Source organism: Flavobacterium plantiphilum, assembly GCF_046000495.1.
GTDB classification, from domain to species: domain Bacteria; phylum Bacteroidota; class Bacteroidia; order Flavobacteriales; family Flavobacteriaceae; genus Flavobacterium; species Flavobacterium plantiphilum.
In genome coordinates, this window is sequence record NZ_JBELQA010000001.1 from 461,374 (window position 1) to 519,044 (window position 57,671).

The 57,671-nt window shown below is 33.3% G+C and carries 49 protein-coding genes, 1 tRNA gene and 2 pseudogenes (2 of these 52 only partly in view); 22 read left to right on the top strand and 30 right to left on the bottom strand.

Annotated features, from left to right (window positions below; genetic code table 11):
* The 3 genes in view from ABS764_RS01945 to ABS764_RS01955 are tightly spaced (at most 52 nt apart) and all read left to right on the top strand, a layout consistent with a single transcriptional unit that may run on beyond the window.
* Positions 1-205 carry the final stretch of an ATP-grasp domain-containing protein gene (locus ABS764_RS01945; protein WP_408079413.1) on the top strand. The gene continues 1,010 nt to the left of window position 1, outside the view, so the window shows 205 of its 1,215 coding nt (coding positions 1,011-1,215); its start codon lies beyond the left edge, outside the window; the stop codon is at positions 203-205.
* Positions 206-208: 3 nt separating this feature from the next.
* Positions 209-1,864, top strand: a complete 1,656-nt coding sequence (locus ABS764_RS01950; RefSeq protein ID WP_408079415.1) for a M1 family metallopeptidase — start codon at positions 209-211, stop codon at positions 1,862-1,864.
* A 52-nt stretch (positions 1,865-1,916) separates the two neighbouring features.
* Positions 1,917-2,612, top strand: a complete 696-nt coding sequence (locus ABS764_RS01955; protein ID WP_408079417.1) for a DUF4240 domain-containing protein — start codon at positions 1,917-1,919, stop codon at positions 2,610-2,612.
* Between the two features lie 40 nt (positions 2,613-2,652).
* Here ABS764_RS01955 and ABS764_RS01960 read toward each other — a convergent pair whose 3' ends face one another.
* From ABS764_RS01960 to ABS764_RS01990, 7 genes are all read right to left on the bottom strand, one after another.
* A complete protein-coding gene (locus tag ABS764_RS01960; RefSeq protein WP_408079419.1) occupies positions 2,653-3,525 on the bottom strand; it encodes a sugar phosphate isomerase/epimerase family protein in 873 nt (290 codons plus the stop codon).
* A gap of 96 nt (positions 3,526-3,621) precedes the next feature.
* A complete protein-coding gene (locus ABS764_RS01965) occupies positions 3,622-4,812 on the bottom strand; it encodes a hypothetical protein (protein ID WP_408079421.1) in 1,191 nt (396 codons plus the stop codon).
* Positions 4,813-4,826: 14 nt separating this feature from the next.
* On the bottom strand, positions 4,827-5,657 hold the full coding sequence (locus tag ABS764_RS01970) for a type 1 glutamine amidotransferase (RefSeq protein WP_408079423.1): 831 nt from the start codon (positions 5,655-5,657) through the stop codon (positions 4,827-4,829).
* A 42-nt stretch (positions 5,658-5,699) separates the two neighbouring features.
* Positions 5,700-6,806, bottom strand: coding sequence for a carboxylate-amine ligase (locus ABS764_RS01975; RefSeq protein ID WP_408079425.1), 1,107 nt, complete (start codon positions 6,804-6,806; stop codon positions 5,700-5,702).
* Positions 6,807-6,820: 14 nt separating this feature from the next.
* The gene (locus ABS764_RS01980; protein ID WP_408079427.1) at positions 6,821-7,771 is read right to left on the bottom strand and encodes an ATP-grasp domain-containing protein; all 951 of its coding nucleotides are present in this window, start codon (positions 7,769-7,771) and stop codon (positions 6,821-6,823) included.
* A 36-nt stretch (positions 7,772-7,807) separates the two neighbouring features.
* Positions 7,808-8,521: an alpha/beta fold hydrolase gene (locus tag ABS764_RS01985; RefSeq protein ID WP_408079429.1), complete on the bottom strand. Its 714-nt coding sequence runs from the start codon at positions 8,519-8,521 to the stop codon at positions 7,808-7,810.
* A 305-nt stretch (positions 8,522-8,826) separates the two neighbouring features.
* A complete protein-coding gene (locus ABS764_RS01990; protein ID WP_408079431.1) occupies positions 8,827-9,231 on the bottom strand; it encodes a glyoxalase in 405 nt (134 codons plus the stop codon).
* A 67-nt stretch (positions 9,232-9,298) separates the two neighbouring features.
* Between ABS764_RS01990 and ABS764_RS01995 the strand changes: the two genes are divergently transcribed.
* On the top strand, positions 9,299-9,682 hold the full coding sequence (locus ABS764_RS01995) for an acyl-CoA thioesterase (protein ID WP_408079433.1): 384 nt from the start codon (positions 9,299-9,301) through the stop codon (positions 9,680-9,682).
* 64 nt (positions 9,683-9,746) lie between these two features.
* Here the strand turns inward: ABS764_RS01995 and ABS764_RS02000 are convergent.
* A pseudogene (locus tag ABS764_RS02000) lies at positions 9,747-11,005 on the bottom strand (mechanosensitive ion channel family protein).
* A gap of 1 nt (position 11,006) precedes the next feature.
* Positions 11,007-11,282, bottom strand: a complete 276-nt coding sequence (locus ABS764_RS02005) for a DUF3817 domain-containing protein (RefSeq protein WP_408079435.1) — start codon at positions 11,280-11,282, stop codon at positions 11,007-11,009.
* Between the two features lie 105 nt (positions 11,283-11,387).
* Here ABS764_RS02005 and ABS764_RS02010 point away from each other — a divergent pair, with 105 nt between their 5' ends.
* The 7 genes from ABS764_RS02010 (at position 11,388) to ABS764_RS02040 (ending at position 19,820) form a co-directional block, all read left to right on the top strand.
* Entirely contained in the window at positions 11,388-11,915 is a 528-nt protein-coding gene (locus ABS764_RS02010) for a DUF6155 family protein (RefSeq protein ID WP_408079437.1), read from the top strand.
* A gap of 105 nt (positions 11,916-12,020) precedes the next feature.
* The gene (locus ABS764_RS02015) at positions 12,021-13,571 is read left to right on the top strand and encodes a DEAD/DEAH box helicase (protein ID WP_408079439.1); all 1,551 of its coding nucleotides are present in this window, start codon (positions 12,021-12,023) and stop codon (positions 13,569-13,571) included.
* A gap of 120 nt (positions 13,572-13,691) precedes the next feature.
* The gene (locus ABS764_RS02020) at positions 13,692-15,032 is read left to right on the top strand and encodes a DEAD/DEAH box helicase (protein WP_408079441.1); all 1,341 of its coding nucleotides are present in this window, start codon (positions 13,692-13,694) and stop codon (positions 15,030-15,032) included.
* Positions 15,033-15,092: 60 nt separating this feature from the next.
* The gene (locus tag ABS764_RS02025) at positions 15,093-16,373 is read left to right on the top strand and encodes an NAD(P)/FAD-dependent oxidoreductase (protein ID WP_408079443.1); all 1,281 of its coding nucleotides are present in this window, start codon (positions 15,093-15,095) and stop codon (positions 16,371-16,373) included.
* A gap of 173 nt (positions 16,374-16,546) precedes the next feature.
* Positions 16,547-17,035, top strand: coding sequence for a hypothetical protein (locus ABS764_RS02030; RefSeq protein WP_408079445.1), 489 nt, complete (start codon positions 16,547-16,549; stop codon positions 17,033-17,035).
* Positions 17,036-17,311: 276 nt separating this feature from the next.
* The gene (locus ABS764_RS02035) at positions 17,312-19,216 is read left to right on the top strand and encodes a DUF294 nucleotidyltransferase-like domain-containing protein (protein ID WP_408079447.1); all 1,905 of its coding nucleotides are present in this window, start codon (positions 17,312-17,314) and stop codon (positions 19,214-19,216) included.
* Positions 19,217-19,220: 4 nt separating this feature from the next.
* Positions 19,221-19,820 carry a 3'-5' exonuclease gene (locus ABS764_RS02040; protein WP_408079449.1) on the top strand — a complete coding sequence of 200 codons (600 nt, stop codon included), beginning with the start codon at positions 19,221-19,223 and terminating at the stop codon, positions 19,818-19,820.
* A gap of 40 nt (positions 19,821-19,860) precedes the next feature.
* Here the strand turns inward: ABS764_RS02040 and acs are convergent, their stop codons facing one another.
* The 12 genes from acs to ABS764_RS02100 form a co-directional block, all read right to left on the bottom strand.
* Positions 19,861-21,768, bottom strand: coding sequence for an acetate--CoA ligase (gene acs / locus ABS764_RS02045; RefSeq protein WP_408079451.1), 1,908 nt, complete (start codon positions 21,766-21,768; stop codon positions 19,861-19,863).
* Positions 21,769-22,145: 377 nt separating this feature from the next.
* Positions 22,146-22,592, bottom strand: coding sequence for a VOC family protein (locus ABS764_RS02050; RefSeq protein ID WP_408079452.1), 447 nt, complete (start codon positions 22,590-22,592; stop codon positions 22,146-22,148).
* A gap of 87 nt (positions 22,593-22,679) precedes the next feature.
* Entirely contained in the window at positions 22,680-23,054 is a 375-nt protein-coding gene (locus ABS764_RS02055) for a VOC family protein (RefSeq protein ID WP_408079454.1), read from the bottom strand.
* A 109-nt stretch (positions 23,055-23,163) separates the two neighbouring features.
* Positions 23,164-23,700: a hypothetical protein gene (locus ABS764_RS02060; protein WP_408079456.1), complete on the bottom strand. Its 537-nt coding sequence runs from the start codon at positions 23,698-23,700 to the stop codon at positions 23,164-23,166.
* A 156-nt stretch (positions 23,701-23,856) separates the two neighbouring features.
* Positions 23,857-24,036: a hypothetical protein gene (locus tag ABS764_RS02065; protein ID WP_408079458.1), complete on the bottom strand. Its 180-nt coding sequence runs from the start codon at positions 24,034-24,036 to the stop codon at positions 23,857-23,859.
* A 181-nt stretch (positions 24,037-24,217) separates the two neighbouring features.
* Positions 24,218-24,835 (bottom strand): hypothetical protein, encoded by a 618-nt coding sequence (locus tag ABS764_RS02070; protein ID WP_408079460.1) that lies wholly within the window; start codon positions 24,833-24,835, stop codon positions 24,218-24,220.
* A 468-nt stretch (positions 24,836-25,303) separates the two neighbouring features.
* Positions 25,304-26,776: a ketol-acid reductoisomerase gene (gene ilvC / locus ABS764_RS02075; RefSeq protein ID WP_408079462.1), complete on the bottom strand. Its 1,473-nt coding sequence runs from the start codon at positions 26,774-26,776 to the stop codon at positions 25,304-25,306.
* 15 nt (positions 26,777-26,791) lie between these two features.
* Positions 26,792-27,322: an acetolactate synthase small subunit gene (gene ilvN / locus ABS764_RS02080; protein ID WP_408079464.1), complete on the bottom strand. Its 531-nt coding sequence runs from the start codon at positions 27,320-27,322 to the stop codon at positions 26,792-26,794.
* 4 nt (positions 27,323-27,326) lie between these two features.
* Complete coding sequence (gene ilvB, locus ABS764_RS02085; RefSeq protein WP_408079466.1) at positions 27,327-29,015, bottom strand: biosynthetic-type acetolactate synthase large subunit; 1,689 nt, start codon at positions 29,013-29,015, stop codon at positions 27,327-27,329.
* A gap of 89 nt (positions 29,016-29,104) precedes the next feature.
* Complete coding sequence (gene ilvD / locus ABS764_RS02090) at positions 29,105-30,781, bottom strand: dihydroxy-acid dehydratase (protein ID WP_408079468.1); 1,677 nt, start codon at positions 30,779-30,781, stop codon at positions 29,105-29,107.
* Positions 30,782-31,056: 275 nt separating this feature from the next.
* Entirely contained in the window at positions 31,057-32,175 is a 1,119-nt protein-coding gene (leuB, locus tag ABS764_RS02095) for a 3-isopropylmalate dehydrogenase (protein WP_408079470.1), read from the bottom strand.
* A gap of 62 nt (positions 32,176-32,237) precedes the next feature.
* Positions 32,238-33,413: a 2-isopropylmalate synthase gene (locus tag ABS764_RS02100; RefSeq protein ID WP_073243805.1), complete on the bottom strand. Its 1,176-nt coding sequence runs from the start codon at positions 33,411-33,413 to the stop codon at positions 32,238-32,240.
* Between the two features lie 154 nt (positions 33,414-33,567).
* On the opposite strand from ABS764_RS02100, the gene ABS764_RS02105 reads away from it, so the two are divergent.
* Positions 33,568-35,112: a hypothetical protein gene (locus ABS764_RS02105; protein ID WP_408079472.1), complete on the top strand. Its 1,545-nt coding sequence runs from the start codon at positions 33,568-33,570 to the stop codon at positions 35,110-35,112.
* A gap of 32 nt (positions 35,113-35,144) precedes the next feature.
* Here the strand turns inward: ABS764_RS02105 and ABS764_RS02110 are convergent, their stop codons facing one another.
* On the bottom strand, positions 35,145-35,369 hold the full coding sequence (locus tag ABS764_RS02110; RefSeq protein ID WP_408079474.1) for a hypothetical protein: 225 nt from the start codon (positions 35,367-35,369) through the stop codon (positions 35,145-35,147).
* Between the two features lie 223 nt (positions 35,370-35,592).
* Here ABS764_RS02110 and ABS764_RS02115 point away from each other — a divergent pair, with 223 nt between their 5' ends.
* From ABS764_RS02115 to ABS764_RS02130, 4 genes and pseudogenes are all read left to right on the top strand, one after another.
* Positions 35,593-36,363 (top strand): DUF4369 domain-containing protein, encoded by a 771-nt coding sequence (locus ABS764_RS02115; RefSeq protein ID WP_408079476.1) that lies wholly within the window; start codon positions 35,593-35,595, stop codon positions 36,361-36,363.
* An 18-nt stretch (positions 36,364-36,381) separates the two neighbouring features.
* Positions 36,382-36,768 (top strand): annotated as a pseudogene (locus ABS764_RS02120) (TlpA family protein disulfide reductase); the annotation flags it as partial.
* A 186-nt stretch (positions 36,769-36,954) separates the two neighbouring features.
* Positions 36,955-37,035, top strand: a tRNA-Tyr gene (locus ABS764_RS02125).
* Positions 37,036-37,211: 176 nt separating this feature from the next.
* Positions 37,212-39,014, top strand: coding sequence for a glycoside hydrolase family 15 protein (locus ABS764_RS02130; protein WP_408079478.1), 1,803 nt, complete (start codon positions 37,212-37,214; stop codon positions 39,012-39,014).
* Between the two features lie 55 nt (positions 39,015-39,069).
* On the opposite strand, the gene ABS764_RS02135 is transcribed toward ABS764_RS02130, so the two are convergent.
* Entirely contained in the window at positions 39,070-41,280 is a 2,211-nt protein-coding gene (locus ABS764_RS02135) for a bifunctional alpha,alpha-trehalose-phosphate synthase (UDP-forming)/trehalose-phosphatase (protein WP_408079480.1), read from the bottom strand.
* A gap of 353 nt (positions 41,281-41,633) precedes the next feature.
* Here ABS764_RS02135 and ABS764_RS02140 point away from each other — a divergent pair, with 353 nt between their 5' ends.
* Complete coding sequence (locus tag ABS764_RS02140) at positions 41,634-41,828, top strand: hypothetical protein (protein ID WP_408079482.1); 195 nt, start codon at positions 41,634-41,636, stop codon at positions 41,826-41,828.
* Between the two features lie 55 nt (positions 41,829-41,883).
* Here ABS764_RS02140 and ABS764_RS02145 read toward each other — a convergent pair whose 3' ends face one another.
* Complete coding sequence (locus ABS764_RS02145; RefSeq protein WP_408079484.1) at positions 41,884-42,213, bottom strand: hypothetical protein; 330 nt, start codon at positions 42,211-42,213, stop codon at positions 41,884-41,886.
* Between the two features lie 48 nt (positions 42,214-42,261).
* Positions 42,262-42,627 (bottom strand): SpoIIAA family protein, encoded by a 366-nt coding sequence (locus tag ABS764_RS02150; RefSeq protein WP_408079486.1) that lies wholly within the window; start codon positions 42,625-42,627, stop codon positions 42,262-42,264.
* 531 nt (positions 42,628-43,158) lie between these two features.
* Here ABS764_RS02150 and ABS764_RS02155 point away from each other — a divergent pair.
* The 3 genes from ABS764_RS02155 to ABS764_RS02165 all read left to right on the top strand — a co-directional run bounded on the left by ABS764_RS02155 (position 43,159) and on the right by ABS764_RS02165 (position 46,806).
* Positions 43,159-44,007, top strand: a complete 849-nt coding sequence (locus ABS764_RS02155) for an SDR family oxidoreductase (protein ID WP_408079488.1) — start codon at positions 43,159-43,161, stop codon at positions 44,005-44,007.
* Positions 44,008-44,270: 263 nt separating this feature from the next.
* Positions 44,271-45,365 carry a glycosyltransferase family 4 protein gene (locus ABS764_RS02160; protein WP_408079490.1) on the top strand — a complete coding sequence of 365 codons (1,095 nt, stop codon included), beginning with the start codon at positions 44,271-44,273 and terminating at the stop codon, positions 45,363-45,365.
* A gap of 73 nt (positions 45,366-45,438) precedes the next feature.
* Entirely contained in the window at positions 45,439-46,806 is a 1,368-nt protein-coding gene (locus ABS764_RS02165) for a glycosyltransferase family 4 protein (protein ID WP_408079492.1), read from the top strand.
* An 18-nt stretch (positions 46,807-46,824) separates the two neighbouring features.
* Here the strand turns inward: ABS764_RS02165 and ABS764_RS02170 are convergent, their stop codons facing one another.
* The 5 genes from ABS764_RS02170 to gyrA all read right to left on the bottom strand — a co-directional run bounded on the left by ABS764_RS02170 (position 46,825) and on the right by gyrA (position 54,312).
* Positions 46,825-49,131, bottom strand: coding sequence for a type IA DNA topoisomerase (locus ABS764_RS02170; protein ID WP_408079494.1), 2,307 nt, complete (start codon positions 49,129-49,131; stop codon positions 46,825-46,827).
* A 98-nt stretch (positions 49,132-49,229) separates the two neighbouring features.
* The gene (locus ABS764_RS02175; RefSeq protein ID WP_408079496.1) at positions 49,230-49,586 is read right to left on the bottom strand and encodes a hypothetical protein; all 357 of its coding nucleotides are present in this window, start codon (positions 49,584-49,586) and stop codon (positions 49,230-49,232) included.
* Between the two features lie 15 nt (positions 49,587-49,601).
* Entirely contained in the window at positions 49,602-50,189 is a 588-nt protein-coding gene (locus tag ABS764_RS02180; RefSeq protein WP_408079498.1) for a 5'-methylthioadenosine/S-adenosylhomocysteine nucleosidase family protein, read from the bottom strand.
* Between the two features lie 162 nt (positions 50,190-50,351).
* Positions 50,352-51,626 carry a tetratricopeptide repeat protein gene (locus ABS764_RS02185; RefSeq protein ID WP_408079500.1) on the bottom strand — a complete coding sequence of 425 codons (1,275 nt, stop codon included), beginning with the start codon at positions 51,624-51,626 and terminating at the stop codon, positions 50,352-50,354.
* Positions 51,627-51,669: 43 nt separating this feature from the next.
* A complete protein-coding gene (gene gyrA, locus ABS764_RS02190; RefSeq protein WP_408079502.1) occupies positions 51,670-54,312 on the bottom strand; it encodes a DNA gyrase subunit A in 2,643 nt (880 codons plus the stop codon).
* Positions 54,313-54,568: 256 nt separating this feature from the next.
* Here gyrA and ABS764_RS02195 point away from each other — a divergent pair, with 256 nt between their 5' ends.
* Positions 54,569-57,118: an ATP-dependent Clp protease ATP-binding subunit gene (locus tag ABS764_RS02195; protein ID WP_408079504.1), complete on the top strand. Its 2,550-nt coding sequence runs from the start codon at positions 54,569-54,571 to the stop codon at positions 57,116-57,118.
* Positions 57,119-57,254: 136 nt separating this feature from the next.
* On the top strand, positions 57,255-57,671 hold the 5' end (the start) of the coding sequence (gene rimK, locus ABS764_RS02200; RefSeq protein ID WP_408079755.1) for a 30S ribosomal protein S6--L-glutamate ligase. 966 nt of this gene lie beyond the right edge of the window; only the first 417 of its 1,383 coding nucleotides appear in the window; its start codon is at positions 57,255-57,257; its stop codon lies beyond the right edge, outside the window.

Consider the following 57,671-nt stretch of genomic DNA (forward strand, 5'->3'; position numbering starts at 1 on the left):
TTTATCTAAATTTCAGCATCCAGATTTATCTTCATTTTCAGATGCCGAAGTTTGTTTCAGAGTTCCTTTAGATTATCATGCAGGTCTTGTGGTTAAATCTGTTAAAAACGAAAGAATTCTCGAATTATTAGACAATTATGTTGATCGTTTAATAGCTGATTATACCGTAGTGGTAGCACAAAAAAAGGTGGATAAACTGCATTAGCCCATGAGAGTATTTTGTTTTTTTATTTTTTTCTCGGTGCTTTTTTTAAATGAAATAAAAGCGCAACAACTTTTCGAACATAAAAAAAATCAGTTTAACAGACAGGATAGTTTGCGCGGAAGTATTACTAAAGAAAGAGACTGGTGGGATTTAAAACAATATCGGTTAGCTATAAAAGTAAATCCTTTAGACAGTACAATAACAGGATCTAACACTGTAAAATATAAAGTTTTACAGGAATATAATGTTATGCAAATTGATTTGCAGAATCCCTTAGCAATCAGCAAAGTGATTCAGGATAAAAAAGAATTAAAGTTTTACAGGGAAGGGAATGTTTACTTTATTAATTTAATTGCTCCTCAAAAAAAAGATGCTATAAAAGAGCTGACTGTTTTTTATGGAGGAAAGCCTAAAGTAGCTGTCAATCCGCCCTGGGATGGTGGAATTAGCTGGAAAAAAGACAGCAACGGTAAACCATTTATTGCTTCGTCCTGTCAGGGATTAGGCGCCAGTGTGTGGTGGCCTAACAAAGATCATATGTATGATGAAGTCGAAAATATGTATATCAGTGTGAATGTTCCAGAGGATTTAAAGGATGTTTCTAATGGTCGTTTACTGAGTATAAAAAAACATAAAAATGGCACCAAAACGTATAACTGGTATGTTGCTAATCCTATAAATAATTATGGCGTAAATATTAATATTGGAGATTATGTTTCTTTTTCAGAAAAATACAAAGGCGAAAAAGGAACTCTGGATTGCAGCTATTACGTTTTGAGAGACAATTTGGCGAAAGCCAAAAAACAATTTCAGGAAGTTCCCCGAATGTTAGAAGCTTTTGAATACTGGCTGGGACCTTATCCTTTTTATGAAGACGGCTATAAATTGGTTGAAGTTCCATATTTAGGAATGGAACATCAAAGTTCAGTTACGTATGGGAATGGTTTTGGAAATGGTTATTTAGGCACTGATTTAAGCGGAACGGGTTGGGGACTAAAATTTGATTTTATTATTGTACACGAATCGGCACATGAATGGTTTGCTAACAATATTACTAATAAAGATATAGCTGACATGTGGATTCACGAGAGTTTTACTAATTATTCTGAGAGTCTTTTTCTGGAATATTATTATGGAAAGGAAGCCGCTTATACGTATCTGCGGGGACTCCGAAAAAACATTCTGAATGACAAACCCCTAATAGGAAATTATGATGTTAACCATGAAGGTTCCGGCGATATGTACTATAAAGGTTCAAATATGCTGCATACCTTACGGCAAATTGTTAATAATGATATTAAATGGAGGAGTATATTAAGAGGTTTAAACAGCGCTTTCTACCATCAGACAGTAACTACAAAACAAATTGAAAATTATCTGAGTCGGGAAACAGGAATAGATTTAAATCCTTTTTTTAATCAATATTTACGGGATATCAGAATTCCAAAACTGGAATATTATTTTGAAAACAATAATCTGCTTTTTCGCTGGACAAACTGCGTTTCAGACTTTAATATACCGATAAAAGTGATTATAAACGGAGAAGAAAAGTGGCTAAATCCGCAAACAAACTGGAAAAGAGAGACAAATATTGCAGAAAATTCAAAACTACTTATTGAAGCAAATTTTTATGTGGTTGGAGTTAATATTACCCAATAAAATAGACTAATTTTATCTTTAAAATTCAGAAATAATAAATTGAATATTTAATATGAAAAGTTACTACTTCATAATTATCTTTTTGTTTATAAGCGGGATTAATTACTGTCAGACTAATGAAGTTGAGTCAGAAAATTTAATAAGCAGTACTGATTCTCTTTCTACAATTCCGAGAATCAATTTAGATTCCATTCATTTTGCTCCGTCCAATAAAATGCTCGATGAGGAAATTTACTGGACTATTATTGACCGTTCTTTAAAAGAAACTACTAATAAGGAAGATCAGGAAATTTTTCTGATTACCGCTTTAGAGCAACTTTCTCCGGAAGAAATAGTAGGTTTTCGTTTAAGAACAGATAAACTGATGTTCGACTCTTATACCTCTGATTTGTGGTGCGCTAATTATATTATTAGTAACGGAGCCGCTGATGATGGTTTTGATTATTTTAGATGTTGGCTGATTTCAAGAGGAAAAGAAGCCTATTATCAAGCACAGCAAAATCCGGACTCTTTAGTGAATTTGATCGAAAACGAACCAAAAGTATATGATTTTGAAGGTTTTTGGTATGTAGCGATGAATGCATTTAAAAACGCTACGAATCAGGAAATATATGCTTATCTTGATTATGAAAATTTTAAAACGACAGATGAAAATTATCCGATATTAGAATTCAACTGGAATGTTAATGAACCTAAAACGATGGAAAAAGTGTGTCCTGTTTTATTTAAAAAATTCCGGGAAAAATAAAACTGAAATTCAATTGTATTTTTAAAGATGTTACTGATAATCAGATTAGTTTCTTTTTGATATAGTTAAAACTTTTTACGGTAGACTCTAAAAGATCAGGTTTATAATTGGTTTCTTGTTCCACAAAAAAGTGTTTCATTCCGGATAGCTGAGCTGCTGCAAAAATAGTTTTAAAGTTGATCGTTCCGTCCCCAACTTCGGTATTCCATTCGGTTTTCAATTTATCCATATCTTTTACGTGCCACATTGTAAATCGTCCGGGATGAGCCTCAAACAGTTCCAGAGGATTATTTCCTGAACGCACTGCCCAATACAAATCCAATTCAAAATCAACCAGCTCTTTATCTGTTTCCGCTAATAAAATATCATATCCCGTTTGAGTTCCAAACTTTTTAAATTCAAAATCATGGTTATGATATCCCAATTTTAAACCCGCCTGTTTACATAAAACGGCGGCTTCATTTAATTTTTGAGCAATTCGTTTGTAATCATCCAGATTACTTCTTAATTTTTCATCTAAATGGGGAACAGTAATATATTCACTTTCTAATTGATTAGCACACTCCATACAGGATTTTAAAAAATCAGTATTACCATTTTTTATAAAAGAATTAAATTCATAATGTCCGCTTGGTGCTTTTAGACCATTATCAGCCAGTATTTTTTTGAAATCTTTTACAGAAGTGCCAAAAAAACCTTTTTCGGCTGAGTATCCATAAGTTTCTATTTCATTATATCCTGTTTTTGCAACAAATTCTAAAGTGCCTTTTACATCTTTAGAAAACATATTTCTTAAAGTGTATAATTGTAAACCGATATTTCTTTGTTTCGTTGAAAAGGCGAGGGAAGGAGCAATAGCCAATGCACCTAAAACCAAACTACTGTTAATTATAAAATCTCTTCTTTTTATCATTTTTTGATTTAAATATCTGAATTATATATTTAAAAATATAAAAAAAATGGATTCAAATAGTTATCTACTGCAGATTAGTATAATAAATAAAAAAAATCATCGCTCAAATAAACCAATAGTTCCGCCTACCCAGTCTTTGTCCTGATTGTATTTTACACCTATCATTTCGCCACGGCTCAAGCGTACTAGATTACACAATAGAGCAGGAGCTTTATCTTCTTTTTTCCAGGTACAAAGTATTCTGACCTCGGCTTTAACTTTTCCGTCAGGAGACTGAACAACTGGCAAATAGCTAACTTTCTTCTGAAGAATGTAAAGTTCTTTATCGACAACAGCTTCAATATCTTCCTTTTTTACATGAAAAATAACACCGGAACCCGAAAAAGAAAAAAGAGGTTTTAAGACATAGTTTTCCAAATCTTGCGGAATTTCTTTTAATTCGCTTAACAAAGTGGTTTCTATAAAATACTTTCCTTTTAGCATTGGTAAAATAAACTTACTGATTCTGAAAAACCAATTGGGATGTCCCGACCATTCCACATCCAAATCGTCTGAAAAACTAAAGTTCATTTTTAAATCTGTCCGTAGTTCCAGTTCGTCAAAAATTACGCGATTGTAAATACGCTTAATCTCAATTTCTTTGCCTTCAGAGTTGTGATAAAAAAGTTTTTTCCCTTTTTTTAATATTTCCGTTACACAGACAAAAGGAATTCCAAGATCTCTTTTGCAATAATAAAAATCAATTTTTGTATTTTGTTTTTCAGGTTCTATTTCCAGTAACACCACGTTTTCTTTTGGATGGTTGTTACAAAAAATATCCTCTAAATTTTTGAGATATTCATCCGCAGTTATACCATTAAAAAATGGAGTTAATTCTTCTAAAAAAGGATAATATTTTTTGAATTTTTCAAATAAATTGACCTGATAATTAAAGAGAGAAGGAAATCCTTGTACTTCAATTAGTTTTGGAATTACATTGCCTTCTTCTTCACAAATTCCAAAATCAATAGCTAAAAAAGTGGTGTGCTCATCCTCGTTAGGTACTTTTTTATTTAATACTAATGATTTGTCAGTAAGGTTTTTAAAGTGTTTTTGTTTAATTAAGGCTATAACATCATTACAACCTTCAATCAGTTGCTTTTTTAATTCATTCGAAATAAAAAAAGGAGTTTCTGCCAGTCTAAAAGTAGGAGCATAGTCAAAATCGGCTGCAATATCATCCTTTAAAACCTGATATTTTTCTTCTGTGAATTGCGCGTTAAACAGCTTTCGGTATTTTGGGATCATTTAAATTCCAGATATTAATTAGACATGATTTTTTTAGATTTCATCAGGTCAGTGATAGCTGAGCGAAGAAAATTAGGAATTAAAGTTTCATTGGTACGATAAATTTTATCATCGTCAACTAAATCTTCCAGCATGTTTCTGAACTTTCTTTTGCCTTTCATTTTTCTAATTTTTTCTTTCACTTCGTTATTTCTCAGATGCGATAGAAAACTAATAGGATCAGCTTCCGGATGAAATTGTGTTCCTACTAAATGATCTGTAAATCGGACCGCCATAATAGCTCTTTCATATTGCACATTATCTCTTATTTTTTCCAATGAAAGTATTTTAGCTCCTTTTTTTGCAAAAACACTCAATTTCGGCTGAACTACCTGATAATCTCTGGAATCAATTGCATAAAACGGGTCATCCAGTCCTTCAAATAATAAATCTTTAAGTCCGTCTTTCGTTTTATGGATAGTCATTACACCAAACGAAGTATCGTGTCTTTTTGTGATTTCTGCTAATCCAAAATGTTTACACGCCATTTGATAGGAATGACAAATAAAAAGCACGTGCTTTTTGATTGGGTTTTCATTGTTCCATTTCAATATAGCATCAATAAAATCAAAATATTTTTTGTCCCATTCACCATCGCCATCCAATGGATTTCCGGGGCCTCCGGTTGCAATATAAATATCAAATTTATCTATTTCAGGTAATTCACATTTTCCTCTTACATCAAAGATTTTAAAGCTTACAAAAGGTGTAAATCTGTTTACAATTTCGATAATACACCGCATGCCCTGATTAGGCTCTCCATTGTACATGTCCAATATCGCTATTGTTATGTTTTTCTTTCCCATTAGTTCCCGATTTTATCTTATTTGCAAAGATAAGTTAATAATTTATAGCCCTTTAGTGAATTCTGCTGTAATAAAGTCAACTACCTTAGTCAGATTTTTTGTTTCTTCAAAAACAGCAATCTGCTTGTCAGCACCTGTTCCGTTTTTTAAAATTTCGTGTGTGTAATTGATATGTTCTCTGCTTCCTAATTCATCGACTACATCATCAATAAAGTCCAGTAATTCTAAAATCAGCAATCGGGTTTCTACTTCTTTCTGAAGTCCAAAATCAATCAAATGTCCTTCTATTCCATATCGGGCAGCTCTGAATTTATTCTCTTTGATTAATGCCAGACGATAGGTGTTGAATTTCAGGTTCTGCGTATTAAGACGATACAGTTTAGCTACAACGGCCTGTATTACAGATACCATGCACATGGTTTCTTCAACTGTTAATGCCATATCACAAATTCGGAATTCAATTGTATCATAGAATGGGTGCAACCGTAAATCCCACCAGATTTTCTTTGGATTATCAATACAATTAGTTTTTACTAAAGTTTCCAGAAAATTATCATAGGATGCTACCGAATCAAAATATTCCGGCAGCCCTGTTCGCGGAAACTTATCAAAAACCTTTGTTCTAAAGGATTTATAACCGGTTTGTCTTCCTTCCCAAAAAGGAGAATTAGTTGATAACGCAAATATATGCGGCAGGAAATAACAAGCCTGATTGATTAATTTCAGACCTATTTCACGGTTTTCTATTCCTACATGGCAATGCATCCCGAAAATTAAATTAGAACGTGCAGCATCCTGTAACTCATTGATAATGGTATGATAACGAGGATCATCGGTTATAGGCTGATCCTGCCATTTAGAAAAAGGATGTGTCCCGGCTCCACCAACGATGAGTCCTTGTTTATCGGCCAGTTCTACAATTTTAGTTCGTAAAAACTTAATCTCACACTCGGCTTCTTTTACATTCTTACAAATATTAGTTCCAACTTCCACCACCGATTGGTGCATTTCGGCTTTTACTTGTTCATTTAATACTATTTTTGCCCCATCAACTATTTTAGACAAATGGGAGCGAAGATCTCTTGTTTCGGGATCTATAATCTGGTATTCTTCTTCTATACCAAGCGTAAAAACAGGTAATTTTTTCATTTAAATTATTCTGATTATTTATTTAACCCAACAGCTTCTTTCATAAAGGTTCCCCAAGTCAGGTTTATTTTTCCGGGTTTTTGCTTTTTTGCGGCAGCAATAGCCATTTTAGCCGATTCTTCAACCACCCATTCAAAGTTTTCAATACCTACTGAATTAATATCAGCATCAGGAGCAGGATTTCCAAAATCAATAGCATAAGGAATACCGTCACGCACCGCAAATTCTACCGTATTAAAATCGTAACCTAAACCTTTGCAAAGTCGAATTGTATAATCTTTGATAGTAGCTAATAATTTTTTATCTACTGGAGGACCATCAAGCACATAACGTAAATGAGGCTGATTCCTGGGTTCGTATTGCATGATTTTGACAGCTTTACTTCCTAAGCAATACACTCTGAAATATTCAGTAAAGACAATTTCCTCCTGCAACAGCATTACCAACTGTCCCGTTTCTTTATGCTTCTCCCAAAATTCCTCTTTGTTTTCCAGTCGGTACACATTTTTCCACCCGCCACCGGCATACGGTTTCATGTAGGCAGGAAACTTCACATAGTCAAAAATACCTTCCCAGTCTAATGGATATTTCAGATTTCTGAACGAATTAGAATTTGTATCATTTGGATGTTCTGCTGAAGGAAGAATGACTGTATTAGGCAACGGAACGCCCAGTGTATCGGCTAATGCATTATTAAAAAATTTATCATCAGCACTCCACCAAAAAGGATTGTTAATAACATTAGTACCCGTTAAAGCAGCATTTTTAAGAAAAGCACGATAAAAAGGAACATCCTGTGAAATTCTGTCTATAATTACGGCATATTCACCTCCTTTATTCTGAATAACTTTATCAATAGAAACGGCTTCGGCTATAATATTTTTTTCGTTTTTTGAATTAACTCTGTCAATAAAAGCCTGAGGAAAGGTATCTTCCATACCAAATAAAATTCCAATCTTTTTCATATTCGTTGTTTTCTTTTACTATTTTATAATCAGTGTTTAACTAAAATTTATTCTGGATAAATAATGGGGAAACATTTCTTTCCATAACGGCCAGTCGTGAACTTTATCCTGCCTGATATCAAGCCAGTGGTGCATGTTTTTATCAGACAATAACCGGCTCATTTTTAAATTAGCATCAAAACAAATGTCCCAATTTGAAGTTCCCAGTACAATATCCATATTCCATAATTCATAATCATTCAAGCCTTGCAAATAATCATGAGGACTATGGTAAAAAACAGTATCATTATGAAAACCATCGAGGTAGTTTTTAATTTGATAAACTCCGCTTATACTGAACAAATGGCTCACATAACCCGGATGTCTAAAAGCAAAATTCGCTGCATGATACCCCCCAAAACTACAGCCGGCAACAACAACTTTTCCTGAAGCGGTATTGTTACGCACTTTTTCAACAATTTCATGACAAATCATCTTATCATAGCAATCGTGATTTTCTATGCGGTGTACAGGAGAAATCTGTTTATTGTAAAAACTGTTTTTATCAATACTATCCGGACAATAAATCTGAATCAATCCCTGCTCGAGATACCAGCTTACTGATTCAATTAATCCCATATCTTTATTTTCATGAAAACTTCCCATAGAGGTGGGAAACAAAACTACCGGATATCCCGAATGCCCAAAAACAAGCATTTCAATATGTCTGTTCAGATGGGGTGAATGCCACTTAAAATAGTCTTCTTTCATAATTTTCGTTTCAACAATTATACTGAAATAATCAATATAAAATTTACAAACAGAAGAAGGTTTTTCACTTTTAATGAAATGATAACGCTTTGTTTACTATTGTTGCATATAATTTATTTTAAAGCTTTTAAATGAGATTTTTTAAAGTGATTTGGTAACACACTCCCGACATAAAAGCAGATAAGAAAAAAAAACAACTGTTAAGATTAGTCCACAAACAATCTGAAAATTTTAAACAAAAAGACTGGATTTGAGGAATTAGAATTATTCTTTAAAAATCAATTTGTTTTGTATTTATTTTCTAATTAATCAGCAACACTTTTTTCAAATAACTGAACCTGATTTTTCAATCTTTCAATCAGCATATTCATCATGCGTTTATTTAAACTGGAGGAGTTTTTTATGTAAGAAGTATATTCCTCTACCGTAAAAAGGGCTATAATCATTCCTTTTAATGCATTTCTAAACTTGATGTCTTTTTGAATTGCATTCTCAATAGTTGCAATCTTTTTCTCGACACTTAGCGAATAAAAATCCCTTTTGTATTTACTGATATAATTATGAAAAGAAGCAATAAATAAATCATTTTGAAGTTTCAATATAGGTCTTAAAACTTCATTTTGAAAAATTTCATCTGCTGAAGACTGTGTGCTGACACTTCCGATAGTGTCACCTCTGAATTCCGTTAGAAAACGATCTCTGTGGCTCATCTTTTTTTCTTAAAAATAGCAAAAAAATACTCAGGGAAACCTTATTTTAGCATAAATAATTAAAAATATGCGATTTCATACCAGAAAATGGGTAAAGCCCGAAGACCTTAATCCAAATGGAACTTTATTTGGAGGAAAACTATTATCGTGGATAGACGAAGAACTGGCACTTTATACTATTGTGCAGTTTGAAAACTCCAGAGTAGTAACTAAATATATGTCGGAAATAAACTTTAAAAGTTCGGCAAAAGAAGGAGATATTATCGAAATAGGAATCGATGTGATCCATTTTGGAACGACTTCAATTTCACTTGAATGTCAGGTTCGCAACATGATGACCAGAGAAATTATTATTACTATTGACAAATCAGTAATGGTTAATCTGGGTGAAGACGGAAAACCAAAACCACACGGAAAAACAGAAATAGAGTTTGTGAAAAATCGTTTGTAATCAGATTGTAAAAGACACGAATTCACGAATTCAATTGGATTATTCGTGAATTCGTAACTTTGATTTATTTATTCAGGAAATCACCTCTTGAGGGCAATTCAAAAATTTCAAGATCAAAATAAGGAACAGCTGAGATGACATGATCAAAAATATCAGACATTACATATTCATAATTTTCCCATTTCTTATCTTTTGTAAAGGTATAAATTTCCAGCGGAACTCCTTCAGCAGTAGACTGCAACTGACGACACATTAAAACCATATCCTGATTTATAGCCGGATGATTACGCAGATACTGGATTATATATTTTCGAAATAACCCCATATTAGTCATATTACGGCCGTTTATTGCAATTGATTTGTCTATGCCTCTGTCCGTATTGTATTTATTGATTTCAGTTTTTCTGTTGGTTATATAATCAGTAATCAGACTGATTTTTTTTAGTTCTTCTAATTCTGTTTCCTCCAGAAAACGAATGCTGTTTGTTTTGATAAGAATGTGTCTTTTGATGCGCCGTCCATTCGATTTCAGCATGCCACGCCAGTTCTGGAAGGAATCTGAACTTAAACTGTAAGTAGGAATGGTAGTGGTTGTATTATCAAAATTACGCACTTTGACGGTAGTCAGATTAATTTCGATCACATCTCCGTCAGCACCAAATTTATCAATTGTAATCCAGTCGCCTATACGAATCATATCATTTACAGAAACCTGAACACTGGCAACAAAACCGAGAATAATATCTCTGAAAATCAATATAATCAATGCAGAAACAGCACCTAATGTGGTAAACATATTATTGAAATCAATCTCGAATAATCTCGAAATCAAAATTGTAATGCCTACCAGCCACAGCACAATCATGATTACCTGAATAAAACTGTCAATAGGTTTGTCGCTGTACCGTTTTTTTGTTTTAAATAATCCCTCAAAGCATTAAAAACAGTCCGAATTATCCACAGCACTAAAATAACAATATAAACACCTACTAATTTCCCAAATACACCATCCCAGTATTCATAACGGTCTAAAATAACCGGAACTGATTTATAGATAAACAGCACCGGAATAAGATGAGCAATGTATTTAGCCGTTTTATTAGATACTAATAAATCATCAAATTGTGTTTTTGTTCTTCTGGCAATTACAATTATCAGACCTACTAAGAGCTGTCTGGAGATATAATAAATGAGATAAGCTAAAAAACAAAGTATTGTAATGTTAATTATCAGACTCGAATAAGAGGCCATTGTAACATTGAATCCCCACTTTCTAAAAAGAGGATATAAAAATGTAAACAGCTGCTTTAACAATAAATACATTTTAGCAGTATTTCTTTTCTACATAAAAAGTACCAAAGGGCAGTAATGAAGCAATTAAAATAATTCCAAAATCTCTGACACCCCATTTTTGTGGTGTTTTTAATAAAAATGCCAAAATGATATAACCTATAAACAAAATACCATGAGTCATACCGATAGGGTACAATAAGGTATGATACAATTCAGTATTATTAGGCTTAATAAAAAGCATATTAGCAAATAAAACCAAATACGAAATCCCTTCAAGGATAGCTGTAATTTTAAAAATCTTAAGCATTGCAATTGTTATTTTAATGTTTCCTGTCAAAATTAAGGATTATCATTCATTTTATAGGTATTAAAACCTAAAGTAATTTACTTTTGTAATCACAAAAATTTCATAATGAGTAAAAGAGATTTAAAAAAATATTTAGGCGAACTCGACAAGGAACAATTGCAGGAGCAGCTAGTTGAATTGTATGAAAAATTTAGCGCGGTAAAGGAATATTATGATTTTGTATTTAACCCAAAGGAAGAGAAGCGGTTGCAGGAAGCTAAGCTTAAAATTGCTCATGAATATTTCCCGGTTGCGGCCCGTGGCAAAAGGAAAAAACCAAAAATGCGCCGTTCAGTAGCCCAAAAAAACATCAAACATTTTATAACGCTGGGAGTAGACCCATTTATAATCAGTGATCTGATGTTGTATAATATAGAAATAGCTCAGGCTTTTTCTGCCGAAAATCTCATAAAACAAGATACTTTTTACAAAAGTATGCATACTTCTTTTGAACAGGCCATACAATTTATGATTGCTAATGGCGTTTTAAGCGATTTTAAACCCAGAATAAATTCTCTTTACGAAGAAATTGTCAGACAAAAATGGAAAAACAGAATGGATTTCCTGCAAATTACAGAGCGAATCAATGAATAACAGGCTTGTAAATCAAATTATTTCAAATTAAGTTAATAATTTAAATTAAATATAACAGGATAACTGTTTTTTAACCGTATTTTTGCAAAAATTCAACAAAAAGCAATGTTCGAAAGTACGATAGAAATAGAAAAAGAAGAGAAAAAAGAACTTTATGCCTACCAGCAAGGTGATATTGATGCCATTTTTGAGCGCATCGATAACGGTCCTGCGCAACATCACCTGCTGTATCAGCTGCCTACAGGTGGCGGAAAAACAGTGATATTCTCAGAAATTGTTCGCCGTTACTTATCAAAACATAATAAAAAAGTAGTTGTTTTAACACATAGAATTGAGTTGTGTAAACAAACTTCTAAGATGTTAAAAGGTTTTGGTGTAAAAAATAAAATTATCAATTCTAAGGTAAAGGATTTACCGGATCAAAACGATTATTCCTGTTTTGTAGCTATGGTGGAAACCTTAAAAAACCGTATTAATGATGAGAAATTATCTCTCGAAAATATTGGTTTGGTCATTATTGATGAAGCGCATTATAATTCATTCAGAAAACTTTTAAGTTCCTTTACAAATGCTTTTATATTAGGAGTAACAGCAACACCGCTGAGTTCTAATATAAAATTACCTATGAACCAGAGTTATGATGAATTAATTGTAGGAGATACTATTAGTTCATTAATAGAAAAAGGCTTTTTGGCCAAAGCCACAACATACAGCTACGATGTAGGGTTAACATCATTAAAAGTAGGTATCAACGGAGATTATACTGTAAAATCTTCTGATGATTTGTATACTAATACGCTGATGCAGGAAAAACTGGTACATGCCTACACCGAAAGATCATTAGGTAAAAAGACTTTGATTTTCAACAATGGTATCAACACCTCTTTATATGTTTATGAAACTTTCAGAGAAGCAGGGTACGAAATTCGCCATCTGGATAACACCAGCAGTAACGAAGAAAGAAAAGAAATTCTGCATTGGTTTAAACATACAAAAGACGCCATATTAACTTCGGTTGGGATTTTAACAACCGGATTTGATGAACCAACAGTAGAAACCATAATTTTAAATCGTGCCACAAAATCATTAACTTTATATTATCAAATGATAGGGCGCGGTTCCAGAAAACTGCCTAATAAAGATGAATTTACCGTTATTGATTTAGGAAATAATGCAGCCCGTTTTGGTCTTTGGAGTGAGCCCGTAAACTGGCAGCACATCTTTAAATCACCCGAATTTTATTTAGAAAATTTACGTGATGATGCTGAAATTGAAATGTATTTTAAATACACAATGCCGCCGGAACTGAGAGCTAAATTCAGTAATACTGAAGATGTCACTTTTGATGTTGATGAAGAACACAAACTGGCCATAAAACAAAATTTACGTTCTAAAGTGGTTTTGGATAAATCATTGGATCAACACGCAACCATGTGTGTTTACAATACCGAAACTTTACAGGAAGCTAAATTGTTAGCCAAAGAATTAGACGATGATATTGAATGCCGTATTAAACGTTATGCCAAATGTTTGAGTCAGTGCAGTAAAAATTACCGCGAATGGCTGGTAGATGATTATAAACAAAAATTAACCTTGCTGTTAGGTAAAAAGTATCGTGAGAAAATCATGAACGAACCTGATGAAGACGAGGAATAAAATAAGGAGCTGATTCCCGCTATCCGCTTTATCTTACTGTTCTTAAAGAAAGAACAGCAAGGATATCGCTGCTATCGGGGCTAAAAAACTGTTTTTCATACAAATAATAAAAACTAAACAATGTCAACACAATTCTCAGATTTAGGAATTTCGACAGCTTTATTACAATCCTTAACCGAATTGAATCTTGTTCTGCCTACAGCCATTCAGGAACAAGTTATTCCGTTGCTTTTAGCAAACAAAACAGATTTGGTTGGTTTAGCAAAAACAGGTACAGGTAAAACAGCCGCTTTTGGCTTGCCTATTTTACAATTAATTGATACTTCACAGCCAACGGTACAAGCCGTAATTTTAGTTCCAACAAGAGAATTAGGACAACAGGTTTTTAAAAATTTAGAAAGTTTTGCTCAAAATTTACCTGATGTTTCCATAACAGCAACCTGTGGAGGAATCCCAATAAAACCTCAAATAGAACAATTAAGGAATCCTACGCACATCGTTGTAGCAACTCCGGGACGTTTAATTGATTTATTACAACGAAAAGCCATCAGTCTTAAAGAAACCCAATTTTTAGTTCTGGACGAAGCAGATGAAATGGTAAGCATTCTAAAAGAGAGTCTGGATGAAATCGTTGCTGAACTTCCTAAAACACATCGCACTTTTTTATTCTCTGCTACCATGCCGGGAACTATAAAACAACTGATTCAGAACTATTTGCATAAAAATGTAGTACATGTTAGTGCAAACATGGAAACATCAGGAAATCAAAGTATTGATCATCAGTATATTATTGTTGATCCTATAGAAAAGTTAGATGTTTTAATGCATTTTTTAAATTCCCGAGAAGGACAGCGCGGTATTATTTTCTGCAAAACAAAAGCAGCAGTAAATAAACTGGCTAAAAATCTGGCCATCAATCGCTTTTCTTCAGGAGCATTACACGGCAGTTTGTCGCAGGGAATTCGGGATCGTATAATGGAGCAATTTCGCGAAGGACACATCAATATATTAGTAGCAACTGATTTAGCCGCCAGAGGAATTGATGTAAAAGAAATTGCTTATGTAGTCAATTATCATTTACCGGATACTTATGAAAACTATGTTCACCGTAGCGGAAGAACGGCAAGGGCAGGGGCAAACGGACTGGCTTTAACAGTATTACAAGCCGAAGAAGAAATAGAAATTGCTGATTTTGAAAAGGAATTAGGGATTAAATTCACACCGTTTTCTAAACCGTCTGTTGCCAGCATCGAAGAAAACAACACTTTGCTGTGGGCTAAACAAATTTTCAAGACAAAACCCAATCACGAGGTGGAAGCCGATTTAAAAACAAAAATAAAAACGATATTTCATCACCTGACCAAGGATGAATTAATTGAAAAAATATTAGCTAACCATTTATTACAAAATAAAAACCAAACCAACGAAAAACCAGTTAAAAGACAAAAACAAAAAAAATAAAAACTGTTTGACATTCCTCTTACCAAAAAAAGAGAATGTTATTTTTAAAATTGTAAAAATATGGAAATCGTAATAATCGGAGGCGGTTTTGCCGGACTGAATCTTGCAAAAGAATTACTGAATCAGGATGGAGTGCGAGTAACTCTTGTGGATAAAAACAACTATAACTTTTTTCCTCCACTTATTTACCAGGTAGCAACAGCGTATTTAGAACCATCAAGTATTAGCTATCCTTTCAGAAAATTTTTCGCAGGAAAAAAGAATCTTCAATTTCGTTTGGGCGAGCTTATCGAAGTAATTCCTTCAGAGAATAAAATAATTCTGAGCAACGGGGAATTGTCTTATGACAAACTGGTTTTTGCAACAGGAGCAGAGACCAGCTATTTTGGAATGGAAAATGTAAAAAAGAATGCCATTCCAATGAAAACGCTCAATGATGCAATAGTTATGCGTAATACGCTGCTAAAAAACTTAGAAAAAGCGGCTATTACCAAAGATATTCGAAAACGAAGAAAATTACTTACAATTGTTGTTGCCGGAGGAGGACCTACAGGAGTAGAAATCTCAGGAATGTTTGCTGAAATGCGCAGAAATATTTTTTTAAAAGAATATCCTGAATTAGCCACCACTGCGAGTAACATATATTTAGTTGATGGTGCGCCGGCATTATTAACTCCAATGAGTAAACAATCCCAGGACGATACTTATAAGGCTTTAACCGATTTAGGTGTTGTGGTAAAATTAAACAACAATGTAGTTGATTATGTCGATGATACGGTTCATTTTGCTAATGGAGAAACCATTCAGACCAAAAATTTAATTTGGGCAGCAGGAGTTACCGCACGTGAGTTTACAGGACTTCCAGCTGAAAGCTATGGACGTGGAAAACGCTTAAAAACGGACGCTTATAATAAAATTGAAGGAACCGCTAACATTTATGCCATTGGTGATACTTGTATTCAGTTTAATGATGAAGCTTTTCCGCACGGACATCCGCAAGTTGCCCAAGTGGCAATCCAACAGGGAATTAATCTGGCTAAAAACTTTAAAAATGCTATCAAAGAAAAGCCTCTGACTCCTTTTAAATATTTAGATAAAGGATCTATGGCAATTATTGGAAAGGCAAAAGCCGTAGTGGATTTACCAAAACCCAAATTGCATTTTAAAGGATTTTTTGCCTGGATTATCTGGTTATTCATTCACCTGATTTCGTTAATTACATACCGAAACAGAATAAAAACATTCTACAACTGGATGATTGCTTATTTTTCAAAAGACAATTCATTACGAATGATTATCAGACCTGATAAAAAAGTAAAAGTTGAAGACCTTGCAAAATAAATATTATAACAGAAAACCGATACCGAGATGTATCGGTTTTTTTATAGGATTTTTTTGAATAAGAAATGGATTACTTTGGATGAAATCATTATATTTGGCAAAAAGTAGAAATGGTAAAATTTAAAATTAAAGAATTCTTTTTGTGTGTACTTATCATCGCAACCTGCTTATTTATGATTAATTGTTCCTCAAAAAGAATAAAAGTAAATGAGACAGTTGTTCAAAAAAAACGAGTTGAATTCGAATTTATTCCTAATGGTTTTCAATTGGAAACCACTGGCAATGGATTTGTAGATGTTTATCCGGACAAATTAGATATCGTAATTATAAAAGGCGAAATGCGAATAAATCCAATTTACAGCAGATTCAAAACTTCTTCAGCATACGCAATTCAAATTGGTATTTCCAGATATTTTCCTGGTGAAAAATCATTTAAAATTTTAGCCACTGGAGAAAAAATAATAATCAACAAAATATTTCAGTCCAGAGATGATTTTTATACGTTATCAAATTTAAAATTTTCCATACCAAATATTAAAAAAGAAGATTTAAAAAATTCAAGAGTAACACTTACAATTTTTAGAGATGAAACATCTCATTCCAGTACAAATTATGCACATTCTAATGATGAGAATACCATTTCTAATTTATTTGATTTCTAATTCTTTTACGACAATTCAATACAGTTAAATAAAATTTACTCAGAAAGACTAATCACAGTTTATATAAGCCAAAATCATTAAATGAGGTAAAAAATTATATTGATAATATTTGAACTATAATTTATATTATGTAAAATAGAAAATTTGATTTATCAGTGATTAGAATACAAAACCCTTCTGTATTGTTTGCATTAAAAAAACATTTTTTTTAGCTAAAAATGAAATTCATTATACTCTTTTATTTAGTAGTTTTGCAGTATATATTAGAAGCAACCTATGAATATAATTGCAGAACAAATAGCTGAATTTTTAAAAAAATATGCACCTTTTAATCAGCTTACATTTGATGAGTTAGCTGAAATAGCCAGCAATATTCGTGTTGTAAGTTTAGAAAAAAAGCAAACTTTATTTAAAATTAACGATCCGCTACATGATAGTTTTTATGTGGTAGCTTCAGGTGTTGTAAATATTTCAGTTATTGCAGATGCTGAAGAAAGCATTACCAATAAATGTCATGAAGGAACTATCTTTGGTTTACGACCATTTTTTGCTAAAAATAATTATAAAGTAACTGCAAAAGCCCGAGAAGAAAGTTTAGTGTATGCTATACCTATTGCTGTTTTTAAACCGCTATTAGCTAATAATTCGGAGGTTTTAAATTTCTTATTAGAAAATTTTGCCAGCAATCTACCCGAAGACCGGTCTACACAGGGAAATATAGTTGCTGATGGATTTTATTCTGAAAAACAATCTGAAGCACAGTTCTTTCAAACTTTAGCTTACAATACAACTCCTCTTCTAGCCACTTCTGATAATACTGCTCAGGAAGTAGCTCAGCTAATGGCGGAATCATTAAAGAATAATGTCATTATTTTTGAACGTAACGGTCCCATCGGAATTGTAACACATGCCGATTTAGCTTCTAAAATTGCAACCGGACGTTATCCGGTCAATACACCGGTAAGCAACATTATGTCTTCACCTGTAGTAACGGTTTTAGAAAATGTATCTTTAGCCGAAGCCCAATTACTGATGTTAAAAAACAATGTAACTCATTTGTGTGTCACCGTAGACGGCACGGATAAATCGCCTATAAAAGGAGTTATTTCTGAACACGATTTAATTGCAGCACAAGCCAGTAACCCGGGTGTTTTAATCAAAGAGATTAAACGCTCATTATCTGCGAATGAACTCAAAGAAATCCGATCCAGGTTAACTAATTTAATCCAGTCATCTATTCAGAAAAACATTCCGCTAACTCATATTACAAATATTGCCAGCGAAATTAATTTTGCAATATTAAAACGTGCAGTAGAGTTATCAATTTTAGATTTAGGCTCACCTCCTGCCCGTTTTGCATGGCTGAGTATTGGAAGTCAGGGACGAAAAGAACAGCTTTTACTTACCGATCAGGATAGTATTCTGGTTTTTGAGGATGTAGCCCAGGATAAATATATTGAAGTGAAAGACTATTTTTTGAATCTTGGCAAAAAGACTACGACTACCTTAGAAAAAATCGGGTACAAACTATGTCCTCACGGACATATGGGAAGTAACATGATGTGGTGTAAATCATTGAGTGACTGGATAAAACAATACAACAACTGGATGAATACTACAAGAGAAAACACTGAAAACCTGAGTAGTATTTTCTTTGATTATGAATTAGTTATTGGGGAACAGAAAATAGAAACAGCGATTAACAATATTGTATTTGAGAATGCCTATAACAATACACTGTTTTTTGATTTTCTGGGGAATGATGCTTTACGAAAAAATTCTCCGTTAAGTTTTTTCAAGAAATTCATAGTGGAAGAAGAAGGTATTCATAAAGATAAATTTGATATTAAAACCAGGGCAATCATGCCATTAGTTGACAGCGCAAGACTTTTTACCTTAAGTTATGAAATCAAAGGAATCAATAATACTTATACCAGGTTTAAACAATTAGCAATAGCTGATCCTAAACATGCTGAAATTTACCTGAATTGTGCTGAAGCGTATTTATTTTTAACAAAAATAAGAACTTTAGAAGGTTTAAAAAATGAAGATTCCGGACAATATATTAACTTAGATGAACTATCAAAAATTGATAGAGAAAAACTTAAAAATGCCCTGATTCCGATGAAGGAATTGGAAGAATTAATTAAAGACAAGTTTCAACTTACTCAATTCTCATAAGTTTATGCTAGACTGGTTAAAAAATATAAATAAAGAACATCCGGAATTTTGGAAAGAATATTTGGCTAAATTTTCTAAAAAATCAAATCGGTATGTTATTATATCCACGGAATCCACAGGAGATTCTTTAGAAAAAGATGTTATCACCTTTATCAGTGCTTTTGCTGTAGTAGATAATTCTATTTTGATAAAGGACAGTTTTGAAACTATTTTATTGCAGTATCGCTTTTTGCACGACAATCATCTTTCTAATGAATACATCATTGAAAGTAAGCTATTAAAATTATCCGAACCGGAAGCTTTAAAAACATTTGTTGAATATCTTGGGAATGGTATTCTTGTAGGTCATCAGGTAGAAAGAGATGTAGAAATGCTTAATGCAACTTTAGAACGACTCGATTGTGGAAAATTACGCAATGAGGCACTGGATATTGATATTATGCATCGAAAACTAAATGACCTTCCGGAAGAAAAAGAGTTTTCACTGGAGGAATTAACAGAAAACTACAACATCCACCAAACTAAAAATGATACTGTAACTGAAAAAGCATACAACATTGCTTTACTCTTTTTGAAACTAAAATTTAAATTGGGATTAAAATAAAAAAATAGCTGCTTCAAAAATGAAGCAGCTATTTTTTTTATTATTTCTTTTCGTTTTGAATCTCTTCAATAATTTCAGGATTCAGTAACGTACTGGTATCTCCGTAATCAGTGAAGTTACCTTCTGCAATTTTTCTGAGGATTCTTCGCATAATCTTACCGGAACGGGTTTTAGGCAATCCGGAAACGAACTGAATCTTATCTAATTTTGCAATCGGGCCTACGTGATCAGTAATATGCTGATTGATTTCGATAAATAAATTTTCTTTATTTCTGACTTCGCCAGTTTCTTTTAATATCACATAACCATATAAAGCATTTCCTTTTACATCATGAGGAAAACCTACAACAGCACTTTCGGCAACTGCCGGATGCTCATTAATCGCATCTTCAATAGGTGCTGTTCCTAAATTATGTCCGGAAACAATAATCACATCATCTACACGACCTGTAATTCTGTAATACCCTACTTCATCACGTAAAGCACCGTCTCCTGTAAAATATTTTCCGGGATATTGAGAAAAATAAGTGTCTTTATAACGCTGGTGGTCATTCCAGATTGTTCTTGCCATTCCCGGCCATGGGAATTTGATGCACAAACTACCAACAACCTGATTCCCTTCAATTTCATTGCGTTTGTCATCCATCAATACTGCCTGAATTCCAGGTAAAGGGAAAGTCGCATATGTTGGTTTTGTTGGGGTAATAAAAGCCAATGGCGAAATCATAATTCCTCCTGTTTCCGTTTGCCACCAGGTATCCACAACAGGGCATTTTTTATCTCCTACGTGATCGTTAAACCAGTGCCAGGCTTCCTCATTGATAGGTTCACCTACTGAACCAATAACTTTTAAGCTCTTTAAAGGATATTTTTGAACGTATTCTAATTTTTCTTTTGCTAAAGCTCTGATAGCTGTTGGTGCTGTATAAAACTGGCTCACTTTATGTTTTTCAATCACCTGCCAGAAACGACTATGATCAGGATAAGATGGAACTCCCTCAAAAATTACTGTGGTAGCTCCATTTAATAAAGGTCCGTATAATATATAAGAATGTCCTGTTATCCAGCCAATATCGGCGGTACACCAGTGCACATCATTTTCTTCATAGCTAAATACATTTTTAAAAGTATAAGCGGTAAAAACCATATAACCTGCAGTAGTGTGCACCATTCCTTTCGGATTTCCTGTAGATCCGGAAGTGTAAAGGATAAACAAAGGATCTTCTGCATCCATGATTTCGGCAACACTATTATCTGAAGCTTCATCTAATAAAGGCTGTAACCAAATGTCTCTGCCTTCTGTCATGTTTACTGCTGTGTTGGTTCTTTTTACTACCAAAACGGTGCTAACTGACTGACAATTTTGTAATGCTTCATCAACAATCTCCTTCAGTTCGATAGATTTAGCCCCACGGAAACCACCATCTGAAGTAATTACCATTTTACTTTGACTGTCATTAATTCTGGTTGTTAAAGCTTTAGAAGAAAAACCGGCAAAAACTACTGAGTGGATCGCTCCAATTCTTGCACAGGCTAAAATAGCTACTGCTAATTCGGGAATCATAGGCAAATAAATACACACCCGATCTCCTTTTTTAATGCCCTGCTCACGTAAAACATTTGCCATTTTACACACTCTCTGGTGCAATTCATTATAGGTAATATGTAACGCTTCTTCGTCAGGATTGTTGGGTTCAAAAATTATAGCAGTTTTCTCCCCTCTTTTGTTTAGATGTCTGTCAATACAGTTTTTGGTAACATTTAATTTAGCCCCTGCAAACCATTGAACATCAGCTTCAGTCATATCAAATTCTACCACTTTATCCCATGGCTGGTACCAGGTAAAATTTTCTTCTGCTATTTTTCCCCAAAACTTTCTTGGTTCGCGAATTGATTTATTGTAATGCTTAAAATATTGCTCTAAATTATCAACTTTATAGTAACTCATCCTTTGTTTATATTTTTTATAAATATATTAAATCTCTATCTATTCTTTTAAAAAAATAAATCATTAATCAGTGCAATTTAATTAAAATAACGAAAAAGAATCTTAATAAAAATGCAAAATCATGAAAAAACGCTTTAATACTGATTATTTTTAAAATATCAAAAAGCGAACTTTCCGGCTACTTTGCTTATTTTTAATTAACAAGAAGTCTAATTTGTGTGATTTCTCACTGGAGTCATTTTTTAGGGGTCGTAAGATTTTTTTGAGTGAATTATTACCCAAATCCAATTAAATTATTTTTTATTTCTAATGAAACCCCGTTAATTCAACTAATTAATACAAAACAAAGTTGTAATTTCAATAAGTTAATTCGGTTTTTATTTAAGTGCCTGAGCAATTCCAATTAAAATTCCTTCCGGACCACGAATATAACACAGTCTGTAAGCGTCCTGATAATGCACTACTTCGTCTACAAGTTTTGCACCATGTTGATAAAGTCTTTCTAAAGTATCATCAATATCAGCCACGGCAAACATGACACGTAAATATCCCAGGGAATTTACCGGAGCGGTACGATGATCTTCTATTACTTCTGGATTTATGAATCTTGATAGTTCGAGTCGGCTGTGGCCATCGGGTGTTACCATCATGGCAATTTCTACAGATTGATTGCCAAGACCAGTTACACGACCCGCCCAATCGCCTTCAATCATGGCTCTTCCTTCTAATTCTAAACCGAGTTCTTGGAAAAAAGCAATAGCATTGTCTAACGATTCAACTACAATTCCAACATTGTCCATTCGGAGTAAATTGCTTTTTGACATTGTCTTAGATTTAAGTTTATACAAATATATTGAAATCATCACAGCTGTATTCCGCAAACTTGTCGATTAGGGTGCCACAACTTACACTTACTTCTTTTCTGTTGTTTGTAAATTAAATACTGTTCCTGCCGGGTCTTGTATCCAATGCATGTTTTCTGGAATTTCCTCAATTTCATCACAGGTTTCTACCCCATTCGATAGCAAATATTCTTGTGCCTCACCAACATTTGGAACCGTTAGCTGCAACCAGGTTTCTGAATGGGTGTAGTTGTCCACACAGTCTAACCAAATTACATTATTGCCAAATTTTACTTCGTGAGTTCTGGAAACAGTGGGATTCGTAATTGGTTTTTCTTCTACCTCTAATTTTAAAATGTCTCTGTAAAAAGCCACTGTTTTATCATACTTGCTCTTTGGAATTTTTATCGCAATATTAATTCCAGCTTCAAATTTTATATCCATGGTCTTAATGATTTTTTAGGTTGATTTAAAGTTTTGAGTTCAAATTTTGAATTACAAATATTTACCGCAAATTCGCAAATTATTTTCAAACTAGTAGATTTTAACGCATTTAGTCTTCAAGTTTTACAAATTTGCTTTTGATAGTATCTAACAAATATAGTTCGGGTTTACAATAAGCACAATCTTTAGAATAATAACCTACGCTATCTGGAGGATTTACAATCAATAATCTACTGTTTATTTTAAATTCGTAACCTACACTTGAAGCAGGAATTTCTATTAATTTTCCATTTTGTGCATTTATTGCTATTCCAACAGCACAAGGTGAGCCACATCCCCAATAATTGATAATATATTTTCCTGCAAAATTTATCTCTTCCTTTTCAAATGATTGTTTAATTCTGGTTTTGTAATATCTTGAAAATGTACTGATATTTGTATTCAGTTCTAAATTGGATTTTGTTGACAGTATTTTTTTTACGGGGAAGGAATCAAATTTATATTTTGTTTCAAATTTTATTTTTCCACATTCTAATTTGTTTATATTTTTTTTTATCGGCACATTTTGTTGCAAATAATTATCTTTTTTGCATCCATAAATTAGGATGAAAAATATAAGAATTTTAAATAAAATTATTTGTTTCATTTTGAATAGTGATAAACAGGATTGAAATGGTGGCTGAACAAAAATATTAAGTAATAAGTTATTAGCGGCTAGCTCTATATCGCAACACCGCTTCCGGCAATGACTTTTAATTGGTCGTCAAACATTTTCCAAACTCGCAAATAACGAAAATTACCTTCAAAGTATTGTTCGAGCATTTTCCCCCGCAATAGAACCAGTTCCGCAACCAACATCTAAAACTGACATTCCTTCCTTCAAAATCGATTTAAGAGTTCTGTTATCAACATTTAAACTTCTATTGTCAAATATTTTTGTTGCTGCCTGTCCGTCCCTTTCTATATGTTTATTGTTTTTCATTTACGTTTGTTTTTATTTATTTACAACTTGAAGACAGGTTTTTAATTTCTTTGGATGTACAAGCGGGGGCTTTGGGACTAAATTAACTTCTGTTTTTCGATTTGTCGAGTCATATCAACTACAAAATCAATTTTTCTATTAAGAAATGTCCAAATGGCTTGTAGCTTTTACCACCTGTATTTTATGCAATTTTTAATTTTGTAATTATATTTTCCAAAGCCGTTTTCTGGTTTTCAGATAGCTTTCCATGCTTTTCGCAATTCTTCTTCAAAGACAAAATGAAACTTTTGTCAAACCAAGAATTATTTTCTGCCCATTTCAAAACAAGATTTATTCGGTTGAAATGTGAGTTAGTTTCATAACTTGTAAATGCTAAAAATTTATCATTTATACGCACTTTTATTTCAAGTTGCTTGGGAGATAAATTTCTTTTCCGATGTATGTCTACATAAAATTTATATTCAAAATCCGAAATGCCATTTTTATTATAAATGTAATCAATTACTTCAGCACTCATACTTTTAGAATTATCATCTTTAAGTTTCTTAATCGAAGTAAATATTTTATTTCCATCTTCAATTCCTAAAAACTTATTTATGCAACAATTTCCAACTTCGGTTTGGTTTGAATTCTTCTTATTTTGTATTACACAAATATTTTTAATTGGGTAATGACCACATAAGCACGTTTGGAAGTCTTCTGAATAATATGCAAAATTAAAATCCCATTCCAGTTTGGCAAAATTCCACGTTTGAGAATCGCTAAGGGCAATAATTTCTTCGGTTAATTTGTAATGCATATTTTTGGTTTTGAAAATATGGATGGTGACTTGTTTTATACTTGTTATAAATAGCGATTCCGTACCAGAATCAGATAGATTGTCACTATTAAGTAGCTTTATTTATTCTCAAATATATAAAATTTATCATACAAATAATTACTTTTACGATATTTATGAAAAACCTTTTATCTATTCTTTGTGGAGTTAGTTGGTGAGATTGCTTTGCTTCGTGCCTCGCAACTCCTCGCAATGAACTATTGGGTGGTGAATTATGGAAACAACTCCTTCTTCCCTAGCCCTGATGGTAGCGGCATCCTTTTTATTTTGTCCTTCGACAGGCTCAGGATGACAAAATAAAAAGATACACAGCGGACAGCAGGAACAATAGCGTTTAAATAAAGAAAAAGTGCTGCTCCTGAAAATTAGGCACAAAAAAAGGCGAAGTAAACAAATACTCCGCCTTTTTGGAATTAACAATAATTGTAATTATACAATTTTTTTCATTGCAGTCATTGATTCTCTCAACCATGCTCCCACTTCTTCAACTGGGTGGTTACGGATGATATCATTTACTTCAATTAATTCTTTATTATCTACACCGTTGTTTCCGTTGTTAAATGGACGACCAATTAAGTTAGATGGTGCATTTTTAACGTACTCAGCGATTAATGGCTTACAAGCGTGATCAAATAAGTAACATCCGTACTCCGCTGTATCAGAGATTACACGGTTCATTTCGAACAATTTCTTTCTTGCAATAGTGTTTGCAATAAGTGGTGTTTCGTGTAATGACTCATAGTAAGCAGATTCTTCAATGATTCCTGAATCAGTCATTGCTTCGAAAGCTAATTCTACTCCGGCTTTAACCATAGCTACCATTAATACTCCATTATCGTAGTATTCCTGCTCAGAGATTTCAACGTCTCCAGCTGGAGTTTTTTCAAAATTAGTTGCTTCAGTAGCAGCTCTCCAGGTTAATAAGTTTTTATCGTCATTAGCCCAGTCTTCCATCATTGTTTTAGAGAAATGACCTGAGATAATATCATCCATATGTTTCTGGAACAACGGACGCATGATGTCTTTTAATTCTTCTGCTACATTAAAAGCAGCGATTTTAGCAGGATTAGACAAACGGTCCATCATGTTAGTGATACCACCATGTTTTAATCCTTCAGTGATAGTTTCCCATCCGTATTGAATTAATTTAGATGCATATCCTGGCTCAATTCCTTCAGCTACCATTTTGTCAAAACACAAGATAGACCCTGTTTGTAACAAACCACAAAGGATAGTTTGCTCTCCCATTAAATCTGATTTTACTTCCGCTACGAAAGAAGAACGTAAAACCCCTGCTCTGTTTCCTCCTGTTGCAACAGCATAAGCTTTTGCCTGATCTAAACCTACTCCGTTTGGATCATTTTCAGGGTGAACAGCGATTAGTGTAGGTACACCAAATCCTCTTTTGTATTCTTCACGTACTTCAGAACCCGGACATTTAGGAGCACACATAATAACTGTTAAGTCTTTACGAATTTGCATTCCTTCCTCTACGATATTAAAACCATGAGAATATGATAAAGTAGCTCCTTGCTTCATTAATGGCATAATTGCAGTAACTACAGCAGTATGTTGTTTATCTGGTGTAAGGTTACATACTAAATCAGCAGTTGGAATTAATTCTTCATAAGTTCCCACATTGAAACCATTCTCAGTAGCATTTCTGTAAGAAGCTCTTTTTTCAGCAATAGCTTCAGCACGCAAAGCGTAAGAAATATCTAAACCTGAATCTCTCATGTTCAACCCCTGGTTTAAACCCTGAGCACCACAACCAACAATAACTACTTTTTTACCTTTTAAAGCTTCGATTCCATTAGCAAATTCTGATTGATCCATGAATTCGCATACGCCTAATTGTTCTAATTGTAATCTAAGTGGTAATGAATTGAAATAATTTGCCATTTTTTAATATTTAATTTATGATTTTAATTCCTCTAATAATAAACTTGTAACTTCCATTTTTTCTTTAGAAACAGAAATTCTTCCTGAACGTACAAATTGCATAATTCCAAAAGGCTTTAATTTTGAATGCAATTCTTCAATTTCAGAACGTCTTCCTGATTTTGATATTACAAAAAAGTCTCTGGATACGGTAACAATTTCAGAATGACTTTCTTTGATGATGTTTTGAATTTGTCTCTCGTCAAATAACAAATTAGAAGCGATTTTAAATAAAGCACTTTCCAGGAAGATAGTCTCTTCATCTACGTGATAAAAAGCTTTGATAACTTCAATTTGTTTTTCAATCTGACCTACAATGTTCTGTACCCATTTTTCAGTAGTATCTACTACGATTACAAATCTGGAAACGTTTTCAATTTCAGATTCGGATACATTTAAACTCAATATATTAATGTGGCGTTTCAGGAATATCCCGGATATTCTGTTTAGTAAGCCTACATTGTTTTCTGAATAAACAGAAATAGTGAATGTTTTATTTTCTTCCATAATATTAACTTAATCGGATGTCAGAAACCGAAGCTCCTGTTGGAATCATTGGAAATACGTTGTTCTCTTTCTCCACCATAACTTCAAGGAAATAAGAGTCTTTAGAAGCTAACATTTCAGCTATTGCTTCATCTAATTCTTCTCTTTTAGTTACTTTTCTGGCTTTGATATAATAACCTTCTGCAATAGCACAGAAATTTGGATTAGTCATCACCGTTGAAGCGTATCTGTAGTCAAAAAACAATTCCTGCCATTGACGTACCATTCCTAAAAATTCGTTGTTTAAGACTACAATTTTAACCGGAACCTGTGTCTGATGAATCGTTCCTAATTCCTGGATGTTCATCTGAAAACCACCATCACCAATAATAGCTACTACTTCACGATCGGGTCTTCCCATTTTAGCACCTATGGCTGCCGGCAAAGCGAACCCCATAGTTCCTAATCCTCCGGAAGTAACATTACTCTTAGTTTGATTGAATTTAGCATAACGGCAGGTAAACATTTGGTGTTGTCCTACGTCAGATACCATAATTGCATCACCATTAGAATGTTTATTGATCATTTCAATAGTTTCTCCCATCGAAATTCCTTTACCGTTTGTTGGCGCTAACTCTTCGTTGATAACTGCATCCAATTCAATTTCGTATTTCTTCTTGAATTCATTATGCCATTCTTCGTGAGAGTTCTTTTCAATAAGTGGTAACAAAGCCGTTAATGCCTCTTTTAAATCAGCTAATACAGCAACTTCTGTTTTAACGTTTTTATCAATTTCAGCAGGATCAATTTCAAAATGAACAACCTTGGCCTGTTTGGCATAAGTAGCTAAATTTCCAGTTACACGATCATCAAAACGCATTCCTAATGCAATTAAAACATCACATTCGTTTGTTAAGATGTTAGGACCGTAATTTCCATGCATTCCTACCATTCCTACGTTTAACTCATGTTCAGTAGGCAAGGCAGAAAGTCCTAAAATAGTCCAGGCTGCAGGAATACCTGATTTTTCAATTAAAGCTTTCAGTTCTTCTTCGGCCTTACTTAAAATAATACCCTGACCAAAAATGATCATTGGCTTTTTAGCCGAATTGATTAATTGAGCCGCTTCCTGAACCTTATTCATTTTTAAAACAGGTTTAGGATGGTAGCTTCTGATATCTGAACATTTTTTATAACTGAAATCTAAAGTGTCAAATTGAGCATTTTTAGTAATATCAACTAATACTGGTCCGGGACGGCCGGAACGCGCAATATAAAACGCTTTTGCCATAATTTCCGGAATCTCATCTGCTTCTGTAATTTGGTAATTCCACTTGGTTACCGGAGTCGAAATTCCGATAATATCTGTTTCCTGGAATGCATCTGAACCCAGTAAATGTTTCCCTACTTGTCCGGTAATACATACCATTGGTGTAGAATCGATTTGCGCATCGGCAATTCCCGTAACTAAGTTAGTAGCTCCCGGTCCGGAAGTTGCAATCGCTACTCCTACTTTTCCGGTTGCTCTGGCAAACCCCTGAGCAGCATGCGCAGCTCCTTGTTCGTGACGCACCAAAACATGGTGCAATTGATCCTGAAATTTATATAATTCGTCATAAACCGGCATAATAGCACCACCCGGGTAACCATAAACCAAATCTACTCCTTCGGCTAATAAGCATCTGATAACTGCTTCTGCTCCTGATATTTTCATAATTTATCTTTTCAAAAAACTCAATCGTAACAACAGTATTTAAATCAATTAGATTCTTAGTGTTCTGCTGTTACAACTGATATTATTATTTAATATTTGTCAGTAACACATCCTTCAGATGCACTGGATACTGAACGCATATATTTAAGTAAAACTCCTTGTTTAATTGGTGATTCCGGTTGTTTCCAATTGGCTTTACGTTTCGCTAATTCTTCATCGGAGATTTGCATATTGATGGTATTTTTTACCGCATCAATTGTAATAACATCTCCATTTTCGATTAAAGCAATTCCGCCACCTTCGTAAGCTTCCGGAGTTACATGTCCTACTACGAAACCGTGAGAACCTCCAGAGAAACGTCCGTCAGTGATTAAAGCTACTGTACTTCCTAAACCAGCTCCCATAATGGCAGAAGTTGGTTTTAGCATTTCAGACATTCCGGGACCACCTTTTGGGCCGCAATAGCGGATGATGACGACATTCCCCGGTTTCACTTCCCCGGCTTGAATTCCTCTTATAACTTCTTTTTCTCCTTCAAAAACGACAGCTGTACCTTCAAAAAATTCTCCTTCTTTACCGCTGATTTTTGCTACACAACCTTCTGAAGCAATATTTCCATATAAAATTTGAATATTTCCAGTTGGTTTTAATGCTTTATGAATTTCAAAAATCACTTCCTGTCCATCATTTAAATCCGGAACTGAAGCCAAATTTTCTGCAATAGTTTTACCTGTTACTGTTAAACAATCACCATGTAAAAAGCCTTCTTTTAATAAATATTTCATTACTGCCGGTACTCCACCAACATTGTGTAAATCTTCCATTAAATATTTACCACTTGGTTTCAAGTCAGCTAATAATGGCGTTTTATCACTGATATCCTGAAAATCTTTTAAAGTTAATTCGATACCCACTGAATGAGCCATGGCAATTAAGTGCATTACCGCATTGGTAGAACCTCCTAAAACAGCAACCATTGTAATTGCATTTTCAAAAGCTTTACGCGTCATAATGTCACGTGGCTTGATATCTTTTTCCAGTAATATTCTGATAGCTTTTCCTGCATCAATACATTCTTGTTTTTTTTCAGGACTTAAAGCTGGATTGGAAGAACTGTATGGCAAACTCATTCCCAAAGCTTCAATTGCTGATGACATTGTATTAGCGGTGTACATTCCGCCACAAGCACCTGCACCGGGACAGGCATTTTGAATTACTCCTTTGAAATCTTCCGGCGTAATTGTATTTTTAATTTTTTTACCTAAAGCTTCAAAAGCAGAAACAATATTTAAATCTTCTCCTTTCCATTTTCCCGGATGAATAGATCCTCCGTAAACCATTATAGAAGGACGATTTACTCTTCCCATAGCCATTAAAGCTCCCGGCATGTTTTTATCACAACCCGGAACAGCAATCATACCGTCATACCATTGTGCTCCCATTACAGTTTCGATAGAGTCAGCAATCACATCACGCGAAACTAAAGAAAAACGCATTCCGTCATTCCCATTAGAAATACCATCACTTACTCCAATAGTATTGAAAATCAGCCCTACTAAATCTTCTTTCCATACTCCGGTTTTGATATCCTGAGCCAGATCATTCAGGTGCATGTTACATGGGTTTCCATCATATCCCATACTTACAATACCTACCTGAGCTTTTTTAAGATCTTCTTCAGTTAATCCCAGTGCATACAACATTGCCTGAGAGGCCGGTTGTGTTTCATCCTGAGTGATTGTCCTGCTATATTTATTTAATTCCATTGTATTTTTATTTTATTTTTTGTCTAATATAATTCCAAAAAAAAACTCCCAATTGATGGGAGTTATATAATATTATTTTTCAATTATATTAATAGCTTCCCTTATGCACTTGTTGATACAACAATGACATTAACGACAGAAACTATTACAATTGAATTTTTCATTTTCTTTTTTTGATGCAACAAAAGTATAAAAACCTTTATATTTAAAAAAATAAAAAATAAAATTTTACGAATTTCTTATCATTAAATGCAATTATCTGTCAAAACATTCTATTATACTATTGTCGATTGCCCTAAATGTACATTATCATTATTAAAATACATCAGATCATCTTTGTTTAAAATAAAGTTCGAAACAAATTCTCCTACTTCATTGGTTCCAAATTTAGTATCTGAATTTAAATCTATAGTAACCACATTGTATTCTATTGCTTTCTCCACCCCTTCATAGATTTTTTTAGCCTCTTCAGTTAAACCAAAATGTTCTAACAACATTGCTGCCGATAGTATTGCCGCAAACGGATTAGCAATATTTCTTCCTTTAGCATGCGGATAAGAACCATGTACGGGTTCAAACAACGCATTTTTTCCTCCTAAAGATGCTGACGGCAAAACTCCGATAGAACCTGTAATCACACTGGCTTCATCAGACAACATATCTCCAAATAAATTTCCTGTCAAAATAACATCAAATTGTTTTGGATTCGATATAATCTGTTTTGCTGCATTATCTGCAAATAAAAAATCCAGTACCACATCAGGATAATCTGTACTAATCTTTTTAACTACTTTTCTCCACAAACGGGAAGATTCTAAAACATTAGCCATATCTACTAATGTGAGCTTTTTTCTTCTCTTTTGTGCAGACTGAAAAGCCAGATGGGCAATTCTTGTAATCTCATCTTCTGAATACTCACATAAATCAGAAGCGACTGTTCCGGATGCATTCAGTTTTTTTTCGCCAAAATAAATTCCGGCTGTCAGTTCTCTGTAAATAACAAAATCTACACCTTCTACAATTTCTCTTTTTAAAGGAGAAACATCAAGCAAACCTTTAAAAGGCTTAAGCGGTCTGATATTTGCAAAAAGCCCCAACTCTTTTCTCAACTTTAACAATCCATTTTCCGGTCCGGAATCTGAAGCAGTATCAACACCATATTTAGGGTCTCCAATTGCTCCAAGTAAAACAGCATCAGTATTAAGACATAAATTCAAGGTTTGCTCAGGAAGTGAAGAACCTGTTTTATCCAGCGCAACAGCACCTATAAGTGCGTCTTCAAAAATAAAATCATGCTCATAAACCACCCCTACAGCATACAAGGCTTTTTTGGCCTGCAAAATTACCTCCGGTCCTATCCCGTCTCCCGATAATACAGCTACTTTTAAGTTCATGTGGATTGTTTTTTTAATTAAAAAGCTGCAAATTTAATCATTTAAAAACTCCTAATCCCTAACTATCGCTTAATTAAATCACCTTCTATTTTTGAAGCTGCTATAATCAAATGAATATCGTCATCTAAAACTTCTTTTTTAACATCAGCAAATTTCAAAAACTCAACATAAACCACATCCAATTGTGTTTTTGTCAATTCGTAACCCACTTTTTTAGCACGGTAAGCTAATGCTGCTCTACCACTTCTGGCAGTAAGCACAATTGATGATTCATTGACTCCTACATCTACAGGATCAATAATTTCATAAGTAGCTCTGTTTTTAATCACACCGTCCTGATGAATTCCTGAGCTGTGTGCGAAAGCATTTGCTCCAACAATTGCCTTATTTGGCTGAACCATCATACCCATACTTTCAGAAACCAAACGACTCATTTCATTTAATTGTCTGGTATTGATATCTGTATATAAATTCAAATCCGGATGTTGCTTAAATATCATTACCACTTCTTCAAGTGCTGTATTTCCGGCTCTTTCACCAATACCATTAATAGTACATTCTATCTGACGTGCGCCATTAATAGCTCCTGAAATAGAATTGGCAGTTGCCATACCTAAATCATTATGACAGTGGCATGATATAGTTACATTATCAATCCCTTTTACATTTTCTTTAAGGTATTTTATTTTGGCACCATATTCATCAGGCAGACAGTATCCGGTTGTATCAGGAATATTCAACACTGTAGCTCCTGATTTAATAACTTCTTCACACACTTGTGCCAAGAATGCATTATCAGTTCTTCCGGCGTCTTCTGCATAAAACTCTACGTCTTCCACATAAGATTTTGCATGAGCTACAGCTGCTTTTGCTCTGGCTATAATATCTTCTCTGGTAGTATTTAACTTGTGTAAAATATGAGAATCAGATGTTCCAATACCCGTATGAATACGTGGTCTTTTTGCGTGTTTTAAAGCTGCAGCAGCCACATCGATATCATTTTTAACCGCTCTGGTAAGACCACAAACTGTAGCATTTTGTACAATTTTACTAATCTCCGTAACAGATAAAAAATCTCCGGGACTGGAAACAGGAAATCCGGCTTCGATGATATCAACTCCCATTCCGTCTAATCGTTCAGCTATAATGAGTTTCTGATTGGTATCTAATTTACATCCCGGGACTTGTTCGCCATCACGCAAAGTGGTATCAAAAATTTGGACTTTCTCTCTATTCATTTTCATTTATTTAATGTAATTTCACATCTTGATAACAAAAATATATTCTTTACTTTGTATATAAAATTCATTTTATTTGAATATACTGTTCATAAGCCTATCAAAGAAGGTTTAAATAATTAAAAATCAACTAGTTAAATCTATTTATTTTACAATGGCTAACCATCAAAAAGATTTTTTATTCGTTCTGATAAAGTCCTTATCCAAATCTGAAAAACGACAATTTAAGATTTTCGCGAGTCGATTGGAGACCAGTTCGAATACAAAATTCATTGAACTATTTAATATTTTAGACAAATCAGAAAGTTATGATGAGAAACTTATTTTAAAAAGTGGCATCATTAAAAAAGTACAATTATCAAATTTAAAATCTTATTTGTACAAGCAAATATTAGTAAGCATAAGACTGAATATTCCCAGTCAGAATATCCGTTATCAGCTAAGAGAGCAAATCGACTTTGCAACTATATTGTACAATAAAGGTTTGTATAAGCAAAGTTTGAAGATTTTGGATAAAACCAAAACCCAGGCCATAGAAAATGACGAAAAGTTAATGGCTTATGAAATTGTAGAATTTGAAAAACTAATCGAATCGCAATACATCACCCGAAGTATTCAGGGACGTGCCGACGAATTAGTTATTCAGGCCAAAGAATTGAATTACCAAAATACCATTTCCAGCAAACTGTCTAATTTATCTTTACAGCTGTACGGAATCATGCTTAAAACGGGCTATGTAAAAAGTGATGAAGAATATAATTATATTGACGATTATTTCAACAAACATATATCTAAATTAGATGAAAACAAATTTGGCTTCCGGGAAAAGTACTGGTTTTACAACGCTAACCTATGGCGTAGTTTTTTAGTTCAGGACTTTTTGGGCAGTTATAAATTTGCCTCTAAATGGGTAACTCTTTTTTACGACAATTCAAATATGATTTTCTTAAATCCGGTTTTTTTCCTAAAAGGAAATAACTATTTACTGGAATCCTTATACATGTTAAAGTATCAAACCAAATTCAAAAAATACTTAACATTACTCGAAGAAACCATTAAAGATCCGCGTTTTCCTATTAATGATAACATCGCCTCATTAGCATTTTTATACGTTTACAACAACAAATTAAATTATCATATCATGGAAGGAACTTTTGCGGAAAGCGAATATTTAATTCCTGAGGTTTTAAACAAATTAAAAATTCACAACGAACACTTAGACGAACATCACGAAATGTTGTTTTTCTATAAAATTGCCAGTATTTATTTTGGTATTGAAAAATACAATGAATCTATTTTCTATTTAGAAAAAATCATTAATAATAAGAATTTGAGTATGCGTGAAGATTTAATGTGTTTTGCACGCATCTTATGCCTGATTGCTCATTATGAACTTGGAAAAGATTATTATTTAGAAAGCCAGTTGAAAAACACTTATAAATTTCTAATCAAAATGAATGATTTGCATGAAGTTCAGAAAGAAATTATCCGATTCCTTAAAAACCTGAATTCTATATACCCAAGCGATATCAAAAAAGAGTTTGTAAAAATGAAAGAACGTTTTATAGAATTGGAACAAAATACTTATGAAAAAAGAGCTTTTCTGTATCTCGACATTATTTCCTGGCTGGAAAGTAAAATAGAAAACCGAAAAATAAGCGATATTATCAAAGAAAAAGCAAAATTGAGTAACCGATAATAACAAAGAGAGAAATAAAACTTCTCTCTTTGTTATTTCAACTCTTTTCTGCCCCGGAGTATATCTTTAAATGAGCAACATTTTACCACTTCTTCTTCCCCATCAATCATAATAGGTAAATAAATAAATTCTACTTCTGAAAGATCCTCTTTCAAATAAAAAGCTACGTCATCAAACTTAAAAAACCATTCTTTATCATACTGTCGTTTATGGATTGTTGCATCTTTTATCAGCAATATCTCTTTTAATCGTCTCATAAATGGTTTAATTTTTTACAAAAATAATCCAGTCCTATAATTAAAACAAATTCTCCAACTTGCTTTTCAAATTATTATTATAGCATTGTTTTAACTATTGTACAGAATCATTCCTATATATGCACTAATATTGATAATTATAACAAAAATTTAGCGATTAAAATTATTGCTGTTTTATAAATTTAAATACTTTTGCACACTTAACTAATTTAACTAATTAATAATGAAAAAATTATTTTTATTACTTTCTGCCTCTGCCGTACTATTTTCTTGTAGTAAAGTTGGTAAAGACGAATACATTATCACAGGTACTGCAAAAGGAATTGAAAACGGAAAAACTGTAATTCTTCAAACACAGGATCCAAGCGGAATGGGTGGATTAATAAACATTGATACTGTAAAAGTTGAGAATGGTAAATTTGAAATTAAAGGAAAAGTTACAGAACCTTCTTTCCATGTACTTCAATTAGAATCGGTTAATGATAAAATTCCATTTATCCTTGAAGAAGGAGAAATTAACATTGAAGTTAACAAAGACAGTATTCAAAAATCTAAAATTTCCGGTACATACAACAATGACGAATATGTGAAATTCAATGAGGAAATGAAAGTGGTTCAAAAGAAATTAATTGATTTTCAATCAGCTAATATGCTTAAAATGAATCAGGCTCAACAAACTAAAGATACGGCAACTATTACTAGTCTGATGAATGAATATCAAAAGATTCAGGAAGAAGTAGGTACTAAATCTAAAGAAAAATACATTACTTATGCTGAATCACACCCAAAATCTTTTATTAGTGCTTTAATCATTCAAAGCATGTTACAAGATCCTTCTGCTGATGTAAAACAAGCAGAAAAAATCTATAATGGTTTTGATGAAGAATTGAAAAACACTAAACCAGGTAAAGCTATTAAAGAAAGACTTACTGCTGTAAATTCTTCTGTACCAGGTGCTCCGGGAGCTGCTCCTGCGCCAGGTGACGCTAAATGAAGAGCAGATTTTTCAGCACCCAATCCGGAAGGGAAAGTAATTTCTCTTAAAGAAAGCCTGGGAAAAGTTACAATAGTTGATTTTTGGGCATCATGGTGCGGTCCCTGCAGACAGGAAAATCCAAATGTTGTAGCACTATACAAAGAGCTGCATTCAAAAGGATTAAACATCATAGGTGTATCCTTAGACAAAGATCCTGCTAAATGGAAAGAAGCTATTGCAAAAGATAAATTGACATGGAATCAGGTTTCTAATTTAAAAGGTTGGGAAGAACCAATTGCTGCTCAATATAAAGTTGACGCTATCCCTGCCACTTTTATTCTTGATGCTTCCGGAAAAATAGTTGCAAGAGACTTAAGAGGTGCTGAATTGAAAGCAAAAATCATAGAACTTTTAGCTAAATAATATATTTTTAGCGATTCAAATAAAAAATCTCCCTAGTGGAGATTTTTTATTTTATTCAATTCCAATACGTTATAAATACCTTTAAAAATATTGCAAAAATAGTCCGAAATTAGTTTGCAGAAATAAAAAGTGTTCCTATATTTGCACCGCTAACAACAACAAACAACTGTTGTACTCAAAGGCTTCGGGGAGATACTCAAGCGGCCAACGAGGGCAGACTGTAAATCTGCTGTGAAAACTTCGCAGGTTCGAATCCTGCTCTCCCCACAAAAGCGCTTCAAGAAACTGAAGCGCTTTTTTTATGTCTTCTACTAAGATAAAAATCCAATAATCGGGATAAGAAAATCAATTAATATTTATTTAGGATAAAGTAGCTTGGTTAACTAAGATGGTTTTAGTAATTTTAGGTGATTAACCCTTTATAACATACAAAAAACTATTTTATGACAAATTTAAATTATGGAATAATAGGTAATTGTAGAAGCGCTGCATTAATTTCTGAAACAGGAGCTATTGAGTGGTGTTGTTTGCCTGAATTTGATTCTTCTTCTGTATTCGGAAAAATTTTAGATGCTGAAATTGGCGGGAGTTTTGAAATTCGTTGTAGTGATGATTATAAAATTACTCAAAAATACCTTGAAAATACCAGTATTCTTGTAACCACTTTTAACAATGGTACAGATGCATTTGAAATTAATGATTTTATGCCCCGATATCGAAAAGACAAAGGCGGATATGTCATACCACCGGAGATTATACGTTACTTCAAAAAAATAAGCGGTTCACCTGTTTTTAAAGTTATTTACGACCCTAAATTAGAATATGCCTCTGGTCAGACAGTAAGTTATGTAAAAGAAGACCATATTATCAGTGTAAGTAATTCTACCAAATTTGACTCTTTATTTATGTATAGTAATTTTGATTTAACTGCTATAAAAGAAAGCAACGAAATTACACTGGAACAGGATGGATATATTTTACTGGCTTATAATGAAAAAATATTTACACCTACACAGACAAAGATAAACTTAGAATTTGAAAGAACTAAAACCTATTGGCTGGGTTGGGCTGATAAAACCACCGAATACAGAAAGTTCAACAAACAGATTATGCGTAGCGCTATAACACTCAAACTGCTTAGTTACGAAAAAACTGGTGCAGTTCTGGCAGCTGCAACTACCTCACTCCCTGAAACCTTAGGAGAAGTCAGAAACTGGGATTATCGCTTTTGCTGGATTAGGGATGCTTCTATGGTAGTCAAAGTTGTTTCCGGTTTAGGTCATAAAAAAATGGCTAAAAACTATTTACAATTTATTATAGATTTGGTTCCTGATAAAGATGAAAAATTGCAAATCATGTATGGCATCAATAAGGAAAAAACACTTACTGAAGAAACATTAGATCATCTTAGCGGTTATATGGGCAGTAAGCCTGTCAGGATAGGTAATGCAGCTTATTCACAACGCCAGAACGATATTTATGGTATTTTGATGGACGTTATCCATCAACAGCTTATCACTTTTAATAATGATACTGAAAACGGTGAAGAGCTGTGGAATATAACACAGGGTATTGTATGGGTGGTAGCAAAACACTGGCAGGAACCTGATAAAGGAATATGGGAATTCAGAACTGAAGAAAGACATTTTACATTTTCTAAAATTTTATGCTGGACAGCTGTTGATAAAGCTATCAAGGTAGCGAAAATTTTAGGGAAGAAATCTAAGGTAGAAAAATGGGAACCCCTTGCAGAAGCTATAAAAAATGATATTATGGAACATGCCTGGAATGATTCGGTACAGGCATTCACTCAGTCATATGGTTCTTATGATTTAGATACATCCGTACTTTTAATGGAAAACTATGGTTTTATTGAAGCAAAAGATCCAAAATATATAGCAACAGTCAAGGCTATTGAGCGCGATCTGAGCAATGACGGGCTTTTGTATCGTTACAAAAATAAAGACGATTTTGGTCATCCCTCCTCTTCATTTACTATTTGTACCTTTTGGTTCATTAATAGCCTGTATAAAATTGGAGAGACTAAGAAAGCAGAAAAACTTTTTGAGCAACTTCTTAGTTACAGTAATCATTTAGGTTTGTTTAGTGAAGATATTGATTTTAAGACCAAACGATTACTGGGTAATTTTCCGCAAGCATATTCACATCTGGCACTCATCGAAACCGCCATTAACCTTTCTAATATTACCGAAGAAGAAGAGGTTCTGGGAGCTATTAAAAACTAAATAAAAAAAGAGTCGCAATAAGGAAATTTCGACTCTTTTTTTATACTGAGAGAAATCAAGAAGTTATTATCTGTCGTAACAAATCATGAACCTCAGTATTATCCTCTATGTAATAATTAGCGACTGTTTTTACATTCCCTACTTTTACTGTATGAGCATTTTTTGGAAGTTCTTCAAACATAAATTCATCAGTCCAGTCATCGCCTATAGCAAAAATAAAATCATAATTACTATTTAAAACTATATTGGAGGCTGCGCGTCCTTTATTCACATTACTGTTTTTTACTTCTAATACTTTATTTCCTTCAAGAACAGTTAGCGTATGATTAAAAAGAAAACTTTTTAACACATGTTTCAATTCCATCGTTCTTAACGCAGCCATCTTTGCATCTGCTTTTCTGTAATGCCAGGCTAATGAATATTCCTTTTCTTCAATTAAAGCTCCTGGAGTGCTATCAGTAAAAGCTTCCATTACGGGACGTATATTTTCTTTCCAATTGGACTTAAGATGGTCTAATGGTGTCCAGTCTTCTCCTTTTTTTCGCATCCAGGCACCATGATCAGTAACTAAAGTATAATTTTTATGACCAAACCAACTTTCAAGTGTTTTTCGGTCTCTTCCGCTAATGATCGCTATTTCTGTATTTTCATCTGAATTTATCTGATCCAGTAAATCGTATACTTCCTGACCGGGACTGGCTTCACCCGGATTATTTTTAAAACCGACTAAGGTTCCGTCATAATCCAGTAAAAATAATTTTCGGGAAGCTTTTTTATATTCAGAAGCTATTTCCTCTATTTTAGTCGGAATAAGTTTTTGAGCTATCTGTAACGGTACAGTATCTTTAGCAACTTTTAATCCTTTCAGAAATTCTTTAGCCCAACGCTCCACATCATAACGGGAAATTCTTTTTTGAAGTGCTTCTAATCTTGTTTTTTGTTCTTCAGCCGGCATTTCCAGCGCTTCTTTAATACAGTCAGCAGTCTGATCAAAATTATTTGGATTTACAATTAAGGCTTCATGCATCTCCTTAGCTGCACCGGCCATTTCGCTCAATATAAGAACACCATCATTTTTAGTTCTGGTTGCTATATATTCTTTTGCAACTAAGTTCATTCCGTCCCTTATAGGAGTAACCATTGCAACATCTGAAGAGACATATAAATCTATAAGTTCATGAAAAGGCAATGCTCTGTAAAAATACCAGACAGGAGTCCAGCTAATCGTAGAAAGATCACCATTTATTCTTCCTACCAGCTCATCTGTTTCTCTTTTTAAAAGTTGGTATTGCAATACATTTTCCCGCGAAGGAACCGCCAGCATTACCAGTCTTACTTTACCTTTATATTCCGGATATTTATTCAGAAAATATTCAAAAGATTTTATTCTGTTTGGAATCCCCTTAGTATAATCCATACGGTCAATACTCAGAATCAATTTGCTTTCTTCATTAGATTTATTGTGAAAATCAATGTTTTTCATCAATTCTGACTTAGAACTTTCCGGATATTTATGATGTTCAAGAGCAGCATTATGATATTTATTATAATCAATTCCCATAGGAAAAGAATCCACTTTTATAATTCTGTTATCATATGAAATTTCGTTGAAATTTATTTCAATACCTTTTAAACGCTCTACAGAACTTATAAAGTGTCGCACATAATCATAAGTATGAAAACCTATAAGATCTGCTCCAAGCATTCCTTGCAGTAACTCATTACGCCACGGACAGGTTCTGAAAATTTCATAGGAAGGATAAGGAATGTGCAGGAAGAAACCAATAGTAATGTTTTTTCTTTTTTTTCTCAGGAGTTCAGGCAGTAATAATAATTGATAATCATGAATCCATACGGTATCACCTTCATTTAGATGTTCTAAAACAACATCAGCAAATTTCTGATTTACTTCAACATATGATTTCCAATGATGCAATTCAAATTCTGTATAAGCCTGAAAATAATGAAATAAAGGCCATAAGGCAGCATTACTAAAGCCGTAATAATAATTGTCAATATCATACTGATTAAGCGGTACCGAAATGCATTTCTCTTTAGCTAATGCTTCATTAACTTCCAGTTTCTGTTTCGGGTTAATCACTTCTTCAGTAAGTCCTGACCACCCAATCCAGATACCGTTTCCCTCAGAATGTACTGATTTCATTCCCGTAGCTAATCCTCCTGAACTGGATTTTACTATTAGCTTTCCTTCATTATATTTAAGATCGACAGGTAACCTGTTTGAAACGATAATTGTTTTTTCCATTTTATATTTATTATTGTTTTTTCACTTTTTCTAGAATGATTTTTTGAACTGATTAAAAATAATATGTCTGTCTTTAAAAAAGATTATAGTATTATTTTTATAGTTTACAGAATCTCCATAAAATCCTGAAAATTTGATTTAGTTGAATAATATACAAAAAAAATATAGATTTTCAGTGTTTTATTTCATTTTATTCTTGTTTTTCTGATTTTTACCCTATTTTATTCAAACAATATTTTAAAAAGTTATGATAATTTCAGTCTAAATTAAAATTGTGCAATATTTCATTGTAATTGTATAAAATTACTCAGGACTGATTATGTAATTTTAAGTAAATTATAAAAGATAAAATCATGAGTACTAATAAACACAACCCTACGAACAACAATAATAAAGGATCGGACAACAGAAGTGACACCAGAAAACATCAATATAAAGATCATGATGAAGTGTTAACTAATGATGAAAATTATGATGTCGATACTCAAAAATTTAAAGGTGAAGAGCCCGATTTTGATGATAAAATGAATAACGAAGAGAAAAAATAAATAAAAAACGTCCTAAAAAATTAGGACGTTTTTTATTTGCAAAAGGAAAACTCAATTAATTTTCCGACTTTGGAATTGAATCTTTTCCATATTGTTTGTCAAAACAATCAGGATCATTGTTATCAACCAAATTGGTATTCCGTACAATATCTTCTTCATCAACAAATTGATGAGTCGCATTTTTATCAGATTCATTTCCTGATTCATATGGTTTCTTATCGGGTTTGATATCTTTTAATGGTTTTTCATTTTGTGGTGTTCCATACAACTCTTCGTTGTCATTTGTTAAACCAGCATCATGATTTGTTACCGGTTCCATTTTTGAGTATGGTTTTTCTGAAAAACCTTTTTTTGTGGTATCATTTTTATCTTTATTCGTTTCCATAATATTTAAAATTAAATTAATAAATACGCTAGCTTAAAAAATATTTTTTTATGCTTTATTACTGACCCAAAGTATAGCTTCTTCATCATTCTCTTTTGAAAACCCCTTAAATTCTCCAGGAATAATATAACTAAAAGCCTTTGTGAATGAAATTATATTTGAAGAATCGGTTATTATAGCAGCACGATTCCAATTTCCAAGATTTTTTAATCCTAAAAGTGCATCCTGATAGCAGGCACTATCTGTAAAATTAATGTTGGTATCCAGATAAAGTATAAAATTTATTTCATCAGTTTGTGAAACTAATTTTTGGACAGCCGGAACAATAATATTGGTGTAATCCTCATGTGTCACTTCTCCAATAGCCTTAAATGCAACTATCTGGGGAGGGACATCTTTTATTTCTGTTATCATTATGTAATGTTTAAATTCATCTGTCTAAATTACTTTAATGTGTAGCCAAAAGGTTATAACATTTTTTTATTTCCTTTAAAGATTTCCATTTGAAGCAACACTACATTGTATAACTATTTATTGAAATTTTGTAAAACAGTCTGTCTCGTTATTAATAATTTTACATTAAAGCTTATCAATATAAGCATAACAAAATTGTACCGATGCCTGTTGCAACGAAGATCACGGGTAGTCAGGTTGCTGTAGTAACTGTAATGGAGTATGTGCTTTCCACCCGTTCGTACATACAATAATCCTACGTTTTCTTTAATTAATAAAGGAAATCAGTCACACAGCAATAGCATAAGCATCGGTACTTTTTTTTAAACTCCTTCCCTCCTATTTTCTCCTTAAACATCATTCTTCAAAGTATTATGGATTTATAAATGTAAAAGTTATAAAGACTAACTGTAATTATGTAAAAACACAGGTTCTGAAAATTTTAATTTTAGATGCTATTTAAGCAATGTCGAATTTTAAAAATAACAGAACATGGATAAGAATATAAGCCTACCATTACAAAGACAAAGTTTACCGGGAGAACAGTCTAAAATGATTCCTGAACCGGAAATAATTCGTAAAAACTATAAAGGAGCTGATAAACTTTTGGGCAAAGTTGCATTGATTACCGGAGGTGACAGCGGTATTGGCAGAAGCGTTGCCGTGCATTTTGCCAGAGAAGGTGCTAAAGTTGCGATAATTTATCTGGAAGAAAATGAAGATGCACAGTTAACTAAAGAATTAGTGGAAGCCGAAAACAGCAATTGTTTACTTATACAAGGAGATTTAAAAGATCCTGAATTTTGTAAAAATGCTGTAGAAAAAGTGGTGTCAGAATACGGAAAATTAAATATTCTGGTTAATAATGCCGCTACTCAAATGCTTGAAAGTAAACTGGAAGACATTTCGAATGAACAATTGCATCTTACATTTGAAACCAATATTTACCCTTATTTTTATATTACTAAAAATACAATTCCACACATGAATGAAGGTGATTGTATTATTAACACAAGCTCAATTACAGCATATCGCGGCAGTGAACATTTATTAGATTATGCCAGTACTAAAGGAGCAATTGTAAGCTTTACAAGATCATTAGCCGGTAATTTAGTACAGAAGAACATTCGGGTAAATGGTGTTGCTCCCGGTCCTATATGGACTCCATTAATTCCTGCCAGTTTTAAAGATGTTACAACTTTTGGAAAAGATACCCCGATGAAAAGAGTGGGTCAGCCTTCTGAAGTAGCTCCCGCTTATGTTTATTTAGCATCTGAAGACAGCAGTTATGTTACCGGACAATTCATTCATGTGAATGGTGGTGAACCTGCAGGAAGCTAAAAATTTTATTAGTTTGTGATCTTATAATTCTCATACGGTCACAAACTAATAAAACAATAACTATCAGTGCTTTATAAAGTAAAATTATTTTTTTCAATCTTATACATTAAGTGCTTGTCTTTTAAATCGTATTAAAAAAAATTATTCACACGCAACTAATTTACTTTTCTTACATCTTTAAAATATCCTTTTGTTATTTTCAGAGGAATTTTTATTTGTAGAATTAGTAAGGTATTTATTAATCTTGAAGAACAACATTATTTATGCAATACTCAGCCCCAAAAAAGATTTTTCTTGAAACTCATAATATTAGAAATTTATATAGCGGATTCGGACAATTCAATTTCAATTTAGCTAAGGCGTTAAGCAAGGAAACCGATTTTTTAAATGAACATCAGCTTATTTTAAACTGTAATAACGACAAAATTAAACAAGAGTTAGGAAAATGTATTTCTTATAATAAATATTTTCCAATAACAAGATACCCATTTTTCAGAATAAAGAAAAACTTTCACTTATGGCATTCTGTAAATCAGAATACAAAAATTGAACCAGCAAGTAATTCCACTCCTTATTTATTGACTATTCATGATATAAATTTTTTAGAAGAAAACACAGGAAAAGATCTTGAACTAAGAATTAATCAATTAAAAAATAAAATTGAAAGAAGTGATGCAATTGTATATGTATCAGAATTTGCAAAAACCAGTACACACAATTATTTTAAGATACCGGATGTCCCTGAATTTGTAATTCATAATGGTAATAATTTCAATTATAAATATTCTAAATATTCAGAAATTTTTTGTTCTGGCTATGTACCTGACAAACCTTTTATTTTTTCTATTGGGCAGGTTGTTGAAAAAAAGAATTTTCACACTCTGATTGAAATGCTTCGGTTTCTAAATGACATTAATTTAATAATTGCAGGAGAAATAAAGGATGAATACGTAGACCTATTAAGACAGAAAATACAAACTTATAAATTAGAAAACAGAGTCTTTTTACTTGGTCCAATTTCCGAATCAGACAAAATTTTTTATTATAAAAACTGTCTTGCTTTTGCCTTTCCTTCTTTGAGAGAAGGTTTTGGATTACCGGTTTTGGAAGCGATGACCTTTGGCAAACCGGTATTTTTATCTAATAAGACTTCGCTGCCTGAAATAGGCGGAAAAGATGCCTTTTACTGGGAAAATTTTGATCCGGAATATATGGCTAAAGTATTTAATGAAGGCATGAGTAAATTTCACAATAATAAACAAACATATATATCAGCCTATAAAAACCGAGCCAAAGAATTTACATGGGAAAATGCTGCTAAGGAGTATATGAACGTATATAAAAGCATTTTACAATAATAAAAATGGAATAGCAAGGAAAGGTTGTTGTACACAATTTAATATCGGCAACAATAAATATTCAGAGTATAAAATGCATAACTACAAACAAGGAATTAATATTATCGGATACACAAAGGGCAGTTTTGGTCTGGGAGAAGCCGTACGTCTAAACATTAAGGCTGCTAAAAAACACAATATCCCGCTTTCTTTGATCGATTATAATGAAGTTAAAAATAATCCTAAATATCAATACTCATTTGAGTATCCGGTAAATTTGGTTCAGATTTCACTACAGGATCTTAAATCATTTTTTGGAGTCATCAATCCGGATTTATTTAAGGGAAAATACACAATCCTGTTTTTAGTATGGGAATCAGAATACATTGCACCTGAGCTATTAGAAAACCTGAATCTTTTTAATGAAATCTGGACTACTTCCCATTATTGTAAATCAATCTTTCAAAAAACCTATAATAATCCTATAATTATAGTACCACATCCTGTTGAAGTAGCTCTCGATACTGCTGACAAAAAAAATACGATTGCTTTTTTTGATGAAAAAAAGTTTAGCTTTCTGTTTATTTTCAGTTACCATAGTTCCATAGAGCGAAAAAATCCTTTTTTCCTGATTGAAGCATTTAAAACCGCTTTTGGAAATAATGCCAACGTAGAATTAGTGATTAAAACCGTTGGTGGTGACCATTATAGAAAATCCAGACAGCAATTACAAAAATGTATTTCCAATACCAAAAACATAAAAATATTTGATATTGAACTGGATAAAAACAATGTCAATCAGTTAATAAACAATTGTAATGCCTACGTTTCCATGCATCATTCCGAAGGATTTGGATTAACGCTAGCCGAAGCTATGTTTTTAGGCAAACCTACCATAGCCACTAATTATTCCGGAAATACTGAATTTATGAATGACAATAATAGTTATCTGATTGATTTTCAAGTTGGACATATTGAAAATCCGGATAAGAACTTTTGTGCTAAAACAATCTGGGCTAATCCTAAATTGTCCAGTGCAGTGGATAAATTAATTGAAGTTTATGAAAATCCTTCTTTAAGAAACAGCAAAGCAAACCATGCCAGCCTTTATATTAAAGAAAAATTATCATTTTATGCTATAGGGATGCTGATAAAAGAGCGGTTAAATTATCTGTATGCTAATTTTGAAAATGTTACTGCCGGTCAAAATCAAAATGCTTATTTTATAAATCAGTTACAGCTTGTAAAAGCGGAGAACACACAGCTTCAAAAAGAAATCAGAAGAATGAAAAAAAACATTATTATCCGTTTTATTCTTTTTCTAAAAAATTCAATTCGTAAAATAAAGCTTTCTATTAAAAATTCTTCGGTTAAAAAAAAAGAGTACAAAATGCCGGAATTAATATTTCAAAATTCAATTACATCGAATCAGAATAAAAAAGACAGAAAAGAGGTTGCATAACACAAACTCCTGATAGGATTAAAAACCTTCTTTCAGAATAGTATACACTAATTTTTGGGTTGGTTTTTGATCTTTTAATTTTTCTCTGACAGTTTCAAAAGGAACTTTAAAATCACAACCTGATTTATAATGACTGCATCCATAAGCTGAATTGCCTTTTATAATAGTTCCTCCCTGACATTTTGGACAAGCAAATTTATCAGATGTTGTTTCTGATATTGCCTTTGAAACTGTTTTTCTAGGCTCTAATTTAAGTTTAAAAGCATCATCAAAGCGAAGTAATCCTTCTATCATTGCACCTTCATCCGTTTTAAAATCTTTTAAATTTACCGTTGAACCTTTTTGAAGCAATCGTAAATATTGATTTTCTGATATTTTTTTCTCTGCAAAAATAAAGGGTAAAACAAAATCACACCCCAACTTATATCCGGAACATCCATAAGCTGATTTTCCTTTTATAAGATTTCCTTTTTTGCACTTAGGACAGGATTGCGCTTCTATTCCTGCCGCCTTTTTTTTCTCAACAGCTGCTTCTTCTTTTTGAATACTTCCGGCATGCGAAATATTAGCACGAGTAGTTTCGCTGCGTACTTCATACACCAAAGCATCAACCATACGCTTCATATTATTGATAAATGCAGCTGCGGTAAAAGTTCCTTTCTCAATATCTTTCAGTTGTTTTTCCCAGGAACCCGTCAATTCTGCCGATTTTATCAATTCATTCTGAATAATATCAATAAGCTGAATCCCTGTTGGTGTAGGCAGAACCTGTTTTTTATTTCGAATGATGTATTGGCGTCGGAACAAAGTTTCAATAATATTGGCTCTTGTAGAAGGTCTTCCGATACCGTTTTCTTTCATTAATTCACGCAAATCTTCATCATCAACCTGTTTTCCTGCCGTTTCCATTGCTCTTAACAAAGAAGCTTCTGTAAACTGATTAGGAGCTTTTGTTTCTTTTTCTAAAAACGAAGGTTCATGCGGGCCTTTTTCTCCCACAACAAAAGCAGGTAACAAATCTGTTTCTTTTTCCTTTGCGTTTGGATCTTCAAAGACAAGCCGAAAACCTTTTTTCAGAATTTCTTTTCCTGTTGTTTTAAAAGTAACATCAGCCGCTTTGCCAATTACTGTTGTATTTGCCACCAGACAATCATCATAAAAAACAGCAATAAAACGTTTTACAATAATATCATACACTTGCTGCTGATTGTATTGCAGATTGATTTGTACTCCTGTCGGGATTATAGCATGGTGATCGGTAACTTTTTTATCATTAAAAACTTTCGGAGATTTTTTAATTTTTTTCCCTAAAAGAACCTCGGTCAATGAAGCATAATTAGTCAGATTTTGCAAAATCCCGGGAACTTTAGGATAAATATCCGTTGGTAAGAAAGTAGTATCTACTCTGGGATAAGTCACCACTTTTTGTTCGTATAAAGTTTGTACTATTTTCAGCGTTTCATCAGCCGAAAACCCAAACTTAGTATTACAATACACCTGTAAACCAGTTAAGTCAAAAAGTTTCGGAGCATATTCGTTTCCATTCTTTTTTTCGACAGAAACAATTTCAAAATCACTTTCTTTGACTTTATCTGCCAAGAGTTGCCCGTCTTCTTTTTTTAAAAAACGACCTTCTTCATAGCTAAAAAGGATTTCCCGATATAAAGTTTGCAATTCCCAGTAAGGTTGCGGTTTAAAATTTTCGATTTCTTTAAAACGTTCTACGACCATTGCTAATGTTGGCGTTTGCACACGACCGATGGACAATATTTGTTTGTAGCCTCCATGTTTTACAGTGTACAAACGCGTAGCATTCATCCCAAGCAGCCAGTCTCCTATGGCTCTGGAAAATCCTGCATAATATAAATTATCATAATTAGCGGCAGGTTTGAGATTTTCAAAACCTTCTTTAATAGCTTCTGTAGTTAATGACGAAATCCACAGGCGTTTAACTTCGCCCTTATAATTAGCCTCATTCATTACCCATCGCTGAATCAGTTCTCCCTCCTGGCCGGCATCGCCGCAATTGATTACCACATCAGCTTGGTCAAATAAACTTTTTACAATTTTAAATTGCTTTTGAATACCGGCATTTTCCACAACTTTAGTTTCAAATTTATCGGGTAGCATAGGAAGGTTATTCAAATCCCAACTTTTCCAGTAAGCTTTGTAATCATTGGGTTCTTTTAAGGTACATAAATGACCAAAGGTATAAGTTACAGCATAACCATTCCCTTCATAATAACCATCATGTTTGGTATTTGCTCCCAATACGGATGCAATTTCGCGTGCTACACTTGGTTTTTCGGCAATACAGACCTTCATCTTTCCTTACTAATTTAAGGTCGCAAATTAAGAATTTACAAATTGGGAATAAAGAGAAATTACAAGGAGTTATACACTACAAGTGAATTATAATAAAATTAAATTTTACTTTTTAAATTTTCCCATTGTAATTCAGTTACATCCGTTAATTCAATTTTATTAATAACGTGTTGCTGACGGTATTTTTTTCCTATAGTACTGTATTCCCAAAAACGATGCGCATTAACAGGATACGGAATTTTTAAACGTGAAACTTCTAACTTTCCGTTTTCTTCCCAGTACAATTGATAAATGCCATACACATAATTCACTACATCATAAATAGTAAACTGTAACTTAAAGTCCAATCTTAAATCTTCATCATTGGCAAAACAGACAGCGCCGGATTCAAATTCATCTTCGACAAATGGAATTTCAATACTATTTTCAATTGTTTTTAAAACCAGCCTCTTCATTGTATATAAAACCTACTAATCATTAATCTGAAGAATTTTGCCAAATGCATGAGCGGCCTTATGCACTGATTCAGCCCAGTCATCAGCTGCATTATCATCAGCACCGTCAGAAATATATTTAAGACATACAAACGGAATATTTTCTCTCATCGCGATAGTAGCCAGTGCGTAAGCCTCCATATCCACCACATTATATTTAGTTTCATTATGGCTCATTTCAAAATTATCACCCGTACCACAAATACCCAGCGGTAACTTTTCTATTTTTAAACCATATTGTAATAGAGACGGCACTCCGGAAAAAGGAGTTTCATAAAGTTCATACCCCAAGCCACGTACGTCCATATCACGTTGTACAAATTGTGTACAGCAAATTACATCTCCCTTAGAAAATGTACTACTTCCGGCAGAGCCTAAATTGATAATTAAATCAGGTTTTTTATTATGAATTGCTTTTGTCAATTCATAAGCAGCGTTAATTTTTCCTATTCCTGTAAATAATTTATTTTGTTTATTAAATACGTCAGCAGCTTCTGATTCCAATGCAAATACAAAAAGTATCTTTTCTAATGGATATTTACAATCCTGATTGAGTGCAATCATTATTAATTTAGTTAACTATTTTAAAATTGTGAGTATATCTTTTCAAGAAAAGAAAAAAACAAAACTACAAATTTATAATAGTTGCGTGGTAAATAAATCAAATAAAAAAAGCCATCTCTGAAAATATCAAAGATGGCTGTTATTTTTTATATGACTGAAAAATTATTTTTTCATATTAGCTTTCAAGGCATTCTTCTCAGCTGTCATTTCTAATGCTCCATAAACTCCTGAAAGTGTTTTTACCACATCTTCGTTTTGAGGATCTAATTCATACGCTTTTTTCAAATACGGTAAAGTACTTTTAAACAACTCCTCTCTTTTCTTTTTCAAAACATCATAACGTTTCATATCCTTATCAGAAGTTCCTAACTTATTCATTTCTTCGATAAGAGGTTTTTCGTTTTGTAGTTTTAAAACAGCTAAGTTGATATAAGCGTTAGTATAATCAGGCTTAATTTCGATTGCTCTTTTATAATATTTCTCTGCATCAGCATTATTATTAGCATTTGCAGAAATCACTCCTAAATTGTATACTAATCCTGCATCATTAGGATTTTTTGCTAATACTTCCGTAATTATCTGTTTGTATTTATCAAAATCTTTAGTTTGAAGATATAAATTAGCCTCAGTTAACATTAAAGAAGTATCGTCCGGATTAGCTGCTGTAGCTTCTGCAACAGCTTTTTTAGCTTCAGCAATTTTTCCTTGATCTACTAATATCAAAGCCATATTTTTATAAATCTCCCCTCTTTTAGAAGGAATTTGTTCCGTTTTTGGATTTTCATGCGTTCCTAATTTCACTGCTTTGTCTCTTTCAGCAGCAGTAGCAAACGCATTTTCTTCACCATTTACTTTACTGGTAGCCAGATATTCTGTTGCTTTACCGGAATAGTTTAACTTTTTAAGCTCATTATACAGTTCCATTGCTTTATCATAATCTTTACCACTTACATAAGTGGAAGCTGCATAATAAAGATTTATAGTATCTTTTTTATCTAAAAGATAGGCTTCATATAATTTTTGAGCTCCTTCAATATTATTGTTTTCTTTAGTAGCTGCAACACCACTGTTAATTAACATACCTTTAATTCTTGTGATTGATGTTGCTGCCTGACTGGAATACTTTTGTTTACCGGAAGCTTTCTCAGCTGCTATTAATTCTTTATACGTATTGGCAGCCTGAGACATATTAACTTCGGTATCGACTTTTTTCTCTACCAGCGCCATATAAGCATTTCCTTTTAAAAAGAGATACTGGGCTTTTTCTTCATCAGATGCATTCGTCATTACAGGTTCGGCTTCTTTCAAAATTCTGAGCACTTCTGTCATATCGTCACCTTTTGCTGCTTTTTCTGCAGCTCTTAATTCTTTTTTCTGAGCAAAAGTAGCTACAGACAGCAATAAAGCTGATGCAAGCATTACAAATTTACCATTCATAATATTCATTTTTAATATTTAATAATTCACTTGGGTTACAAATTTAAGATTCATCATCTTCAGAGTCATCAACTTCTTCGTCTTCGATGCTATCTTCTTCTTCATCCTCTTCATCTTCCACAATGCCATCATCTTCTAGTACTTCTAATACTGGTTTTACTCTTTCAATGGCTGCATTTTCTATAACATTTCCGTTTTCGTCAAGTACCACTTCTTCAGCATCATCTTTCATTACTTTAGCAACCGCCGCAATAGAGTCATTTCCTTTCAGATTGATCAATTTAACTCCCTGGGTAGCACGCCCCATTACTCTTAAATCTTCAATTGCCATTCTGATAGTTAACCCGGATTTATTAATAATCATTAAGTCATCAGCATCGGTTACGGCACTTATAGAAATTAAACTTCCTGTTTTTTCAGTGATGTTAAGGGTTTTTACTCCTTTTCCTCCACGATTTGTAATTCTGTACACGTCTTCTCCATCATCATCTACTAACTTAGTACGTTTACCATATCCTTTCTCAGTTACTACTAAAATTTGAGTATCGTTGATATTGTCTTTGTCAACAGTAACCATACTAATTACTTCATCACTATCGTCTTTTAGCGTTATACCGCGTACTCCGGAAGCTGTTCTTCCCATCGGGCGGGTTTTAGTTTCTTCAAAACGAACTAACTTACCTGATTTAACGGCCAGAATAATTTGGCTTTCACCATTCGTTAATTCAGCCCCTAATAATTCATCGCCTTCTTTAATGGTAATAGCGGCAACTCCGTTAACTCTTGGTTTAGAATATTTCTCTAATGAAGTTTTCTTAACCTGTCCTTTCTTAGTTACCATAACTAAGTTATGTGTTTTGATATAATCCTGATCTTTCAAATCCTGAGTACAGATAAAAGCTTTAACTTTATCATCGCTTTCGATATTGATAAGGTTTTGGATCGCTCTGCCCTTAGCCGTTTTGCTTCCTTCAGGTATTTCATAAACCCGCATCCAGAAACATTTTCCTTTTTGAGTAAAGAACATCATATATTGATGGTTTGTAGCCACAAACATATGCTCTAAGAAATCCTGATCTCTTGTTCCGGCACTTTTTTGTCCTACTCCTCCTCTATTCTGCGTTTTGTATTCTGTTAAATTGGTTCGTTTAATATAACCGGCATGAGAAATAGTAATCACTACATTCTCATCGGCAATTAAATCTTCAATACTTACATCTCCGCCTGAATATTCAATAGTTGAACGACGGGCATCACCATATTTATCGCGTATTTCGGCTAATTCTTCTTTAATAAGCTCAGTTCTTAAATTCACATCAGCTAATAATGCCTTTAAGTGAGTAATTAATTTCATTAATTCCTCATATTCTGCTCTTAATTTATCCTGTTCCAGACCGGTTAACTGACGCAGACGCATTTCAACGATAGCACGTGCCTGAATGTCTGAAAGTTGGAACCTTTCTATTAATTTCTCACGGGCTTCTTCCGTGTTTTTAGAACCTCTGATTAACGCAATTACTTCATCAATATTATCCGAAGCAATAATTAAACCTTCTAAAATATGAGCTCTTTCTTCGGCTTTACGCAATTCAAACTGTGTTCTGCGAACTACAACATCGTGACGGTGCTCAATAAAGTAGTGAATCATATCTTTTAGATTCAACATTTGCGGGCGTCCTTTAACAAGCGCAATATTATTTACACTAAATGAAGATTGTAATTGTGTAAACTTATATAAGGTATTTAAAACCACATTAGGCGTAGCATCTCTTTTCAGAATATAGACGATACGCATTCCGTTTCTGTCTGACTCATCACGGATATTAGCAATTCCATCTATTTTTTTCTCATTGACTAAGTCAGCAGTACGTTTAATCATATCTGCTTTGTTCACCTGATATGGAATTTCAGTAGCAATAATGCATTCTCTGCCATCTACTTCTTCAAAACTTACTTTAGCACGCATTACAATACGTCCTCTTCCCGTTTTAAAAGCTTCACGAACCCCTTCATAACCATATATTACACCTCCTGTTGGAAAATCAGGAGCTTTTATATGATTCATTAATTCATCAATTTCGATATCGTTATTATCTAAATAAGCAAGTGTCCCATTGATAACTTCAGTAAGATTATGAGGAGGCATATTAGTAGCCATACCTACTGCAATACCGGTTGCTCCGTTTACTAATAAAGTAGGAACACGGGTAGGCATTACTTTTGGCTCATATAAAGTATCGTCAAAGTTCAATTGGAAATCAACGGTTTCTTTTTCGATGTCTGCCATTATTTCTTCCGAAATCTTACGCATTCTGGCCTCGGTATATCGCATTGCTGCCGGGCTGTCACCGTCTACAGAACCGAAGTTACCCTGACCGTCAACTAATAAATAACGTAAACTCCATTCCTGAGCCATACGAACCATGGCATCATAAACGGAAGTATCTCCATGCGGGTGATACTTTCCTAAAACTTCCCCGACTATTCTTGCAGATTTTTTGTGGGCAGATCTTGAAGTTACTCCTAAATCATACATTCCATAAAGCACTCTTCGATGTACTGGTTTCAAGCCATCTCTAACATCAGGAAGCGCTCTTGATACAATTACCGACATTGAATAATCAATGTAAGCTGATTTCATTTCATCTTCAATGTTAATAGGAATTAACTTTTCTCCTTCAGACATAAGTTGTTATATTAAATAATTATATTCATTTCAAAACGTGCCAATATACGGATTTTTGAAATTTTTAAAAGCTTTTCGATATACTAATTTCAAAGATTTATTAACAACTTAACATTGTCATTTGTTTAATAATTTATAGAGAAATTCAAGCTTTTTTGCCATTTTTTTTGTCTATTAGCTGACATAAGTACTTAGGTATGGTTTTTGTTTTTCAAATAGTAATTCACTAAATTTACACATACAAGAAATAAATATTATGGATGACAATTTTTCACCAAGAGTAAAAGATGTTATTACCTACAGTAAAGAAGAAGCTTTACGACTAGGTCATGACTTCATTGGGACTGAACACTTGATGCTTGGTATTCTTAGAGATGGTAATGGTAAAGCAATACAGATACTCAATAATTTATCTATTGACTTAGATCATTTACGCAGAAAAGTAGAAATCCTAAGCCCTGCAATCCCGGGAATCGATAATAATTTAGAAAAGAAAAACCTGCATTTGACTCGTCAGGCGGAGCGTGCATTAAAAACCACATTCCTTGAAGCTAAAGTTTTCCAGAGTCCATCGGTTAGTACCGCTCATTTATTATTATGTATTCTAAGAAACGAAAACGATCCTACAACCAAGCTATTAAATAAACTAAAAATAGATTATGATATAGCTAAAGAACAATATCTCAATATGACACCAAACGAAGAAGAATTCTTAGAAAATTTACCAAGAGCCACAGACTCTTACAATGACGATTTAGGACAAGATGACAGTTTAAAAGAAGGCAATTTCAACAATCCGGCCAATAAGTCTAACAAAAAATCAAAAACACCTGTTTTAGACAATTTTGGAAGAGATCTGACCGAAATGGCCGAAGAAGGAAAACTGGATCCTGTTGTTGGACGCGAAAAAGAAATTGAACGTGTTTGCCAGATTTTAAGCCGTCGCAAAAAAAACAATCCACTGTTAATTGGAGAACCGGGAGTAGGAAAATCAGCTATTGCCGAAGGATTAGCATTGCGTATTATCCATAAGAAAGTATCCCGAATTTTATTTAATAAACGTGTTGTTACTTTAGACTTAGCCAGCTTAGTTGCCGGCACTAAATACCGTGGTCAGTTTGAAGAACGCATGAAAGCAGTAATGAATGAATTAGAAAAAAATGACGATATCATTCTTTTCATTGATGAAATTCATACCATTGTTGGTGCTGGCGGAGCTACAGGTTCGCTGGACGCTTCTAACATGTTTAAACCAGCATTGGCCAGAGGTGAAATTCAATGCATCGGTGCAACTACTCTTGACGAGTACAGACAATACATTGAAAAAGACGGGGCTCTCGAAAGACGTTTTCAAAAAATCATTGTAGAACCTACTTCGGTAGAGGAAACAATCACTATTTTGAACAATGTAAAAAACAAATACGAAGACCACCACAATGTTACTTACACACAGGAAGCAATCGAGGCTTGTGTAAAACTGACAAACCGATATATGTCTGAACGTTTTTTACCGGACAAAGCAATTGACGCAATGGATGAAGCGGGGTCGCGAGTACACATTACCAATATCGAAGTTCCTAAAAAAATACTCGATTTAGAACGACAGTTAGAAGACATCAGAGAGTTAAAAAATGCCGTTGTTAAAAAGCAGAAATATGAAGAAGCAGCTAAACTTCGTGATGATGAAAAACGCATTGAAAAAGATCTAGCCATCGCTCAGGAACAATGGGAAGAAGATGCAAAAAGTAATCGAATTCAGGTAACAGAAGATAATGTTGCCGATGTGGTTTCTATGATGACCGGCATACCTGTTAACAGAATTGCACAAACTGAAAGTAATAAATTAGCAAAACTACCGGAACTTATTGAAAGTAAGGTTATTGGTCAAAATGAAGCAGTATTAAAAATTGCCCGATCTATCCAAAGAAATCGTGCCGGACTGAAAGATCCAAACCGACCAATTGGTTCCTTTATTTTCTTAGGACAAACGGGAGTTGGAAAAACACAGCTGGCTAAAGTTTTAGCTAAAGAATTATTTGATTCAGAAGAAGCTCTGGTGCGAATTGACATGAGTGAATATATGGAAAAATTTGCCATCTCACGATTAGTAGGTGCGCCTCCGGGATACGTAGGATACGAAGAAGGCGGACAATTAACCGAAAAAGTTCGCAGAAAACCATATGCTGTTGTACTTTTAGATGAAATTGAAAAGGCCCATCCTGATGTTTTCAACATGCTTTTACAAGTGTTAGATGACGGATTCCTGACCGATAGCCTAGGAAGAAAAATTGACTTTAAAAATACCATCATCATTATGACTTCTAATGTAGGAGCCAGACAATTAAAAGATTTTGGTCAGGGAGTTGGTTTTGGAACTGCTGCGAAAGTAGCACAGGCTGATGATAATTCGAAAAGTATTATTGAAAATGCATTGAAAAAAACATTTGCACCTGAATTCCTGAACAGAATTGATGATGTAATTGTATTTAATGCACTAGAAAAACATGATATTGATTTAATTATCGAAATCGAATTGAAAAAACTATATGCCAGAATTGCCGACTTAGGATACAATCTAAAACTTTCCGATAAAGCAAAAGCATTTATTGCAGAAAAAGGTTTTGATAAGCAATTTGGTGCAAGACCATTAAAAAGAGCTATTCAAAAGTACGTAGAAGATACACTTGCCGAAGAAATTATTACTTCAAAAATTACAGCCGGCGATGAAATTTTCATGGATATTGAAGATGGAACTCAGGAATTAACTGTAAAAATTCACAAAACAGGAGAAGCAACTAATTTATAATTAACCGCTTCACTTAACTCTATAAACCCGTTATGTTTTCTTAACTTAACGGGTTTATTCTTTTAACACAATTTCCTTTTATTTCAGCAACAAATAACTACATTTGGCGTTTAAAAAAACAGACTAAACCAATAAAATTATAATGAATAAAGTTGTCGTAGGTAGTGAAGAATGGTGCTCTTTTCCAGAACTAGGAATTCCAACCATAAAAGCCAGAGTGGATTCAGGGGCAAAAACTTCTGCCCTGCACGCCATCAATATAGCACCTTTTATCAAAAATGACGCAAACTGGGTTAAGTTTGACATTAACCCCATACAGAACAATTCTAAAACAATAATTCACTGTGAAGCCCCTTTGATCGACAAGCGGATTGTAAAAAGTTCAAGCGGATTCAGAGAACAGCGTTATGTTATCCAAACCAATTTAAAAATTGGAGAAACTACATGGCCTATTGAAATGACTTTAACTAACAGAGACACAATGGGGTTCCGTATGCTGTTAGGCCGTGAAGCGATGAGCGGTAGAATATTAGTTGATCCGGCGCAGCAATTT

What these genes read in the sequence shown, in the direction of transcription:
- ABS764_RS02195 (WP_408079504.1), top strand. Translation starts at nt 54,569, where the DNA reads ATGGATGACAATTTTTCACCAAGAGTAAAAGATGTTATTACCTACAGT.
- ABS764_RS02160 (WP_408079490.1), top strand. Translation starts at nt 44,271, where the DNA reads ATGCAATACTCAGCCCCAAAAAAGATTTTTCTTGAAACTCATAATATT.
- ABS764_RS02100 (WP_073243805.1), bottom strand. Translation starts at nt 33,413, where the DNA reads ATGAATAGAGAGAAAGTCCAAATTTTTGATACCACTTTGCGTGATGGC.
- ABS764_RS01960 (WP_408079419.1), bottom strand. Translation starts at nt 3,525, where the DNA reads ATGATAAAAAGAAGAGATTTTATAATTAACAGTAGTTTGGTTTTAGGT.
- ilvC (WP_408079462.1), bottom strand. Translation starts at nt 26,776, where the DNA reads ATGGCAAATTATTTCAATTCATTACCACTTAGATTACAATTAGAACAA.
- ABS764_RS02150 (WP_408079486.1), bottom strand. Translation starts at nt 42,627, where the DNA reads ATGATAACAGAAATAAAAGATGTCCCTCCCCAGATAGTTGCATTTAAG.
- ABS764_RS01995 (WP_408079433.1), top strand. Translation starts at nt 9,299, where the DNA reads ATGCGATTTCATACCAGAAAATGGGTAAAGCCCGAAGACCTTAATCCA.
- ABS764_RS02055 (WP_408079454.1), bottom strand. Translation starts at nt 23,054, where the DNA reads ATGGATATAAAATTTGAAGCTGGAATTAATATTGCGATAAAAATTCCA.
- ABS764_RS02180 (WP_408079498.1), bottom strand. Translation starts at nt 50,189, where the DNA reads ATGATTGCACTCAATCAGGATTGTAAATATCCATTAGAAAAGATACTT.
- ABS764_RS02060 (WP_408079456.1), bottom strand. Translation starts at nt 23,700, where the DNA reads ATGAAACAAATAATTTTATTTAAAATTCTTATATTTTTCATCCTAATT.
- ABS764_RS01985 (WP_408079429.1), bottom strand. Translation starts at nt 8,521, where the DNA reads ATGAAAGAAGACTATTTTAAGTGGCATTCACCCCATCTGAACAGACAT.
- ilvN (WP_408079464.1), bottom strand. Translation starts at nt 27,322, where the DNA reads ATGGAAGAAAATAAAACATTCACTATTTCTGTTTATTCAGAAAACAAT.
- ABS764_RS02025 (WP_408079443.1), top strand. Translation starts at nt 15,093, where the DNA reads ATGGAAATCGTAATAATCGGAGGCGGTTTTGCCGGACTGAATCTTGCA.
- ABS764_RS02110 (WP_408079474.1), bottom strand. Translation starts at nt 35,369, where the DNA reads ATGAGACGATTAAAAGAGATATTGCTGATAAAAGATGCAACAATCCAT.
- ABS764_RS02140 (WP_408079482.1), top strand. Translation starts at nt 41,634, where the DNA reads ATGAGTACTAATAAACACAACCCTACGAACAACAATAATAAAGGATCG.
- ABS764_RS02170 (WP_408079494.1), bottom strand. Translation starts at nt 49,131, where the DNA reads ATGAAGGTCTGTATTGCCGAAAAACCAAGTGTAGCACGCGAAATTGCA.
- ABS764_RS02065 (WP_408079458.1), bottom strand. Translation starts at nt 24,036, where the DNA reads ATGAAAAACAATAAACATATAGAAAGGGACGGACAGGCAGCAACAAAA.
- acs (WP_408079451.1), bottom strand. Translation starts at nt 21,768, where the DNA reads ATGAGTTACTATAAAGTTGATAATTTAGAGCAATATTTTAAGCATTAC.
- ABS764_RS02130 (WP_408079478.1), top strand. Translation starts at nt 37,212, where the DNA reads ATGACAAATTTAAATTATGGAATAATAGGTAATTGTAGAAGCGCTGCA.
- ABS764_RS02175 (WP_408079496.1), bottom strand. Translation starts at nt 49,586, where the DNA reads ATGAAGAGGCTGGTTTTAAAAACAATTGAAAATAGTATTGAAATTCCA.
- ABS764_RS02005 (WP_408079435.1), bottom strand. Translation starts at nt 11,282, where the DNA reads ATGCTTAAGATTTTTAAAATTACAGCTATCCTTGAAGGGATTTCGTAT.
- ilvD (WP_408079468.1), bottom strand. Translation starts at nt 30,781, where the DNA reads ATGGAATTAAATAAATATAGCAGGACAATCACTCAGGATGAAACACAA.
- ABS764_RS02105 (WP_408079472.1), top strand. Translation starts at nt 33,568, where the DNA reads ATGGCTAACCATCAAAAAGATTTTTTATTCGTTCTGATAAAGTCCTTA.
- ABS764_RS02050 (WP_408079452.1), bottom strand. Translation starts at nt 22,592, where the DNA reads ATGTCAAAAAGCAATTTACTCCGAATGGACAATGTTGGAATTGTAGTT.
- gyrA (WP_408079502.1), bottom strand. Translation starts at nt 54,312, where the DNA reads ATGTCTGAAGGAGAAAAGTTAATTCCTATTAACATTGAAGATGAAATG.
- ABS764_RS02185 (WP_408079500.1), bottom strand. Translation starts at nt 51,626, where the DNA reads ATGAATGGTAAATTTGTAATGCTTGCATCAGCTTTATTGCTGTCTGTA.
- ABS764_RS01980 (WP_408079427.1), bottom strand. Translation starts at nt 7,771, where the DNA reads ATGAAAAAGATTGGAATTTTATTTGGTATGGAAGATACCTTTCCTCAG.
- ABS764_RS02020 (WP_408079441.1), top strand. Translation starts at nt 13,692, where the DNA reads ATGTCAACACAATTCTCAGATTTAGGAATTTCGACAGCTTTATTACAA.
- ABS764_RS02155 (WP_408079488.1), top strand. Translation starts at nt 43,159, where the DNA reads ATGGATAAGAATATAAGCCTACCATTACAAAGACAAAGTTTACCGGGA.
- ABS764_RS01950 (WP_408079415.1), top strand. Translation starts at nt 209, where the DNA reads ATGAGAGTATTTTGTTTTTTTATTTTTTTCTCGGTGCTTTTTTTAAAT.
- ABS764_RS01990 (WP_408079431.1), bottom strand. Translation starts at nt 9,231, where the DNA reads ATGAGCCACAGAGATCGTTTTCTAACGGAATTCAGAGGTGACACTATC.
- ABS764_RS02010 (WP_408079437.1), top strand. Translation starts at nt 11,388, where the DNA reads ATGAGTAAAAGAGATTTAAAAAAATATTTAGGCGAACTCGACAAGGAA.
- ABS764_RS02035 (WP_408079447.1), top strand. Translation starts at nt 17,312, where the DNA reads ATGAATATAATTGCAGAACAAATAGCTGAATTTTTAAAAAAATATGCA.
- ABS764_RS02015 (WP_408079439.1), top strand. Translation starts at nt 12,021, where the DNA reads ATGTTCGAAAGTACGATAGAAATAGAAAAAGAAGAGAAAAAAGAACTT.
- ABS764_RS02145 (WP_408079484.1), bottom strand. Translation starts at nt 42,213, where the DNA reads ATGGAAACGAATAAAGATAAAAATGATACCACAAAAAAAGGTTTTTCA.
- ABS764_RS02070 (WP_408079460.1), bottom strand. Translation starts at nt 24,835, where the DNA reads ATGCATTACAAATTAACCGAAGAAATTATTGCCCTTAGCGATTCTCAA.
- ABS764_RS02115 (WP_408079476.1), top strand. Translation starts at nt 35,593, where the DNA reads ATGAAAAAATTATTTTTATTACTTTCTGCCTCTGCCGTACTATTTTCT.
- ilvB (WP_408079466.1), bottom strand. Translation starts at nt 29,015, where the DNA reads ATGAAAATATCAGGAGCAGAAGCAGTTATCAGATGCTTATTAGCCGAA.
- ABS764_RS01975 (WP_408079425.1), bottom strand. Translation starts at nt 6,806, where the DNA reads ATGAAAAAATTACCTGTTTTTACGCTTGGTATAGAAGAAGAATACCAG.
- ABS764_RS02165 (WP_408079492.1), top strand. Translation starts at nt 45,439, where the DNA reads ATGCATAACTACAAACAAGGAATTAATATTATCGGATACACAAAGGGC.
- ABS764_RS02135 (WP_408079480.1), bottom strand. Translation starts at nt 41,280, where the DNA reads ATGGAAAAAACAATTATCGTTTCAAACAGGTTACCTGTCGATCTTAAA.
- ABS764_RS02040 (WP_408079449.1), top strand. Translation starts at nt 19,221, where the DNA reads ATGCTAGACTGGTTAAAAAATATAAATAAAGAACATCCGGAATTTTGG.
- ABS764_RS01970 (WP_408079423.1), bottom strand. Translation starts at nt 5,657, where the DNA reads ATGGGAAAGAAAAACATAACAATAGCGATATTGGACATGTACAATGGA.
- ABS764_RS02030 (WP_408079445.1), top strand. Translation starts at nt 16,547, where the DNA reads ATGATTAATTGTTCCTCAAAAAGAATAAAAGTAAATGAGACAGTTGTT.
- ABS764_RS01965 (WP_408079421.1), bottom strand. Translation starts at nt 4,812, where the DNA reads ATGATCCCAAAATACCGAAAGCTGTTTAACGCGCAATTCACAGAAGAA.
- leuB (WP_408079470.1), bottom strand. Translation starts at nt 32,175, where the DNA reads ATGAACTTAAAAGTAGCTGTATTATCGGGAGACGGGATAGGACCGGAG.
- ABS764_RS01955 (WP_408079417.1), top strand. Translation starts at nt 1,917, where the DNA reads ATGAAAAGTTACTACTTCATAATTATCTTTTTGTTTATAAGCGGGATT.